The following is a 41,431-nucleotide window of genomic DNA, read 5'->3' as shown; positions in this document are numbered from 1 at the left end:
CAGGAACCTCAGCGCCATGATCTGCGCATTATATGTAGGCGGCGTGACCCCAGTATCTGTCATGTGAAGCTGATAGGCACGCAGATCGTCAGGCGCGGCCGTGTCCGGTGACCTCTTCAGAAACCCGGCAAAATCCTTGATCGACCGGATATGGGCTTTTTGCGCTTTATCGCCCATCCCATGGATGCGCATGTCTTCGATCATCCGCTCACGCAGCGGCTTCGTCCGCTCAGCAGTGTGTCGATCTATCCTTGCCCCGTGAGCGTCCGCTTCGGTGATCTGGCATAAGCACAACCTTCAACCAACTGAAGGAAAAGCTTATGAAGACGCAACCATCTCGTGCGAACGGGTCTCTGTCAAACCGGATCAACCATGCTGACCACTTCGCCGAAATCATCGAATCTGAAGGGTACAGCAAAGGGTCGATTGATAAATACAGGTCGAATGCACAAGCGCTCAGGGAGGCCCTGGTATCGGCAAAACTCACCCCTGCTGACTTAACTGATGAGCTTATGGACCAGCTTGCGCGTCCAATTGTCGACGCCGCGTCGGCGAACGACAAGAAGCATTGCCTATACCGACTTAATCGGTTCAGGGATTAGCTGATCGAGAATGCATCCGCTCCAGCGCGCCCTATGGCGCCGCTCGACATGTCGCCAAGGGCTGTGCTCAAATGGGAGTACGAGACGTACCTGCGCGTCCAGCGCGGTCTGTCCGGGGACACAATCTACCACTGCCTGCGGTTCTATGACCGGTTCCTCACCGCGAAGTTCGGCACCGGTCTAGGCGATCTCAACACCGTCAAGCCTGACGACATCACCGGGCTCATCCTTTGATTGCGTGAGGCGCAAAATGCGCCGCGTGACAAGACCGGCCCGTCACATCTGCGCAACCTGTTCCCGTTCCTGTTTTGGAACGGCAAGACGGAGCGTAACCTGAGCAGCGCCGTGCCGAAGGCGCGGCAGCCGAGCCGACAGGCATTCCGAGGTATCTGGAGCCGGAACAGGTCAACCGGCTCGTAGAGGTGGTGCGCGGCCACAAGAAAACGGGTCGACGCAACTATGCAATGCTGATGCTGGTCGCTCGGCTGGGCCTTCGGCCCCCAGAGGTGACGGCGATAGAACTAGGCGATATCGACTGGCGTGCTGGTGAAATCCTGATCCGTGGCAAGAGGCAATTGCATGATCGGATGCCGATGTCGGCGGAGATTGGTGAGGCGATTGTCGATTACATCAAGAATGAGCGCCGGGGCCCGGGCCGCGCGCGGTTCGTGTCAGTAAAACCGCCGTTCAAGAGGTTCAAGGACGCACAAATCCTGCGCTGGATTTTACGTGATGCCTATGATGCGATCGGCATTAGCCCGCCGCAAGCCTATATCGGCACGCACATTCTGCGGCACAGCCTGGCCACCGACATTCTGTGAAAAGGCGCGTCGCTTGCCGAGATCGGGGATGTGCTGGGACATCGGTCTGCGATGAACACGACAATCTATGCGCAACATGATGTCGATGCCTTGCGCTCGATCTCGCGTTCCTGGCCGACGGCGGAGGAAGTGCAATGAAGACACTGTCTCAACGACTTGATGAATATCTGGCCCTTCGGCGTTCGATGGGATTTGACCTGTCCTTTGAGGAACGGGTCCTCCGCAAGTTCGTCAGCTTGGCCGACGACAACGGGTTCCAAATCATCTCGACGCCGTTGTTCCTTGATTGGAAGGCAAACTACGGCAGTGCGGACAACAACACATGGTCTCATCGCCTTGGCATGGTGCGCCGGTTCGCCTTTTGGCTAGCGGAGCACGACGATCGGACCGAAGTCCTGTCCAACCAACTCGTCATCGGCCGATACCGAAGGCGTGTCCCCTAGATCTATGCGCCCCGTCAGATCGTAGATCTTGTCGCTGAAGCTGGTCGATTGCCGTCACCATATGGGCTTCGGGCCGCTTTGTGGCAGACCCTGTTCGGCTTGATCGCGGTGACAGGCATGCGGGTGAACGAAGCTTTATCTCTTGAGCAGCAGGACGTCGATCTTGACCGCGCCGTGCTCACACTCAGAAACACGAAGAATGGTAAGGATCGGCAGCTGCCCGTCAAAGGTGACACCGCCCATCGGCTTGCTCACTATACCGAGTTGCGGGACCGGCTGGTACCGCGGCAATCACCACGGTTCTTCATCAAAGAAGATGGCGAACCGGCAGGAGATTGCGGGGCACGCTACAACTTCGCACAGGTCAGCAGAAATATCGGCCTATGGTCATCGCAAGCCTTCAACCGCCACGGTCATGGTTCCCGAATCCATGATTTGCGGCACACATTTGCCGTTCACACCATCCTGGACTGGTTCCGGGATGGCCGGGACATCGAGGCCGAAATGTACAAGCTCAGCACCTATCTCGGCCATTCCGAGCCCAAGCATACGTTCTGGTACATCGAGGCAGTGCCCGAGCTGATGCAGTTGGCCGCAGCACGAGCAGAGCAGCGGATTCTGGAGGTATCATCATGATCACAACCTATCCATTGCCCGTTTACGTGCAGCGGTTCTTCACCGAGCGACTTTTGACCCAGATGCAGGCCAGTCCAAACACGATCGCGAGCTATCGCGACACCTTCCGTTTCTTACTGAAATACGCGACAGCAGAGACCAGTTTGCCGCCGACTGAGCTGCATGTAGCCCACATCGACGCCGACATCATCGGGCGGTTCTTGACGTTCTGCGAGGATGAACGCGGCAACAGCGCGCGAAGCCGGAACACGCGGCTAGCAGCGATCCGTTCGTTCTTCAAATATGTCGCGGGCTGTGAACCCCAGTTGCTGCATCATTGCCAGAAGGTGCTGGCGATGCCGTCCAAACAGCACGAAAAACGCGTCGTGGACTTTCTGACTCGTGACGAGATGGAGGCCTTACTGAAGGCACCTGGCCAGTCGACCTGGTTTGGGCGGCGTGATCGGGTGTTGCTCCTCACAATGCTACAGACGGGTTTGCGCGTATCAGAGGTGATCGGCCTGCGTGTTGGCGATGTCGAGCTCGGCACCGGAGCGCACATCAGATGCATGGGCAAAGGTCGGAAGGAACGCGCAACGCCGCTTCGCGCAGACAGTCGGGGTGCATTGAAGGCATGGTTTGCGCAGTGCCGGACTGAGCCCAACGATCCCCTGTTCGCAACCATCCGTGGCAGGCCGCTCAGCCGAGATGCGGTTGAGCGAATTGTTCGGAAACATGCGGCCACCGCCGCCTCGACCAGCTCGACGTTCAGATTGAAGCGCGTCACACCCCATGTCTTGCGCCACACCGCTGCAATGCAGCTTCTACAGCGCGGTGTGGACCGGACTATCATTGCGCTCTGGCTGGGCCATGAATCGGTCGAGACGACACAGGTCTACATCCACGCCGATATCGAACTGAAAGAAAGGGCGATGGCTCTGACAAAGCCGGTTGACCAGACGGGCGGACGATATCGACCGGGTGAGGAACTCTTGGCATTCCTCGAAGCGCTCTGAATTATGCCGACACGCTGCGCCGGTCCAACCGCAACGCAACTGGTTCTGCGGATCGGCGCGGCATAATCCGAAGCTCGGCATTATGGATCGTCTCATGGCGCATTTGGATGCTGCCGGGTTTCATGGTTGCCATCACGGCGGGTAGAAACGCTTGCGTCTCAAACGCTTTGGCTGCGGCCTGCGCGTGCTCCATGTTGGTCCAGATCACGCAATCGGTCCAACGGCCATCTGCGCCACAGCTGAGACGCCGAAAGATAAAGCCGGGACAGCTGCGCATGAAGGTTTCGGTGGCTCTGATCTGAGCCAGAAAATCCGTGTCCGTGATCCGATCCGCCAATTCGAATGTGACAGTTTCTGCGACATTGGGTGTCACGATGTCTCTCCTTTTGTGATGTGACAGGCTTGTTTTAGAAGGCACCAACTGCCACAAACCTGTCAGTTGCCTGTGCGGACGCCTATGAAAATCCGCAATCTCTTCACGGATCCGCGATTTGCCCCCTTGTGGCGCTGGTCCGCGCCGGGCTCTGCGCCGTAGTCTTGATCCCAACGAGACATCACCGGGACGCCATGCCCGGTCTGACTAAAAGGAGAGTTTCAATGCTCAACAATATCGGCCTTCCCGGCATTCTTCTGATCGCAGTTGTGGTTCTGGTCCTGTTTGGACGCGGCAAAATTTCATCCCTTATGGGCGAAGTCGGCAAAGGTATCACCGCCTTCAAAAAAGGCGTCAGCGACAGCTCAGCCGAGCTGGAACAGGATGCAATGGAAGAAGCAAAAGACGTGACCCCCGAGACCGAAAAAGACAAGGCGTAAGGGCCTATGTTCGATCTTGGATGGACCGAATTGATGGTCATTGGGATCGTCGCGTTGATCGTGGTCGGTCCCAAGGATCTGCCAGTGCTGTTTCGCAATGTCGGCCGTTTCGTGGGTAAAGCCCGTGGCATGGCGCGCGAATTCAGCCGGGCGATGAATGATGCGGCGGATGAAACCGGCGTCAAAGATGTGGCAAAGGGTCTGAAGACCGCAACCAACCCCATGGGCGCGGTGAGCGACACCATGCGCAAGGCCGCCGAAGATCTGCGCACATCGGTCGACCCTACCAAATTCGGCAGTGCCGCATCGACGGACAAGGCGGAGAACTCTGTCCTGTCCGAAGAACGCGCACAGGACGCCAAGCGGATCCAGGCCGCCACGGCACGCGCGGCCGCCGAACGCAAAGCCACTGAGGCACAAGAGGCGATGGCCAAAGCGGATGCAGCAGAAGCCGCCGTTGAGACCAAGCCGAAAGATGAGGCTTAAAACATGAGCCAAACTGAAGAAATGGACGAGTCAACAGCCCCGTTGATTGAACATCTGGCCGAGCTGCGCACCCGTCTGATCCGGGCGGTTCTGGCGTTTATTGTTGGCATCGTTCTGGCATTTACGGTGGCGGAACCGATCCTGCAGTTCTTGTTGGGGCCGATTGAATCCACCCTGCGCGATCTTGGCGATCCCTCGCCGACGCTGCAATATACCTCGCCGCAGGAATATCTGTTCACCCTGTTCCGTATCTCGATGGTCTTTGGGTTTGCTTTGTCGTTCCCGATGATCGGATACCAGCTGTGGCGGTTTGTGGCACCGGGCCTTTACAAGAACGAGAAGGGTGCGTTCCTGCCCTTCCTGATCGCCTCGCCCGTCATGTTCCTGTTGGGCGCGTCCTTTGCCCAATTTGTGGTCACACCGCTGGCGATGCAGTTCTTCTTGGGTTTTGCCGATGTGGCGTCGGTCTTTGCTAACTTGCTTCAAAGTACCGTCAGCGAAGTCCCGGGTGAGGTCGCCGTGGTGCCCGAAACCTCGGACGGGGTGAAAATCACCTTCTTTGGCAAGGTGAACGAGAGCCTGGATATCACGCTGAAATTCATCATGGCCTTTGGGCTGTGTTTCCAGCTGCCGGTTCTGTTGACCCTGATGGGCAAGGCCGGGTTGGTCAGCGCCGAAGGGCTGGGCGCGGTGCGCAAATACGCGGTTGTCGCCATCTTGCTGCTGGCCGCTCTGGTCACCCCGCCGGATGTTGTCACCCAGGTGATCCTGTTCAGCGTGGTCTACGGGCTGTATGAAATCTCGATCTTCCTTGTGGGTCGGGTTGATAAAAAGCGCGAAGCCAAGCTGCGGGCCGAAGGCTATTACGATGATGAGGTCGAAGACGACTAAGCCGCCTCATCCCCGCTCAAGTCCATAAAAAGCGCCCCTTGTGCAGGGGCGCTTTTTCGTTTGTAAACAGACGCAATCCCCACGCTGCAAGATCGGAGAATGGCCATGGATGAGACTGCGTTGAACCGGATCGCCGAAGCTTTGGAGCGCATGTCGCCGGCCCCTTTGGCTGCGCCCGATTTTTCCACCGCCCCCGCCTTTGTCTGGCACGTTGCGCCCGAACGGCTGACGCCAGTTTCCCAGGTAAACCGGGTGGCGCTGGATCTTTTGGTGGGCATCGACCGCGCCCGCGATACGCTTTTGGAAAACACCCGCCGTTTTGCCCAAGGGTTCGCCGCCAATAACGCTTTGTTGTGGGGCGCGCGTGGCATGGGGAAGTCGTCGCTGGTCAAGGCTGTGCACGGCGCGCTCAACGCAGATCACCCCGACCTCAAACTGGTGGAGCTGCAACGCGAAGACCTGCCCACCGTGGCGCGCCTGTTGAACCACCTGCGTAGCGCGCCGTGCCGCTTTATTCTCTATTGTGATGATCTGTCGTTCAGCCATGACGACCAACATTACAAAAGCCTCAAAGCGGTGCTGGATGGCGGTGTTGAGGGACGCCCCGAAAATGTGGTCTTTTATGCCACCTCAAACCGGCGTCATCTGATGCCACGGGACATGATCGAAAACGAACGCTCCAGCGCCATCAACCCGTCTGAGGCGGTCGAAGAAAAAGTCTCTCTCTCAGATCGCTTTGGCCTTTGGCTGGGGTTCCATGCCTGCGACCAGGACGAATACCTGTCGATGATCCAGGGCTATTGCACCGCCTATGGCGTGGAGATCGCGGCCGAAGACCTGCGCGCAGAAGCCATCGAATGGCAAGCCACCCGCGGCAGCCGATCCGGCCGGGTGGCCTGGCAATTCTTCACGGACCTTGCAGGGCGGCACGGGGTGACAATCGCGTAACGCCCGCGGGTCCGATTCTCACAGAACATCTTTGGGATCTGCTGTGACGATAAACGCAGCGGGTGTGGAGAGGCGTGCGCCAAGCCAAAAGATTGCGCCAAACACCAAACCATAGGCGACGCCAATTGAGGCCTCCTTTGGTTTGAAGTCCAACCCATAGACCAAAAACACATGGGCCATGAGACCACCCGCGAGAATAACACTGCCCCATCCTGCATAGCCCATTTTGATTTAAAGCGGCTCGCAAGTCTTCGCCAGATCCTCAATTAGTGCCACGAATTCGCGCGTGTGCTCAGGGGGCATATAGAAATCAAAGCCGCTGCTGAACAGAGGTTCCTTGATCGTAGCGCCAGAGCAAAATTTGGTAGTCTTATAAGACATCGCATAAGCGTCGGGATCGATTTCTTCGCTGTTTCGCCTGCTCAGAACTTGCAACCGGGTGCTGATGTCGCGCGGGTGATTTTCGTATTCTTCTTTGAAAATCGCGTGGGCGCGTTGTCCAGCTTTGAATAACGAGAACCAATAATGCCAGCGGAAGCTGTATGCCGCCGCACCTTTGAGGTTTTCATAGCTTTCTCCGGTAAAGTCCTCCCGAGACACAAAAAATCTATGCGTATTTAAGACGCGCACATCGATGTACCGGGTTCTTTCATAGAAACCCGTGTCCTTGTGGCATCTGTTTGCAGATGTCCTCACAAGGCGAATGGCGCAACCTTCAACTGTCGCGGTCTCCTCTGTGGTCACTGTTAATCCGTCATCGCTAAATCTTTGGTTATGCAAGATCTCTTCGATACGCGTGATGTCATCCGCCAGGGGAACATTGGGTATAAGCGCCGCACCCAGCAGGACGAAAAAAATAAAAAGGTTTTTCATAATCTGACGATCAATTTATGCATGAATTTACGCACTGTGAATCGCTCAAGGCGAGTATGCAACACACAAAAAAGACATCTGTCTAGGGCAGGAGCGCACAATGAAAACTTGTGATCCAACCGCCTGCTGATCCGGCACGCCGCCGCGCGCGGCATCGGCATGCATATGTTGGGGGTTAGTTCTGAGCGAGGGCCCTAGGTCGGCATCAATTCAAATACGGCAGGGGATCCACGCTGTCAAAGCCGTTGCGGACCTCGAAATGGACGTAAGGCGTGGCTTCTTCGCGCAGGGCGGCGATGGCTTGGCCGCGGCGGACGGTGTCGCCTTTGTTGACCTCGATCTTGTCGACATTGGCATAAACCGTCAGCACCTTAGGATCATGGCGCACAACGATGATCGGGATGCCGTTGGAATCCTTGGTGATGGCGGCCACGGTGCCGGAATCGGCGGCGCGCACGGTGGCACCGGCGGGCCCTGAGATGTCGATGCCGTCGTTTTTACCCTTACTATAGGTGCGGATGATCTTGCCCTGCACCGGGTAGACCATGGCGGAATCTGGTGCTTGGGTCGGGGCCGGGACCGTGACCTCGGGGATGATTTCCGGCTTGGCAGCGGCGGGTTCGACTTTTTCATCCGGCAGCGGTTTGGTGGAGCTGGGCGGGGTTGGCGTTGGACTGCCCACACCGGGGGCGGCGACAACCTGCACTTCGGGGGCTGCGGGGGCTTGGTCTTGGCGGCTGGGGGCGGGTTGATCCTTGATCGGGATCAACAGGAATTGGCCTTCGCGGATTGAGAAACTGCTGTTCAGCCCATTCCATTCCGCCAGGGATTTCACCGGCACCTGATAGAGCCGCGAAATGGTAAAGGCGGTCTCTCCCCGTTCTACCTTGTGGCGCACCGGTTCTGGTCCGCCCTGGACCGCGGGCGTGGCCTGTGGTTTGGGTGTCGGGCGCAGGGTGGTTGGGGTTGCTGATCCCGGATTGTTGGAAGCCAGCGGCGCGGTTTCGATCGCTTGGCCGGCGAGGGCGGCAATGTCGACGCCACCAGGGGCGACAACCTCAGACTGGGGCACCACATCGGGGGCACGGCGGGGTAGGGCGATCACTTCACCCCGGCGCAGGGTGTCGCCCGGTTGCATGCCATTGAACTGGGCCAGCTCGCCGACGGGCAGACCAATGCGGGTGGCCACATCGGCCAACGTGTCACCGCGTTCAGCGACGGCAACCTGATATGAGGGATAGCTGATCAAGCCGCGCGCATCGGCGGTGGGGCGGCTGGCGGTGGCGGTCTGTGCAGCAGGTGCCGTGGTAAAACCACCGACGCGGCCCCGTAGATCGTAATCCAGCGGGGAGCCGTCACAGGCGGCCAGTGCCGACAGCAGAGCAAGGGCAGACGTGATGCGCAGGCCTGCGCCTCGTGTGTGGCGTGGGATGGTCACGGTCATCTTCGCTCTCCTCAAATCACAGCAGAACCCAGTGCGGCCCGGCCCGTTTGTTAACCCCACCTCTTGCTGCCGCGATCCAGCGTGCTCACGCGCGCTGCGACAAATGGATGGTATACCTCAATTTCTTATGTCTCTTTGCCCAGTCCCTCAAGCAGGGGAACAAAGCGGACAGAGCGTAATTCGTCATATTCCAGCCCGTCGGCGGTTTTATGCACACGAATAAGCGATTGTACGTGGTCAGACTGGCCAACAGGCAGCACCATTATGCCGCCAATCTTGAGCTGCGCCAACAGCGGGCTTGGCGGATCTTCGGCGGCAGCGGTCACAATAATACGATCAAAGGGCGCTTGTTCGGGCATTCCATGCGATCCATCGCCCACCAAAGAGGTCAGATTGGAGATCGCCAATTGGTCAAACACATCGCGCGCTTCGCGCACCAAACGGCTATAGCGGTCGATGGTATAGACCCGGCGGGCCAGCCGCGCCAGGATCGCTGCCTGATAGCCGGACCCAGTGCCCACCTCCAGAACTGTGTCGCGCGGGCTCACCTGCAGCGCCTGGGTCATGATGCCAACCACCGAGGGCTGCGAAATCGTCTGGCCGCAGGAAATCGGCAGCGGCATGTCCTCATAGGCACGATCCGAGAACAGGCCGCGCACAAACAGCCCGCGATCGATGGTCTCCATCGCTTCCAGAACGGTTTGTTCGGTCACGCCTTTGGAACGCAGCGCGAACAGGAATTGCATCTTGGTTTCTGGATCGGGTCCCGGTGTCATTCTACTGCCTGAAACCCCTCCAGAACATCATGGGCTGTAAGATCCGCGCGCATCGGCGTGATTGAGACATAGCCGGCTAGGTTCGACGCCGCATCGCTGCCGGGTGCGGTTTCGGCGCGCTGATCGCCCCCTTTTATCCAAGTGTAATGACGCCCATTTGGCGAGTTGGAGTTTTCGGCACTGAACCGCGTGCCCTGACGCAGGCCTTGGGCGGCAAAACGCATCCCCTTGACGTCATCGGCGGCAACCGGTGGGAAGTTGATATTGTAAAACAGCTGATAGGCGCTGTTATTGGCCGGAGCGGCCTTCAGAACCTTTTGAATGGCGGCGGCACCGTGGGCGGCGGCGGCTTCAAACGGATTGGCCAGTTCCTTGTTCTCGGGGCCAAAATACTGGGACAGCGCAAACGACGGTATGCCCTGCAACGCGCCTTCCAGCGCAGCGCCCAATGTGCCGGAATAGAGCGCGTTTTCAGCGGAGTTATTGCCCCGGTTGACGCCCGACAGGATCAGATCCGGCGGCGTGTCTTTCAGCACATTATAGAGACCGGCCAGCACGCAATCAGCCGGAGAGCCCTCGGCGGCAAAGCGGCGCGGTCCCTGTTCGGAAATCATGAACGGCCGGGTATAGCTGATGCAATGACCCACACCGGATTGCTCAAATGCGGGCGCAACGGTCCAGACTTCGCCCGTATCCCCTGCAATGCTCTTGGCGATCTCGCTCAGGACTTGCAGACCCTCGGCATTGATGCCGTCGTCATTGGTGATCAAAATGCGCATGTCTTGCCCTGCGTTACATCGTTGCCATCGTGAATATGGCCAACGCCGCAACGGGGCAAGGGGCTGCGTGTCCCAAGCGGGAGGAAAGCGTCCCGCAGCGGGCACCTGTCCGATCAAGTCGGTGATAATTCACGCGGGTTCGGACGGATGCCGACCGTGAGTTAGTCTTCCAGAACGGCGGGCAACAGGCGCGCAGCCTCGGACTGGGGCGCGGCAAGAGTGTCGCGGTCTTCGCCGGGATAAAACCGCGCGCGGGTGGCGGTGGGCATGGGATTGGGTGCCAGGATCTGCACCTTGGGTCCGGTGCGTTCGCTTTCGTCCTGCCAACTGCGTACCAGTGCCATCTGCGCGGCTTTGCTCGCCCCATAGGCGCCAAAGAACCGCTCACCGCCACGAGGATCATCAAAGAACACCGCTTTGCCCGACTGTCCGAGAAGGGGCGCGACATAGGTGATCAGCAGAGAGGTCGCGGTGGCATTGACCGCAACGCTTTTCTCCCAATCCTTGGGGGCTACGAAATTTGCCGGGCTCAACGGGGCGGCGTGGATGGCGCAATGAACCCACAGATCCAACTGGCCCCAGCGGTCATGAATACCGCGGCACAGGGTGGCCATGGCGTCCGGCGTGGTGATGTCCATCGGTGCCAGGGTGGCGCTGCCGCCACCGGCCTGGATGCGGTCATCCAGCTCTTCCAACGCGCCAGCGGTCCGTCCAACGGCGACAATGTGATGGGTCGGGGCAAGCGCCTCTGCAAATGCGGCCCCAAGGCCACGCGACGCACCGGTGATCAAAGCAAGTTTCTGTGTCATACCGCTTTCTTGCGTTGCCGGGCTGGCAGGGTCAAGGGGGCGTGTTGGCGCTGCGACTAACTGCCGGGGATTTGCAGCCGCTGGGTCTGGCCGCCCCGTTGCAGCAACAAGCCTTTTTCGTCGATGGCAACAACCTGACCCGAGGCCACACGGCTGCCGTTTTTCACGCGTCGCACCCGACCGCTGCTGGTGCGCACCAATGCCTCTGGCGCGGTGGTCGCGCCAAAAATGCCGACCAAAACCGTCCCGCCGGTTGGCAGCGCGTCTGATTGCGTCGCGGATTGCGCCACATGTTTTGGTGTGTCTTCTATTGTGTTGTTTGAACCCATTTTGGGACTGCCTGTGCCTCTTGTTTGACTGCCCGGTGCCATTTAGCGGGGCGAAGAGGCGCAGCTATCAGCGTGCCGGGCGAAGGGAAAGGCCAGGGGGAGATGCGTGCAAAGAACCGCTGGTAGGCCTGATCTGGGCCAGCGGATTTATGCGTGCTTTGCGGTATCTGAGCCGCGCATGCCTTGAAACCAAACCCTCGCGGTCACAGGCAATCAGGCATCGTACAGGAGCGACGGCAGATCGTGCCCATAGGCATAGAGCATTTCCAGCAGGTCCTCGAACTCCAACCCGCGCTGCTGCAAGGTGTGAAGCGAATGCGAGGTCTCAACCACATCCAGATCCGGATATTGCCCATCGCCGCGCGGCTGGATTTTGGCGGCCGGTGGCTGACCTTCATGCAGCGGAATGGTATTGGCAAGCCAGGCCGGACGGCTGCCCATCGTGTCGACCTCTCCCATATCCAGCAAAGAGTGGTAGTCGTGGAAGTCATCCGCCGTGACACTGGCCCAGGTGCCCAGAATGAATTCGGTCTCGCCCGCATTGTTGATCGGCAGCGCCAGTACCGCGCGCAGGAAATGCAGATCCCCGATGCGGCAGAAATCTTCGGTCAACACATCGCCGGCTTCGGTCAGAACAGCGGTATTGTCCTGCACGATATGCTCGTCGCTGCAGATGTCAGGCCGGTCACAGGACAGGCTGATAAGCTGCGCAAAAGTGGCTCCGCAGCAACGGCAGGTGCGTTGAGACGTCAAAAGCCTGGCGAGATGCGGATCCAAATGACGTTCCTGACTGCATGGTGACCAAAGAAAAAGACGCTGATGCGGAGACCAGCGTCTTTGATGAACTGATTGGGCGGCGTCTTACTCTGCCCTGCGGCAAAGTACAAACAGCTAGTTTGCGCACGTGTGGGGCTTAACCCGATGCCACCTGTTCCTTGTTCCAGGAGCTGCCAGAGTTTGGCATGTCCTTGATCTTGGCGCTCACACGGGTGCTGTTTTCCAGACCGTCCAGATATTCAGCGGTGACCCCGGTGATGTATTTGCCGTCAAAGCAGGAACAGTCAAAGCCATCGATTTCGGCGTTGCCCTCTTTGGCGGCCCAGATCAGATCCTCCAGCTTTTGATAGAACAGCGCATCTGCACCGAGCTCTTGGCGGATTTCCTCGATCTCAAGCCCGTTTGCGATCAGCTCGTGCTTGGTGGGCATGTCGATGCCATAAACGTTGGGGTATTTCACCGGTGGCGAGGCCGAGGCGATATAGACCTTCTTGGCGCCTGCATCGCGGCACATTTCGACGATCTTTTTGATGGTGTTGCCGCGGACGATGGAATCGTCGATCAGCAGCACGTTCAGGCCTTTCATCTCAAGCGGGATGGCGTTCAGCTTGCGACGCACTGATTTTTTGCGCTCCTGTTGGCCCGGCATGATAAACGTCCGGCCCACATAACGGTTCTTGACCAGCGCTTCGCGGTAGCGAATGCCGGTTGAATTGGCCACTTCCAGCGCCACGGGACGGGCTGAATCCGGCACCGGGATGATGCTGTCGATTTCCAGACCGGAATCCTTGATCTGTTGCGCCAGTGCCTGACCCATCCGCAGCTGGGTCTTGTAGACCGAGACACCGTCCAGCATGGAATCGGGACGTGCCAGATAGACATATTCAAAGATACAGGGGTTCAGCTTGCCCTCAACTGCCTGATGGCAATGCATATTGCCGTCCAGATCGATCAGGATCGCCTCACCTGGTTTGACGTCGCGGATCTTCTCAAACCCGTTGATGCCAAAGGCCACGTCTTCTGAGGCAAAGGCATAGTCATCGCCGTCACCGGATGCGCTGCGGGTGGCGACCGACAGGGGGCGAATGCCATTGGGGTCGCGGAAGGCCAACATGCCAACGCCTGCGATCATGCAGATCACGGAGTAGGCGCCCTGCACGCGTTCCATCGTCATTTTGACCCCGGCAAAAATATTGCGGATCGGCTCGCGATTGCCGTTGACCTTGATCGCATCGGCAACCTTGTCCGCCAGAACGTTCAGCAGGATCTCGGAATCCGATGTGGTGCGCAGATGACGGCTGTATTTGGCGGTGACCTTCTCGCGCTGCTCGGCGGTGTTGGTGATATTGCCGTTGTGCACCAGGTAAATGCCATAGGGCGCGTTCACAAAGAACGGTTGCGCCTCTGCGGCAGAGAGCGAGCCCGCCGTGGGGTAACGGACATGACCCATGCCAACCTTGCCGGTCAGCGTATCAGCGTCGTCAGGGCCAAAGACGTCCTTGACCAGCCCGTTGGCTTTGCGCTCGCGAAAGAATTCACCGGTGTAGGTGACGATGCCGGACGCATCCTGGCCCCGGTGCTGCAACATCAGCAGACCATCGTAGATCTCCGCGAAGACATCCGAGTCCCGGTTTGCGATTCCCAAAATCCCGCACATAGAATGGCTCCATTTCCACTTTGGCGTTGCTGTTCGTTGCGTCTTTGTCGTCGGTGTCTGAACCGCGGCACAGGTTTGCCGCGGCGTCACTAGCCGATGGTGGCCTGATTGTCCAAGCCTGCATTTGCGAAACTGTCTGAAAAATTAACACCTAGAGGTTCGAAACCACGCGTCGCCGACGGGGTCAGTCCGCAGCACAGAGGGTAGGCAGGCAGCAACCGCAGCATCAGCAAGGGGTTCGGCTCCGAATCCAAAAAAGGTGACGTGCCCTCACATAGAACGATTGCGCCCCGCTGTCATCAAAGGATCACAACGGAAATCAAGGCCCGACACGGGTTATCCCGGTCGAGCCTTGATTTTATTCATGTATAAAGGGTGCAGGCGTGTGTACGCTCGCGATAAGGTGTTTTACGCCGCCAAATCGACGCTGTTGGAAAAGCTCAGCTGGCGCAGCCACAGGGGCAGATCCAGCGTGCCCGACGCGGCTTGTTCCACAATTTCGGACGCCTCTGGCAGGCTGCGCTCTTGCGCGGTGGCGACCAATTCGCGGCTTTCGGTCAGGGAGAGCATCCAATAGGCGCTGTCATCGTCGCTGTCGTCGGCCATGTGCAGCAGCATGCCACATTCGCTCCAGATCAGCTCTTCCTCAGCGAAGGTCACATGGATGCGGGCCAGACGCTGGGGCATCGCAGGGGTAATGCCGTTGAAGCCAGCGAGCGAGACCAGTTTGGCCAGAACCACTGGCACATCAAACAGCTGCTCGGCAGTGTCTTCATCCAGCGCGATCACGTGATCCGAGGGCAGGTCCATGTCGCGATCATTGCCCAGGGCACCGGCCGGAACATGCATCATCGGGGTGAGACGCGGCACGGACTGTTTAACGGCCACAACTTCCTGAACGCCGCCATCAAAGGTGTGGACCATGTCGCCCGCTTTCAGCTGACGCGCCTGGAGAAAGCCATTTTCGGCTTCAACCAAAGTGTGCGGCAGAAGGCCACCGATGCGGGGGCGGGGCGTGGTGGACGGTGTCGTGGCAAACAGCGCGGCAGGCAGATCGGATGCAATTTCAATCGGCTGGTGATTTGCGAATGCGTTAAAATGATCGAGAAACATGTGATGTCCCTTTTACCTGCTCGTGCACGTTTTTGTCTTGAGCCCATGTGGCTGCCGAATTGGGCCGAAAATGGGGCAGGCTCGGGGCCAATTTGGAAATTGTTCAGTTTTTAGTGAAAATCGCGTGATTTTTGAGGGTTTTGTTAACCTTCCTTACCAAATTCGCTGGGAAAATTAACAGATTGAGCCGAGATCCGCCTGTGGAGAACCCCGAGTCGAAATCGCGATTCTAAATTGTTAACAAAGGGTTAATTGAGCGCTCTAGCGTTAACAGTGGTTAATTAAACCTGTGTGTATCTCTGTATATGATTGTAACAATCAAAAAGGGCGCCCAATTGGCGCCCCGTTTCGTGATCTCAGATGTGGCGAGCTGCGGTGTTACTCTTCGCAGTGGCCCATCAATGTCTCGTATTTGCCAGTGATCCAACCCAGCGCTTCTTCGGGGTTGCGGTCCTCGACCTTGCCGATCAGGCGCTCAAACACCACGGCTGAGCGGCTGTCGTCGACCATGGCAAAGCTTTGACCGGTGATGACCACATTATAGAGGAAGAAGGCGATGGTGACCAAAAGGATGCCGCGCAGGACGCCAAAGAAGAAACCAAACCCCTGATCGATCCCGCCCAGTGCCGAGCGTTGCACCAGCGCAGAAAACAGCGGGGTAAAGAAGGACACGATGATAAGCGCGACCGCAAGCACCGCAAAGAAGGCGCCAATCAGCGACAATTCACAACTGTCGGACAGGAACTCGCCAACCACCGGGATTTCCGCCATCAGCGGTTCCGCCTGCGGCGCAAAGATGAACGCCAGGATTGCGGCTGCGATCCAGCCCGCGATTGCCATGGCTTCGCGCACAAAACCGCGCGAGTACGCAAGCAAAGCAGAAATTACAATTACCAGGGCTACAACCCCGTCGACTATGGTGAAATCTTCCATGTCCCTCGCCTGTTCTTGCGCGATTAAATTATGCGACTCTATCCAGCGCCAAAATACTCGCCAACAAAACCAGCCAGATCAGAGGTCTTTCGAAACGTCAGACCCTCCACCGAAACCGATTTGCCACCGCTTGGAGCTATGCTTGCGGTGAAACCAAGTTTTTGGGCTTCTTTCAACCGGTTTTCGGTCTGAGGGGCAGGTCGAAGGGCTCCTGATAGTGAAATTTCGCCAAAAATCACGGTATCGGCCGGTAAGGACACATCTTCGCGGGCACTTAGGAGCGCTGCGGCCACCGCAAGGTCCGCTGCGGGCTCTTGGATTTTCATGCCGCCAGCGACGTTTAGATAGACATCCAATCCTGCAAACGGAATGCCACAGCGCGCCTCAAGCACTGCGAGGATCATCGCAAGGCGGGCACTGTCCCAGCCGACAACGGCGCGACGCGGTTGGGAATGGGGCGAGGGGGACACCAGCGCCTGCATCTCAACCAGAACCGGGCGGGTGCCTTCGATGCCTGCAAAAACCACCGATCCGGGCGCGGGTTCACCGCGTTCCGACAAAAACAGAGCAGAGGGGTTTTTGACTTCCGCCAAGCCGCGACCAGTCATTTCAAAGACGCCAATCTCATCCGCGGGGCCGAAGCGGTTTTTGACCGCGCGCAGAATGCGGAATTGATGGCCGCGTTCTCCCTCGAAATACAGCACGGTGTCGACCATATGTTCGACCACGCGGGGGCCTGCAATCTGGCCTTCTTTGGTGACATGGCCGACCATGATCACCGAGACGCCGTTGCGTTTGGCAAAACTTGTCAGCTCATGGGCGACTGCGCGCACCTGGGAAACAGATCCTGGCGCGCTGTCGACATTGTCCACCCACATGGTTTGGATCGAATCAATAATGACCAGCTGCGGCGCTTCCTGTTCCAGGGTGGTCAGGATGTCACGCAGGTTGGTCTCAGCCGCCAATTGCACCGGCGATTGTTCCAGTCCCAGACGCTGCGCGCGCATGCGTACCTGGGCCGAGGCTTCCTCGCCACTGACGTAGATAGTTTTGACACCGCAGCGCGCGAAGCGTGCTGCTGCCTGCAACAGAAGTGTGGATTTGCCAATGCCGGGGTCACCGCCGACCAGAATGGCGGAGGCGGCAACCAGACCGCCACCGAGCACCCGGTCCAATTCGCCAACGCCACATTCAATACGCGGCGGCGGGGCCTCATGGGCGGCGAGATCGGTCAGGGTAACGGTGCGACCGCGTTTTGCGCCCAGCGATTTCTTGGACGGGCCATCGGCGGCCAGCCCTTTGTCTTCGCTGATGGTGTTCCACTCACCGCAGGCTTCGCAGCGACCGGACCATTTGGAAGAGGTGGCTCCACAGGCGGAGCAGGAGAAACTTGTTTTTGCCATGACAGAGTTCTGCCCGATGTTCAGGTTTTGTTCAAGTGTTTGGCGCAGTCAAATACTCCCGCCCGTCGCGCGATCATCTAAGATGATCTCCTCCCGTTGGGCCAGGCGCCGCTGGCGCGGCGCGGGTGGCATGTGGGGCTGCGGCGGTGAGCCGATGCTCGGTCCAGAGCGACAGGGCCAGCGACATCAGGATACAGGCGGTGAAGAGGTAGAGGCCCCAGGCAGGTTCGACGGTGGCGAGGCCGATGCCTTTGGCGAGGGTGATGTAGAGCGCGATCAGGAAGATATCGGCCATGGCCAATTTGCCCAGGACATGCAGTGCTGGCATGGCGCGGCGGTCCAGGCGTCCCCATTGCACCAAGGCGAGGCCAATGGTTTTCACTAGGGGCGCTAGGAGCGCAAGGATCGAGACGACCAGTGCTAGAAAAATGTCGCTGTCCCAAAGGCTAGCGAGGCCGGTCGCTACGCTGATCTCCGACAGGCCAAAGAGCGGCAGGAGCCCTGCGCGCATCAAAGGTGCAAACCAGGCGATGGGATACAGGATCAAAAGGGATAGAGTGGCGAGGCGTAAGATCATGCGGCGCGTCTATCATGTGGGGCAGGTTGGTGCAAAAGGCGGAGTACGTTTAGTTAGATGTGAGGCGTTGCCCAGGCAGACATTACCTCGTCCCGGTCAGCCTTGCGCCAGCACCGCTATTTGTGTAGCCCTTCGGCGCGGTCAAACACGTGGGCGATCTGGGTTTGGAAAGCCTACCTTTTTCTCATGCTGCGAAAGGCAAATTTGTATTGCTGCCAGGGCCAGTCGACATTGCCGGTGGGGAGTTCCGGTCGCGAGGTTGGGTTGGTTTGCGCCGCGTGCGTTCCAATAAAGCTTCAACGCCGCCATCATCTACAGCCGATTTCTAGCGGTAGAACGTGTCGCGCGACATGCCCGCTACCTGGCAGGCCTTGGACACATTACCCAACTCCTCAGCCAGCATCAGAAGCCCGGTTTTGTGTTTGATGATCTTATCGGTAGTATTCAACATTGTGGTTTCCCTGTTTGATAGTTCGGTTTGCACCTCCATCAAAACGGATATCCATCATCTCCTTCAAGAGATGCACCGCCCTCTTTCCAGCTTGCTGAGAAGGGGGCAGTGTCAGAACACATCGGGACTGGTTCATATCAAGCAATCAAAAATATGTGATTGACGAAACCGTGTTTGAGCCTCGAATGGAGGCCATTAACTGATCGAATGAACTTTTGAATACCTGCCCAAGAGACAAGGGGTAAGTTCGACGTCCTCTGGGACGGAGGCAGATCGAGCCAACAAAGCGGCTGGGGTGGGCGGATCCCAACCGCGTGAACAACATTTTGACAGGTTAGTCCCGTACGCTATCAGGAGGCAGGATAATCCCTGACCTCGTAGAGAACCACGGTCCCGGAAGGCACTGAACCTAACACCCTTTACTTAGCCACAGACACAGAGCTGTTGTCTTCGCATCTCGACATTGCTTCCCAACTAGGTGAGCAGCATGCCGCCAATCAACATGCGATGTACGATTGGCGGCGCCGAGTGGGCACTAATGTCTGACGTTGGACGCCCGATGCGTAGGTGCGCGCCGGACATGCGCGCTTAATGCCACCCTACACGCGGCGATACTGGGATCATGTCGTCAGGTCGGGAGCGGATCATATCGTGATGCTCGCGTCGGATTGCTTCGTAGGCCGGATCGTCGAAACGGTTGACCATTTCGTCCGGATCGTCGTGCAAATCATACAACTCGCCCGTATTGGTTTTGAGGTCCATCGACATGCGGTAGCGGTCGCTTCGGACAGTCATCAGATCCATATCTACGGCCGAGCGGATCGCATCGACCTCGTATTCGGCGAGCGCGAAGTCGCGGCTTTGGGTGCCGTCCCATAGTCCACGCCACGACTGACCGTGCGTTTCAGGTGCGGCCACGCCTGATAAATCAGCGGCGGTTGCCAGTACATCCACGGTGCCGACAGGGGTATCGATCACGCGGCCTTGCGGCACCCCCGGCCCCTGGATCAGACAGGGCACGCGCAGCAGCCCGTCGTACAGCATCGGCCCCTTGAGAAGCAGCCCGTGATCGCCCAGCCATTCGCCGTGATCGCTGGTGAAGATAATATAGGTGTTGTCTAACTCGTCTGCTTCTTCGAGCGCCTGTAAGATACGTCCGATTTCGTAGTCGACGGATGAAATCATCCCGAAATAGATACGTGTTAGGTCGCGCAGCGCGGCTTCGTTCAGATCGCCTTTTTGGCCCCAGTCGATACCGCCTGCATTGTGCTCCGAGCCCTGTTTGATTGGTTTGGCACGATCCTCGACGAATTCCCGGTGCCACCACGGGCGGTTTTCCAAATCAAGCTGCGGATGTTTAGCGACTACTACTTCATCACGATCATACATGTCGCACCACGGCTGCGGGGACAGGAACGGCGGGTGCGGATCGGGGAAGGACACCCAAGCCATCAGCGGCTTGTCGCCTTTGTTCCGGATCATATCTACGGTGCGGTCGCCGATCCATGGCGAGGAATGCCACGGCGCTTCGAGCCCAGATCGCCATGTCTGGAAATGTGCGGTATCAGGCGCAAGGCGATCCTTAGCGCGGGTCCAGCGCTCGTCTCCCTTGCCGCCCTGATCCAGCCAGTATTCATAGTGCAAAGCCTCAGGGGCAGGATACCATTGGGTGTGGTGGTGCGGACGCAACATCAGCTGGACATCCTCGAACCCCATGTAGCTGCCACGCCAGTCCGGCCCGAAATCGCCCGCGCTCTTGTAGCATTCAGGTCGGCCTGTTGGCTCGAAAGTCTGTTGCGACGACAAGTGCGCCTTGCCAATGAAATGCGTGGCATAGCCCGCTTGGGTAAACACACCGCCCAAGCCCAGATCGGCCAGAGGCAGTTCCATGTCGCGGCCATTGTCCCGCACACCATGACTATAGGGCAGCTTGCCGGTCAGGATCGAGGCCCGCGCCGCCTGACACATCGGGTGCGGCGTGATGCACTTTGAAAACCGCACGCCATTGGCGGCGATCCGGTCCATGTTGGGCGTCCGGATGCCGCGCCCTTCGACACCGATACAGTCGCCCCGTTGCTGGTCTGTCGAGATTAATAGAACATTAGGTGCTTTAGCCATTTTGAGTACCTCTTGAGCGGATAAAGGAATGAGCGTTTGGACTGCCCATCATCTATTGAAGAAAGTTGGCAATGTACAATCGAAAATAAATAATGTACGATTTTAGCGGGAAGAGAGGAGCATCTTAAAATGATTCGAGTTTTACCTACGGTCACAGCGACCGCAATCGTTCTGGCTTCAACTGCCAGCGCACAGACAATTTTGGACGTCGTTGCATGGAAGGGGAACGAGGCCGAGCCTGCTGGCTTACCTGAGTTAATCGAGAAGTTTGAATCTGCAAATCCCGACATCGATGTCGAGCTGACATACGTCGCGCGCAAGGATGTAGACAAAGTCATCCCACCGCGTTTGCAAGGTGGCAACCCACCGGACGTGACGATGGTCGACAGTTCTCTGGTTGATCTATGGGGGGGCGCCGGGTTTTTGTCCGATCTTGGAACGGATAGCGCCTGGTATGATCAAATGGTGCCGGACGTGCGCGATGTGATGACTAAGGATGGCGAGATCCTCGTTTATCCGCTCGAAGTCATCGGTATGGGCAATTTCGTCAACATGGATCTTCTAGCTCAGGTCGGTATCGACAAGGCGCCGGTGACGTTGGATGAGCTCAAGGCGACCTGTCAGGCATTGTCGGCCAAGGGTATCGCGCCGATGATTTTCGCAGGTAGTTTCTCTGCCATGCTCTACGTTGGCGCAAACGGCATCGACCTTAATGGTGCTTCTCCTGCGGAATATGGCAGCAGCGAACGTCAATTCGTCGGGGACGAAAACTTCAATGCGTCCTTGGACAGTGTCCGTGATCTTGTCGCGGCAGAGTGTTTCGATCCGGATTTACAGGCGGGCCTTGATCCTTGGGCGACTGCACCGCAGGAATTCCGCTCGGGTAACGTGGCGATCCTGCCGCAGGGCGCATGGAACATCGGCGGCTTTTCGGGCGTCGAGGGTCTGAACTATCAGTTCGCGCCGATGCCGTCTGCCTTCACCGAGCACGGTCTTGCGCTTGATCTTGTCGGCCCCGGCTGGGCGATCCCGCGTGACGCTGCAAACCCTGAAGCGGCGCGTAAGTGGGTCGACTTCTTCGCGGTCGAGGAGAACCTGAACGTTTTCCTTGAAGCCGAAGGCGCGTACAGCCCTTTCGTGGGGGGGGCTCTCACCATGCCCGATCTCGCAGCGCCCTACACCGAAGCGCGCGAGCAGGGCAGCCTGATCCTGTGGCCGTTCTCGACGCTTGAGTTCCCCAAACCGCTTCAGTCGGAGTGGGAAGACAGCATCACGGGCTTCTTGCTGAACATTGACCGTGACAATGACGACACGCTTCAGCGTTGGGACGATGTCGTAGAAGACAACTTGTAAGCAGCCGCGTCCGGCGCATGGTGCGCCGGACACCACGATTACAACGAAGGGGAGGACATCATGCGCGCCAGACGATCCTTGTATCTTTTCACATTCCCAGCATTGCTTGTGATCGGACTGTTTTTTATTCACCCGATCATCCTGACTTTCGATATGAGCCTGACCAACTACAAAGGCATCGGTGAGGCAAACGATATCGGCTGGCGGAACTACGAGCGCATCGTTGCCCGCGATCGTTACCTGAACGAAATCTGGTTGACCCTGTGGTACACCGTGATTGTCGTATCTGCGCTGACCGTGACGGGGCTGTTTTTTGCGGCCATGCTGCACCGCCTGCCGCTAATTCGCAATTTTAGCCGGGCTGCACTGTACACGCCTGCCATGATGTCTTTTGTGGTGGTCGGTTATATCTGGCAGTTCCTTTATTCACCCCTGAATGGCGGCATTAACGTCGCACTACGCGATCTGGGGCTTGGCGCATGGGAGCAAAACTGGCTGGGTGATCCTTCCATTGCGCTCTATTCCGTGGCCTTTGCGCAAATCTGGATGTTCACCGGCTTTACCTGCGCGATCTTTCTGGCGGGGTTTGCAGGTATTCCCGAAGAGATCAACGAAGCCGGACGGTTGGAAGGGGCCTCAAGCTGGCAACGGTTCCGCTATCTTGAACTGCCGTTGCTTGGCCCGTCGATCACCGTGTCGGTTATGCTGACCACTATCGGAACGCTAAAAACCTTTGAGCTGCCCTTCATCCTGACCAAGGGCGGGCCGGACGGGGCCACACGCCTTTTGTCCATCGACATTATTGACAACCTCTTTGGCCAATATAAATTCGGCTTCGCCAGTGCGCTGTCGATTGTCATGCTAGTGATCGTGCTGGCCGTGGCCTTTTTACAGAACAAGGTCCTGCGTGACCGGGAGCAAGCGTAATGAGCCTGACCGAGACACAAACTACGGCCCGCGCGCATACGGGCCCTGACTGGGATTTCATCACGCGTCGCGCAAAGTCCATCCTCGTGCATGGCATCGTGCTGGCATTGGTCGGGATCATGCTGCTCCCGCTGATCTATATGGTCATGATGTCGTTCAAAACCTCGACCGAGATCGCGCAAGACCCGTTGGGCCTGCCGGACAGCCTGTACTGGGGCAACTACATGGCGGCGCTGTCCTCGATGGGTTATGTCCGCTCGGTTCTGAACTCGCTGGGCATCACGCTTTCCGTGATTGTTGTGGTCGTCTTTGCAGGTGCCATGGCGGCCTATCCGTTGGCCCGCCTGCAGAACCGCACCAGCCGTGTGATCGTTATGATCATGGCGTTGGGGCTGGCGACGCCAAATTTTGTCACCATCACGCCGATCTACGTTATCTTCCGCGATATTGGTTTGCTGGACAGCTATCTTGGCATTGTTCTTGCATTTGCCGCACTAAAGCTGCCGCTCGCAGTATTCTTTTACACCAGCTTTATTGCGGCCATCCCGATGGAGTTGGAAGAGGCTGCAAGGCTTGATAACTGCAACAATTGGCAGATTTTCTGGCATGTGATCCGGCCGCTTCTGGCCCCTGTCACAGCCACACTGTCGCTGTTCGTGATGATTATGGTGTGGAACGACTTTATCTATCCGCTGCTCTTGCTGACGGATAAAGATAAGCTGACGGTAATGATCGCAGTCTATAAATTCGTCGGCAACACCGGGATCGACCCGACCAAACTGTTCCCTGCGGCGGTGTTGGGCTCTCTCCCGTTGTTGCTGATGTTCGCGGTCTTCCAGCGCAAGATTATGGCCGGTGCCACGGCAGGAGCGGTGAAATGAACCTGACAGGGAAACATATCATCGTCACCGGCGCCGCGGCGGGCATCGGGCTGGGCATCGCCCGCGCCTGTGCCAAGGCGGGGGCGCAGGTGACAGGCTTTGATAAAGACGACGGCCGCGCTAAGATGACCGAGATAAGCGCAGATTTTGCGCAGGTCGACGTGACGGATCTGGACGCCTTTGAGGAGGCAATTACGACGTCGCATAAGCGCATGGGCAAGCTGGATGGCATGGTCAACAACGCCGGCGTCACCATCAAGGTGCCGTTTCTCGAGATGACCCGTGATCAGATGGAAACACTCTGGACGGTCAACCAGCGTTCCGTTCTCGTGGGATGCCAAGCGGCAGGACGGATCATGGCGGAGGCCGGGAGGGGCGCGATCGTCAATATCGCGTCTGTACACGCGCGCGCCACCAATCCCGGCCATGAAGGTTACGCCGCAACTAAGGCCGCGATCGTGGCGATGACCCGCGCCATGGCGTGGTCGCTGGGCGCCAAGGGCTTGCGCGTGAATGCCATAAGTCCGGCAATGACCCGGACCGAGATCGTTGAGGAGGCGATGAAGACGCCGGAATTGGCCGAACGCTTTCGGTCGTGGACGCCGGACGCAGAGGTCACGACCGTGGATGAAATCGGCGCTCTGGCGGTGTTTTTACTGTCAGACGCGGGGGCTGCGCTGAACGGTTCCGACCTGCTCGCAGATCGCGGCATGTCATCGCTTTTGGATATTTTTGACTTGGAAGGGAAGCGCAATGGCTGAATTGTCGCTGAAGCAGGCCGTTAAGAAATACGGCAACGTGCAAGTGGTCCACGGCGTGGACCTTGAGGTCGAGGATGGCGATTTCTGCGTCTTTGTTGGCCCTTCGGGCTGTGGGAAATCAACGCTTCTTCGCATGATTGCGGGCCTTGAGGAAACCTCGGATGGACGCATGACAATCGGCGGGCGGGATGTGACGCACATGGATCCGGCCAAGCGCGGCGTGTCCATGGTGTTCCAAACCTACGCTTTGTATCCCCACATGACCGTGCGCGAGAATATGAGCTTTGGACTCAAGATCGGAAAGACCCCGAAGGCCGAGATCGCAAAAAAGGTCGATGAAGCTGCCCGTATTCTGAAGTTGACCGACTACATGGATCGCAAGCCCAAGGCCCTGTCGGGGGGGCAACGCCAACGCGTCGCCATTGGCCGTGCCATCGTACGGCAACCGGATGTGTTCCTGTTTGACGAACCACTTTCGAACCTCGATGCCGAATTGCGGGTTGAGATGCGTGTGGAGATTGCCAAGCTGCACAAGCAGTTGGGCGCGACAATGATCTACGTCACGCACGATCAGGTGGAGGCCATGACCATGGCTGACAAGATCGTCGTTCTACGCGACGGTCGTATTGAGCAAGCCGGATCACCGGCCAAACTCTATGACGACCCCGACAATCTGTTCGTCGCTGGATTTATCGGTTCGCCCCGTATGAATTTCTTTGATGCGACTGTTATGTCTACGGACAATGGACAAACTATGGTTTCAGTACCGCGTTTAGGGGATGCGCCGCTCCCTGTTCAGGTCACGCAAGCGCTCGTACGTGGGCAGCAGGTAAAAGTAGGCCTGCGTCCGGAACACTTCGCGGCAGATGGTGCGATGCAGGCCTCTCTCGACATCGATGTGATTGAGAACCTCGGCGGTGTGTCATACGCCTATTCGTCTTTCGAAGGCGAGGCGCACCCCGTGATCGTTGAACTTCGGGGGGCTGCACGGCCATCCAAAGGTGGCCGTCTGACAGTCTCTTTCGATCCCTCCGCTGCATTGGTTTTTGATGACGATAGCGGCGTGCGCATTCGCTGAGGGGTGTCTTGCCGGGGCATCCTCCCCACCGGCAAGAACCATGTGTTAGGCCTCGGGCCAGTTGGCACGGTGGGGCGGCAGACCTGCCACCCCCATCTCTATAGTGAACAGGCCGCCAGCCGCGGGGTTGGCGGCCTTTTCTTGGTCAGTCATGCTGAAGGTGCCTGTTGTCACAAACAAGGTCTTGAGGTCCGCTCCGCCAAACGTACAGTTTGTCACGATCTCACAGGGCAGATCGATCCGCGTGGTGATCTCCCCCTCAGGTGTCATGCCGATGACTTGTCCCCGATCGCAGATTGCGATCCAAAGGGTACCATCGGCATCCACGGTAAGTCCGTCCGGCTTGCCTGTACTGGTGTCAAATCGGCGCAACACCTGCCAAATGTCGTCCTCATAGACATGTAGAATACCCGGCACACTGTCGACGAAGTAGAGGCGTGTCCCGTCGGGGCTAGAAGCCAGACCATTGGAAATTGTGCAGCCGGTCATCATGGTCTTTGGCTGGCCGTCCGCATACCGATAAAGTGCGCCGGTCGGTCCCTTCGCGCCTTCGGACATTGTCCCGATCCAAAGCGCACCATCGGGGCCTGCGAGCATATCATTCAAACGATTGCCCGCGGCATCTGGCTCCGGATCATGTAACAGCACTATGGTGCCGTTCTCTGGGTCGACACGGCCCAGACCGTATTTGGTGGCGATCAGCAAATCCCCGTTCTGATCAAGCGCGAGCGCACTGATAAGATATGGCATCGCGACCCGCTTGGCGTGCTGTGTTGCCGGGTCGTAGGAGTGAAGCGCCTCTTTTGCGATGTCGACCCACCAAACAAGGCCGCGGTGTTCATCCCAAAGCAGTCCTTCACCGCATCCGGCCTTGGCGGGATCTGCGCTAATCGGTAAGTTCATCTTGGCACCTTCGTCAGAATAATGTACGAAAAATTATAAATCATGCGCGACAGAGTGGCCAGCCTCTAAACGCCAGAACCTTTGGACGATTATGAAATGAGCACTGCCGGACCCATTGCACTTGCCTCTGACGCAGCCGATGTATCCCAGACATCGATCTATGATGCGATCCGGCATGATATCCTGTCAGGCAGGCTTGAAGCGAATGCGCGGCTGAAGATCTCGGAGCTTGCTAAGCAGCACAACACGTCGACCAACCCGATACGCGAGGCGCTGCAACAATTGCGGGGGGAAGGGCTGGTTCTGTTTACACCCAATCAAGGCGCGCGGGTGCGCCCTATCGACATGGAGTTCGTTCGCGACGTGGCCGAGGTCGGTTACCAGCTTGAACCATATCTGCTGAAACTTTTCGTGGAGACTGCTAGCGCGGAAGACATCGCAGAGTTGGAGCGTATCCAGTCGGAAATCGAAGCGATCAATTTCTCGAACAAGGCGCGCCATACGGAGCTGAACCACCAGTTCCACGAGTATATGTACGAACGCCATTACAATCGCGTGGCCTTTGGCGTCTGGAAACAGCATCGCGAGATTCTCGGCTCGATCAGCACACGCGTTCCCATTGCCATTGGGCGACAGGAAGCGATCATACAGGAGCACCGTGAGCTGATTGATTCGATCAAGGCGCAGGATGTAAACTTGGCCGTGTCGACGCTGAACCGGCACATTCAGGACGCGGGCCGCCATGTGGTGGATCAACTGCGTATCAATCAAACGCGGTCCCGTGGTCGAAATGGCTAAGGTCAGCTGCTGCGCCCCGTCCGGAGAGGGCGATGTTGCATTGGCGGCGCCGCCGATCTGCCCCAATCCAGTGCTTCACATGCGCAACTGCCGACTTGTGCCAGGGGGGGCGGCCCTGGTTGGTACGGACGCGCCGCAGATTTCGCAGGATGCCGAAGGGCCGTTGGTCCGCAAAAAGGTTCGTCACCTATGGGTCGAAGCCGGAGCCATCAGTGTCGGACAATTTCGACGTTTTGTTGCCTCAACGGGGTATCGCACAGTGGCCGAGCAATTGGGGTGGTCCTATGTGTTTTTTAGTCATTTGCCCAATGACGGCGTGGGGACGCTGGGGGTCGAAGGTCTGGAATGGTGGCGGCGGATAGATTACGCCAGTTGGGGTTGGCCGACCGGGCCTGATGGCCCCCCCGCCGATGAGGATTTGCCGGTCACCCATGTGGCATGGCAGGATGCGCGTGACTTCGCGACGTGGGCGGGCGGACGGTTGCCCAAAGAGGCGGAGTGGGAAAATGCGGCGCGCGGCGGTCTAGGTGATGTGCGCTATCCTTGGGGCGACGAAGAGCCTTCGGACAAAAATGCGCATCTGGTGAACATTTGGCAGGGAGAGTTTCCGACCGTTGATACGGGGGCGGATGGTTTCACGGGGCCGGCACCTGTGATGGCCTTTGCCCCCAATGGTTACGGGTTGCACCAGATGGTCGGCAATGTCTGGGAATGGACGGCCGAACCCTTTCGGGTGCGCGGTGTCTCTCGCGAAGCTCGCCGGATTAACGCTGCCTCCAAGGGGCGCAAGCTGCTCAAGGGCGGGTCATTCCTGTGTCACCGCAGCTACTGCTACCGGTATCGCATTGCGGCCCGTACGGGCAACACACCTGACAGCACGAGCGGTCATACGGGGTTTCGGGTGGTCTATGACCGAGGCCCTAGCGCTGGGTGAACATGCTGTTCCTCGCTCCCGCGACCATCGATGTAGCTTCCGACAGGAGGGTGATGTGCGGGGCCGGAAAGCCAGTCACCTTCCTTGCCCATCCAGTCGAACAGACGATTTTTTAGCCGCGCCTGCGTGTTTGTGTGAATTGGGTCGCCCGCGAGGTTGATACGCTCAGCCGGATCGTTTTCGAGATCATAGAGCTCTTCTAGGTCATGTGGGCTCCATGCATACTTAAAACGCTTCTCGCGGATGCCTCGAAAACGGAACTGTCGACCTTGATAGGCGTCGTAGACAAAGAAGGCGGCGTCGGACTGGGTGTTGAAATAGGATCTATCGGGCTCAATGTCGCCTCCGGCACAATTGATGAGAGTCGGTAAGAGGTCGTGGAGTGAAACAAAGTTCTGCCTCGTTTCATTGATTTGCCCGGGGGCACGGATCAACATCGGGATACGCATCACTTCCTCATAGAAAAATGGCCCCTTGTCGAACCAACCATGGGCACCCAGCATTTCACCGTGGTCCGAGGTGAAGGCAAGCACGGTGTTCTCAGTCAGTCCAGCTTGAGAAACTGCCGTACGGAACCGACCGAAAAGCGCATCGGTGTAGCTACAAAAGCCCCAGTAGTGCTGCGCGGTGCGCCGCCAGTCGTTTGCACTCATGTGCGATGTGTCATGCACCTCGTGCCAAGGACGAGACTGGGCAACAGGCTTGTTCGGTTCGCTGAACTGCTTGCACCAATTTTCCGGCACATAGTCTTTCGGCAAGTCGTCATATAGAGCGACGTATCTCTCGGGTACGTGGTGTGGAAAATGTGGTGCGTGTAGCGAGACCACCAAGCAGAACGGCTTGTCCGACGACGCAAGGCGGGGAAGTAAATCTATGGCGTTATCGACACGAATTCCGTCTAGCGGTTCGCCGTCTGTAATTGTTCCGTAGTAGGGCGATTTTCGGGTTTCGCTAAAGGTCACGTCGCCCGTAGCAGTAAGTGGGACGTCACCGCCGTCAGACAGGACCACATCATCAATGCCGCGGTCTTGCAAAGTGCCATCTCCGAGATGCCATTTTCCAACAAACGCAACATGATAGCCACTCTCACGTAGTCGTTCGAGATAGGTTTTTTGGTCAGGGTGAAGCTTGCCGTGCGGGTAAAAGGCTTTGCCTTGAACATTGTCCATTGTGCCGTTCTGGTGGGGCAGGCGGCCGGTGAAAAGGCTTCCACGAGCAGGCGTGCACAACGGTACAGTGGTGAAGGCATTGTCGAATTTCACCGCTTCATCACGGAAATTTTGCAGGTTCGGAAGTCTCGCAGGGTTCGAAGGATCATTCAGCGTATCCCAACGCCACTGATCAGTAATGAAAAGTATGATGTTGTTTTTGTTGGGCATTTTTGTGGTCTCGCAAGCTTCAAGTTTCGTGCACGCTCTTTTCGTGGATAATCCGCTAAAAATAATGTACGATTTTTTGAAATTGTGTTATCAATAGTGGTAGGCAAGATTCGTGTCAAGGAGTGCGACGGTGACGAAAGAGCAAAAGATAACTGCGCCAAGGGGGCCAACTGCCGCAGCACAGCGCGCGGTGAAGATCGCACGGATCGAGCCATTGCTTGCCCGTGTTGGAGCGCGCAATCAGCTTTTGGTCAGGATAGAGACCGAAGACGGCCTTGTGGGGTGGGGCGAAAGCGGACTGTCGTCGCGCGAAGCTTCAGTCGCTGCGATGATCGACAGTTTCTCGACCTTCCTAATTGGTCAGGACTCACGTCAGATTGGACGCATTTGGCAAGAGGCCTATCGCAGCCAATATTTCGAAGGTGGTCGCGTCATCACCGCCGCGATGTCAGCTATCGACATCGCGCTTTATGATCTGCTCGGAAAGCGCCTGGGCGTGCCTGTGCATCAACTGCTTGGCGGCAAGCAACGCGATGTTGTGCCGACTTTCGGAAGTTTTATGGCGGAAACGGTTCAGCAGTCGTTGGAAAAAACGCGGTTGTTAGTTGAGGCAGGGTGGGAGTGCGTCCGCATTTATCCGTCAGGCTTTTCCGATGACACCTCCTTCAACCCACGTCGGTCACTTGGCGGAACCATTGATATTCTCAAGGCGATGCGCGCGGAGTTTGGGCCCGACTTGGCGATCGGCATTGATCTGCATCATCGCTACTCTCCGTCCGAAATCGTCAGTTTCTGCAATCTCTTACCACCTGGTACGCTTGATTTTCTTGAAGAGCCGATACGTTCCGAAGCGCCTGAAGCATACGCGATGCTACGCGGAATGACGGATGTTCCTTTCGCCGTTGGCGAAGAGTTTGCCTCGAAATGGCAGGCGGCACCGTTCCTTGAACAAGGGCTGACGCAGTACATGCGGCTCGACATCTGTAACATCGGTGGGTTCACGGAGGCCCTGAAAGTCGCCGGTTGGAGCGAGCGATCTTATATTGATCTTATGCCCCACAACCCACTCGGGCCGGTCTGCACCGCAGCTACGGTTCACATGGCAGCGGTTGTGCCAAATCTTGCTTGGGTTGAGACACGCCAATCTCCAGCTGAAGCGCTTGGTTTCCACGACCCTATCATGTTCCCAACACAAATTGAACTAGACGGGCCTGTTTATCCAGTGCCCGAAGCGCCAGGCCTCGGCGTTGAGGTGGACGAGGATGCGATCCGTACCTCTGCGCCTGACCACGTCGAATGTCCGCATCTACAGAAGCCGGACGGTTCGGTCACCAACTGGTGACGCAAAACTAAAACAGGGAGGAAGAAATGAGGAATTTCAACACGAAGAGGCGGTTAACCCGCGTCGGTTTAACTGCGGTGGCGGCGATACTGCTTGGGGCTAGTGCGCACGCTCAAAGCTACAGCCAAGCCCCGATCTTTGATGAGAGAGTCGCTTCGGGAGAGTTGCCTCCCGTCGAGGACCGCTTGCCCACCGACCCGCTCGTGTTCGAGACACTGGACACCATCGGGGAGTACGGAGGGACGATGCGGCGCGCTATTCTCGGTGGCGGCGATCAGCACAATATCGTGCGTGTCATCGGACATGAGAACCTTGTGCGTTGGAGCGCCGACTGGACTGAGGTCCGGCCGAACATCGCTTCAAGCTGGACTGTGTCCGATGATGCCACCACTTTTACCTTCAGCTTACGCAAAGACATGAAGTGGTCGGATGGAGCTCCATTTACTGCAGATGACATCATGTTCTGGTATGAGGTCTTTTCGGACGAACGGCTGACCACTTCGAAACATGCGATCTATGTCGGTCCTGAAGGTCCGGTAAAGGTTACCAAAATCGACAATCTGACAGTCGAATTCCAATTCGAAAGCCCCAACGGATTATTTATTAACAACTTGGCTTATGGCTTCGGATACTTTCCGGTGAACTATCCCAGACACTACCTGAGCCAGTTCCATGTCGACTACAATCCTGACGGTATTCAAGCTCTGATTGATGCAGAGCCCGCGGCCGCCGATTGGGTTTCGTTGTTTCGCCTTAAGGCCGGCAATTTGCATACGCCCGCATTCTGGCAGAACACGGACCGCCCGACGCTTCACCCTTGGACGTTGCAGAACGCGTATGGCTCCTCCGACCGCGTCGTCGCGGTGAGAAACCCATACTTCTGGAAGGTTGATCGCGAAGGTAACCAGCTTCCCTATTTTGATGCCATAAGCTGGGATCAGGTCGAAGACCCAGAAACGATCTTGCTTAAGGCGTTCAATGGGGAAATCGACTACATGAATCGGCATTTGGGCCGCCCTGCAAACCGCGCCGTGCTGACCGACAACATGGAGCGGGGTCAGTACGATTTTTTTGACACCAATGATCTGCCATCTAACGGCGCGATCTTGATGCTGAATTTGAATAATCCCGATCCAGTTAAGAACGAGATCGTCAATAATAAAGATTTCCGTATCGGCCTGTCCCATGCCGTTGATCGGCAGGAAATCATCGACCTGATCTACTTTGGCTCCGGCCGTGCGGCACAGACCGCGCCGCAGCCTGTCTCGCCGCTTTACAATGAGCGAATGGCCACTCAATTTACCGAATTCGACCCGGATCTGGCGAAAGAATACCTCGACAAAGTGCTGCCCGAAATGGACTCCGATGGGTTCCGCCTGGATCCTAACGGTGACCGTTTTACGCTTGTCTTCCTTACAGCAGATGTCTTTGGGGCACAGTTCCCAGACGTAATGGAACTGGTTTCCGCATATGCCGCCGACGTAGGCCTTGATGTTCAAATCCGGGTTAGTGACCGTGCGCGACTTCAGGAAATCGCGGCCCGTGCCGAGCACGACGCCTATATTTGGAACTGCGCGGGCGGTCAATCTGACGCCTACACCTCGCCCGAGTGCTATCTGCCATTTGGTTCTGCGGTGTATTGGGCTCCGGAATGGTCGCGTTGGGGCGTGGATCCTAACACGGGTATTGAGCCGCCCGAAGCCATAAGGGCGCTCTTTGATCAATACAATCTGGTCAAAGGTGCGGCGACAGCCGAGGATCGCAAGGCTACGATGGATCAACTCCTCGAAATGTCGGCCGACCAGTTTCTGACGATCGGTCTAGTGCAAAGCGATCCAGCCTTCGGTGTGGCTCGCAATAACGTGCGCAACCATCCCGATCCGCTGCCGATCTCTGGTCAGCTTTGGTATCCGTCTCCGTACGTAAGCCAAATGTTCTTTGAGGGCGGTGTTTCCCTGCCTTGATCTGTGAACTAATCGGTCCTGGGCGTAATCCTCGCCCTGGGCCAACCCTTCTCTCATAGGAAAAAGTGATGTTCGCTTTTCTTCTTAGACGCATCTTTTACATGATCCCGACGGTCATACTCGTTTCAATCGTGACCTTTCTGATCATTCAGCTCCCGCCTGGTGATTATCTGGACACCCTTGCGGCAGAGCTGTCGGATCAAGGCGGGTTGGACAGTGGAACGATGGAAGCCCTGCGCGAGCAATATGGGCTGGGTCAGCCCTTTTTCGTTCAGTACTGGAAATGGATCACAGGAATTGTCATGCAAGGTGACTTTGGCCTTTCCTTTGAAAAGAACCTTCCAGTCGGCGACTTGATTTGGGACCGCCTGGGCTGGACCTTCGCCATTTCACTTATGACGCTGCTATTCATATGGGCGATCGCTCTACCCATCGGCATCTATTCGGCAGTCCGCAAATACTCCTTTGGCGATTATGCCGCGACCTTCTTTGGCTTTATCGGACTTGCTGTTCCTAATTTCCTGCTGGCGCTTGTCATGATGTACGTGGCTTTCAAGTACTTCGGCCAATCCGTCGGCGGGCTTGTGAGTCCAGAATACCTTGACGCTCCATGGACTTGGGAGAAATACGTCGATCTGTTCAAGCACATCTGGATGCCCATCGTGGTCGTCGGCACGTCTGGTGCGGCGGCATTGATCCGGATTATGCGGGCGAACTTGCTGGATGAACTCTACCGACCTTACGTCGTGACCGCCCGTGCCAAGGGCATGTCGGAATTTCAACTTCTCATGCGTTATCCGGTTCGGGTCGCGCTAAACCCCTTTCTTTCCACTATCGGCTGGATACTCCCGACGCTGGTCTCTGGAGAGATCATCGTGGCCGTTGTGATGAACCTGCCCACGACAGGACCGATGCTTCTGCGCGCACTTCTGGTGCAGGACATGTACCTCGCAGGGTCATTGATCCTGATCGTTAGTCTCCTGACGGTGCTGGGTACGCTCATCTCAGATCTGCTTCTGGCCTGGATTGACCCAAGGATCCGCTATCAATGACCTTAACTGATACCTCTCCCGTCTCTGACAATAGCAAAGACACTAACTTGGTCCCTGAACTGCTAGGGCCTTGGTCGCTAATATGGCGTAAGTTCAAGCGCCACCGGTTAGCCTATTTCAGTCTCTGGTTTGTCGGCTTCATCTACCTAATGGCGCTCTTTGGAGAGTTTTTGACCACGCAAGACATCAATGAAACAAATCGCCGTGCGCCATTCGCCCCCCCGATGTCAGTGCAGTTGTTCACAAATGACGAAAGCGGAACGAGTCAGTTCCTTTTGCATGCCAGAGGTTTGAAGCTGGAATTGAATGAAGAGGAGCGTCGGCGTACATTTGTCGAAGATCCCGACAAGATAATCCCGCTGGGGTTCTTCGTCGAAGGCTATGACTACAAGTTGCTTGGTCTGATCCCGTTGAACACGCACCTATTCGGCGCCAAAAACCCTCGCGACCGGGTCTATTTCTTCGGAGCTGACCGACTAGGGCGAGACATTTACAGCCGAATTGTCATGGGTACACGTGTATCGATGTCTATCGGGTTAGTTGGTGTCGCGTTGTCAATGGTCATTGGCATTTCGCTTGGGGGCATTTCTGGTTACTATGGTGGCTGGATCGACAACATTATCCAGCGCCTGATCGAGTTCATCCGCTCAATTCCGACTATCCCGCTCTGGATGGGGCTTGCCGCGGCTATTCCGCTGGGGTGGCCACCGCTACGGACTTATTTTGTGGTGACCGTAATAGTCTCGATGATTGGTTGGACCTCTTTGGCACGCGAAGTCAGGGGCAAGTTTCTATCCTTGCGTAAAGAGGATTTTGTCACCGCTGCTCGGTTGGACGGTTTGACCGATTGGGAAGTAATTCGTCGCCACATGGTACCGTCTTTTTCGTCGCACATCATCGCTTCACTGACGTTGGCCGTGCCGCTTATGATCCTTGCGGAGACCTCTCTTTCTTTCCTTGGAATCGGACTGCAACCGCCCACAGTGTCTTGGGGCACTTTACTCAAGGAGGCGCAGAACATCCGCACGATCATTCAGGCACCATGGCTGTTGATCGCGCCCGGTACGATGATCGTCATGGCGGTCCTTGCCCTCAACTTTCTAGGAGATGGACTTCGTGATGCCGCTGACCCCAATGCCCACTGAACCTCTTGTCGAGATGCGCGGGCTCAAAACCCACTTCCACACGGACGACGGCGTCGTTAAGGCGGTCGAGGGCGTGGATCTCGACATTTACCCTAACCGAACACTGTGTGTTCTGGGCGAGTCGGGGTGTGGCAAGTCGATCATGGCCCGCTCGATCATGCGGATTGTGGACGCGCCTGGACGAATTGTTGAAGGCTCGATCCAATATCGGAGCGCCGAGGGCTCTATTGTAGACTTGGCCAAGGTACGTCACGGTTCGCGCCAACTCCGGCAGATCCGCGGGCAGGATATCGCCATGATCTTTCAAGAGCCGATGTCTTCGCTTGGGCCGATTCAGAAGATCGGCCAACAGATAGCTGAGACTATTTCGCTGCACCGCGACGTGTCGCGGAAAGAAGCAAAAGAAATTGCGATTGAGATGCTCGACAAGGTAGGAATTCCGCGCCCACGGGAGCGGTTCGAGTCCTATCCCTTCGAGCTTTCCGGAGGCATGCGTCAACGGGCGATGATTGCTATGGCGTTGTCTTGCCAACCCCGCCTTTTGATCGCCGACGAGCCGACGACGGCGCTTGATGTTACAACGCAGGCACAGATTCTTGACCTAATTGCTGAGCTAAAGGAAGAATTCGAGATGGGGGTCATGCTCATTACGCATGACCTCGGGGTCGTCGCTCAGGTCGCAGAAGACGTCGCCGTCATGTACATGGGAAAAGTGGTCGAGAAAGGCGATGTCTATTCGATCTTTGAGCGTCCACAGCACCCCTATACTCGCGCTCTTTTGGAATCCGTTCCGAAAATAGGTGGTGAAAAGCGCGACCGCCTGCCTGCCATCCGGGGAATGGTGCCGCATCCGCTTGCGCGGCCCACTGGTTGTACCTTCCGTACGCGCTGTGACCATTTCATGCCGGGTATTTGCGACGTCAATGAACCGGCGATGGTGGATATCGGTGACAGCCAGGCCGCCTGTTTCCTACACTTGGAGAAAACCCATGACTGAGCCGGTGATCGAGGTCCGGGGACTAAACAAACACTTCAACATCGGTGGTGGATTTTTTTCTAAACCGAATGACGTGGTGCGTGCCGTGGATAATATTTCTTTTGATGTCATGCGAGGTGAAAGTTTCGGCATTGTGGGAGAAAGTGGGTCAGGCAAGACGACGCTCGGGCGCTGTATGATGCAGATCATCAAACCGTCTTCTGGTTCCGTAAAATTCCATGGTACGGACCTTGTTGGGGCCGACCAAAAGACACTGCGCCAGATCTGGCAGGCCATTCGAATGGTTTTTCAAGACCCGCAATCGTCACTCAATCCGCGACTACGTGTGATAGACCTCATCGGTCAGAGCATCTCGAAGGCGGAGGGTTTAAAAGGGGCTGCACTCGCTGATCGTGTCTCCGAATTGCTTACAAAAGTGGGCCTTCGCCCTGAATTCCTCCACCGCTACCCAAACGCCTTTTCGGGTGGGCAGCGTCAGCGACTCGGCATTGCACGCGCACTTGCGACCAACCCGGAAGTGATCATCGCAGACGAAGCCGTCTCTGCGCTGGATGTTTCAATTCAGGCCCAGACACTTAACCTACTGAAGGATTTGCAGGAGCAATATGCGTTAACCTACATCTTCGTTGCGCACGATCTAGCAGTCGTTGAACATTTCTGCGACCGGATCGCGGTCATGTATCTTGGTCAGATAGTGGAGCTGTCTACAACGACTGATCTCTTTCAAAATCCCAAGCATCCCTACACTCGTGCACTTTTGGAGGCGGTACCGATCCCCGATCCGCGCGCCCGCAAGCCACGCAGGTTGAAAGGGGAAGCCATCCCAATCGTCGCTTCGAAAGGCTGCCGCTTTTCACCTCGTTGTCCGCACGCGACGGACATGTGCCGCGAGACCGTTCCAACGACACGGAAAATCGACGGCGCAGATGTGCTTTGTCACTACGCTGGAGACATTTAAGAAATGAAAGACAACCCAATGCCCAAATTCGAGAAACAGATGTATATCGCCGGTGAGCTGACCGGTGGTATGGCAAGCATTGACGTTTTCAATCCCGCTACAGAAGAATTGGTCGCCACCGTGCCCACCGCAGGGATCGCCGATGCGGATCGCGCACTAGAGGCAGCAAGGGCCGCTTTTCCGACTTGGGCGCAAACGTCCATCTCGGAACGGCAGGAGTGGATGCGCAAACTGCGCGACGCAGTGATCGAGAACGAAGAGCATCTGCGCGACTGCATTCACTACGAGTTGGGCAAGCCGTGGGCGAGCACACAAGAGGATTTTGATAGCCTGAAGAATAGCCTCGCTTTCTATGCCGAGGAAATCGCACGGTTTCAGGACATGGGACTGCCCGACCGTGCAGGGACTCATACACATCGTATGGTCTACGAGCCAGCGGGGGTGGCGCTCGCGTTCCTCGCGTGGAATTTTCCGCTTCTGAACCTAGCCTTCAAAATTGGTCCGGCAATGGCGGCGGGCTGTCCGATCATTATCCGCCCCTCCGAGCAAACACCGATCTCGGCTTATGCGGTTGGCGAGTTATGTCATAAAATCGGAATGCCTAACGGTGTCGTTCAGATCCTCTGTACCGACGGCTATGATGTGGCTGATCATTTGTCGGCGTCGCCAATCCCTGCGCTTATCACGTTGATTGGTTCGACCAAAACCGGCAAACACATCATGCGCACCGGTGCGAGCACGATAAAACGCTACTCTATGGAACTGGGCGGCAATGCCCCTGTGCTTGTATTTCCGGATGCTGATTTGGACTTGGCGGCCGATATCGTCTGCGGTGTTAAATTTTCGAACGCCGGCCAGGTATGTGTCTCTCCAAACCGCGTCTTTGTGCATAGGGATGTTCATGATGCCTTTACCGAAAAAGCCGTCGCGCGGGCTGAATCTGCCACTGTTGGCTGGGACAAAACTGCCAATATCACGACGGGCCCTGTCATTGACGGCCGCGCATGGTCCCGGCTCAGGTGTCTAATCGACGATGCCGCACTATATGGTGCTACCATCCTTGCGGGAGGAACCCGCCCCGACGGCCAAAACAAAGGTCATTTTCTGGCACCGACGGTCCTTGGAGGTGTTACCGAGACGATGGGTGTATATCAGCAGGAAACCTTTGGCCCCATTGTCAGCATTGTGCCATTTGATGAGACTAGCGAACTCGAACGCATGGCAAATGATTGCGATGACGGCGGTTTGACTGCCTACGTTTTCACGCGCGACCTCGCAAAGGCCGAACGCTGGGCGGGGAAACTCCGTTACGGCGAAATCCAGATCAATGGTGTGAAGTACGACATTGATCTGCCTCACGGTGGTATCGGCCAATCTGGGATTGGGCATGACTGCTCGACGCTCGCGCTTCACGATTATCTCGTCGTCAAACGCATCACCCGAGCCCTGGAAACAGCATGAAAATCATCGAAATAAAATCCCATGTCCTGCAATGTGATATGCCTGAGGAACTGGGGTACTCGCAGCAATATTACGCAAAACGCACCGCGCATCTAGTTGAGGTCACCACCGACGAAGGGATCACGGGTTGGGGTGAATGTTTTGGCCCGGGTAACGTGGCAATCGCGAACAAGACCATCGTCGAACGGGTAATCGCACCGATGGTCATTGGTATGGACCCGCTGGACCGCGATGTGATCTGGCACAAAGTGTATAATTTGCTGCGCGATCATGGACAGAAGGGGATGCCGATCCAGTCTCTGTCCGGCGTGGACATTGCGCTGTGGGATATCGCCGGCAAAGTCGTTGGTCTGCCCATTCACAAGCTGATCGGCGGTGCGCATCGCACAGATGTTGCAGCCTATGGTTATGGCATGATGCTCAAACGCGAAAGCGTCGAGGATCACGTGGCCAGGTTTACTGATGAAGCAGCGGCAATCATTGGCATGGGATTTGGCGCGGCTAAAATGAAAACAGGCCTTGGCCCACGCGAAGATGTGCGCTTGTGCGAAGCGGTGGCCAAGGGGGTGGGCGAGGCCCGTTTCATGGTCGATGCCAACCACTGCTACACGACGTCAGATGCCTTCTATGTTGGTCGCGCGCTGGAGGAACTCGGCGCTTATTGGTTCGAGGAACCCGTCGCGCCCGAAGACCATGACGGCTACCGGGAACTGCGCGCGGGACTGAAGGTAAACATTTCGGGCGGCGAGGCCGAATTCGCCCGCTGGGGCTGGCGTTCGATCCTTGAGAACCGCGGGCTGGACATCGCCCAACCCGAAGTCTGCGCCTTGGGTGGAATCACCGAATACCTGCGCGTTCTGGCTCTCTGCCACGCGCATTTCACACCTGTGATCAACCACGTCTGGGGGAGCGCCATCGCCGTGGCCACCAATCTGCAACTGCTAGCCGCCATGCCGCCCATGCCTGGCGGTCTGCACCCGTGGGAGCCGATGCTGGAATTTGACACGACCGAGAACCGTTTCCGCGACAACCTGTTGGCCGATCCACTTGATATTCAAGGGCAGGTCGCCCGCAGCAAGGGCCGCGTGAGCATTCCCACCGGACCAGGACTAGGCGTCGAGCCGGATCGAGATTTCATTGCCCACTACGAGATAGGCTAGCGCCATGACACAGATTGAATTTGTTGCTGTTGACTGGGGAACATCCAGTTTTCGGGCTTGGGCCATCGGGGCAGACGGAGCAGTATGCGCCTGTCATAAAGGGGCGCAGGGGATGAACACTCTGACGTCTGACCAGTTCTCGTCCGTACTGGAGCAGGCCTTGGTGCAGATGGAGGTCCCCGCGCATGTTCCGGTGGTAGCGAGCGGTATGGTTGGCGCGGCACAAGGCTGGATCGAGGCCCCCTATGTTCCAATCGACGGAGCCCTAGAGCAATTGCATTTGAGGGCCGTTAAGGCACCGGGGACAGCGCGCGAAGTTTTCATCCTGCCGGGCGTTAAGCAAACCACCCCCCCGAACGTTATGAGGGGCGAAGAGACACAGATTGCAGGGTTTTTACAGTCCCATGCCGAGTTTACAGGTGTGCTCTGCCTGCCGGGTACGCACGCGAAATGGGTGGAAGTGTCAGGTGGTCGGATTCAGCATTTTGTAAGCGCGATGACGGGTGAGATTTTTGGACTGATTTCTGATCAATCGATCTTGCGGCACTCAATGGGCGCAGATGGCTGGGACCAAGCATCGTTCGAGACCGCCGTGGTTGGGGCGCTCGCGACCCCCGAAAGTGTAGCTACCGAGCTATTCGAGATCCGCGCAGGTACGCTTCTCACAAGCGCAAACGCTGCCAAAGCAAGAGCCCGACTTTCCGGATTGCTGCTCGGGTTTGAGTTTGCGGCAACCCGCACGATGTGGTCAGGGCAGACAGTGCATTTGATTGGTGCCGCAGATCTGACGTGTACCTACGCGCAGGCGCTTTCCCTCGCAGATGCTACCACGGATTGCCACGACGCAACCGCGCTAACTCTTGCGGGCCTAAGTGCTTCCGCAAAGCATCTGTTGAAAGAGCCAGCATAAATTGTGTACTTTCGGCCGAGGTGCTTACAGCCCCAAGAAGCGGACATTAGCTATGGCGCAGCAATTTAGCAAAGTGGGCTCAGCGTTGCCGTAGGAAGGATCAAACGGTCAAGACCGCTTCGAAATGACGAACGGCTCCTACCGTTCGTCAGAATTCTCAGAAATCAATCCGCTCGGAAATGCTCAGCGCGTCTTCGAGCTCGTCTCCTAGATATCTGACGGTGCTATCAATTTTTGTATGGCCTCAGGACAACTGAACTGCACGCAGGTCGGTGCCCATTCTGACCGATGCTGCGCTATTCAATTGACCTGTTCATCCCGCGTGGCGTGCCAGCCTACATCAGGTCCAACAAAGGCTCAGAGTTCATTGCCGAGGCCGTCAGGGATTGGATCAAGGCAGTTGGGGCAAAGACTGCTTACATTGAGCCCCGGTCGCCCCTCCCGGGACATCGCCATGCGATGCCCAGCCGGGTATTGCATGGGAAACGGATACTGCGAGAGCTTCAACGGGCGGATGCGAGTCGAACTGTTGAACGGCGAAATCGTCTACTCGCTACGGGAAGCCCAAATCATCATCGAAAGCTGGAGGAACCATTGCAACACCAAACGACCACACGGTGTCTTGGGCTATCGCCCGCCTGGGCCAGAGGGCATCGTCTCGATGGACCAAAGGCCAATCCTGCACTAACTTTCAAATTGGACCACTCAAGTGGGCCTGCTCAGTACGCGCATATATGGCCTGCACCCGTATTCT

General features: G+C 57.0%; 44 protein-coding genes and 3 pseudogenes. 27 read left to right on the top strand and 20 right to left on the bottom strand.

Features of this window, described 5'->3' with window-relative positions; genetic code table 11:
* A partial coding sequence (locus KMP13_RS00405; protein WP_215263466.1) for a phage integrase N-terminal SAM-like domain-containing protein occupies positions 1-204 on the bottom strand: 204 nt, incomplete at its 3' end.
* Positions 205-320: 116 nt separating this feature from the next.
* Here KMP13_RS00405 and KMP13_RS00400 point away from each other — a divergent pair.
* The 6 genes from KMP13_RS00400 (at position 321) to KMP13_RS00375 (ending at position 3,497) form a co-directional block, all read left to right on the top strand.
* On the top strand, positions 321-602 hold the full coding sequence (locus tag KMP13_RS00400; protein WP_215263465.1) for a hypothetical protein: 282 nt from the start codon (positions 321-323) through the stop codon (positions 600-602).
* A 33-nt stretch (positions 603-635) separates the two neighbouring features.
* A complete protein-coding gene (locus tag KMP13_RS00395) occupies positions 636-836 on the top strand; it encodes a hypothetical protein (protein ID WP_215263464.1) in 201 nt (66 codons plus the stop codon).
* A gap of 143 nt (positions 837-979) precedes the next feature.
* Positions 980-1,423 (top strand): tyrosine-type recombinase/integrase, encoded by a 444-nt coding sequence (locus tag KMP13_RS00390; RefSeq protein WP_353055661.1) that lies wholly within the window; start codon positions 980-982, stop codon positions 1,421-1,423.
* A 134-nt stretch (positions 1,424-1,557) separates the two neighbouring features.
* On the top strand, positions 1,558-1,866 hold the full coding sequence (locus KMP13_RS00385; protein WP_215263462.1) for a hypothetical protein: 309 nt from the start codon (positions 1,558-1,560) through the stop codon (positions 1,864-1,866).
* A gap of 78 nt (positions 1,867-1,944) precedes the next feature.
* The gene (locus KMP13_RS00380; RefSeq protein ID WP_215263461.1) at positions 1,945-2,502 is read left to right on the top strand and encodes a tyrosine-type recombinase/integrase; all 558 of its coding nucleotides are present in this window, start codon (positions 1,945-1,947) and stop codon (positions 2,500-2,502) included.
* On the top strand, positions 2,499-3,497 hold the full coding sequence (locus KMP13_RS00375; protein ID WP_215263460.1) for a tyrosine-type recombinase/integrase: 999 nt from the start codon (positions 2,499-2,501) through the stop codon (positions 3,495-3,497). Before KMP13_RS00380 ends, KMP13_RS00375 begins: the two co-directional genes overlap by 4 nt.
* A 1-nt stretch (position 3,498) precedes the next feature.
* Here KMP13_RS00375 and KMP13_RS00370 read toward each other — a convergent pair whose 3' ends face one another.
* On the bottom strand, positions 3,499-3,870 hold the full coding sequence (locus tag KMP13_RS00370; protein ID WP_215263459.1) for a hypothetical protein: 372 nt from the start codon (positions 3,868-3,870) through the stop codon (positions 3,499-3,501).
* 224 nt (positions 3,871-4,094) lie between these two features.
* Between KMP13_RS00370 and KMP13_RS00365 the strand changes: the two genes are divergently transcribed.
* The 4 genes from KMP13_RS00365 to KMP13_RS00350 all read left to right on the top strand — a co-directional run bounded on the left by KMP13_RS00365 (position 4,095) and on the right by KMP13_RS00350 (position 6,635).
* Positions 4,095-4,310 (top strand): twin-arginine translocase TatA/TatE family subunit, encoded by a 216-nt coding sequence (locus tag KMP13_RS00365; RefSeq protein ID WP_215263458.1) that lies wholly within the window; start codon positions 4,095-4,097, stop codon positions 4,308-4,310.
* Between the two features lie 6 nt (positions 4,311-4,316).
* Positions 4,317-4,796 (top strand): Sec-independent protein translocase protein TatB, encoded by a 480-nt coding sequence (gene tatB / locus KMP13_RS00360; RefSeq protein WP_215263457.1) that lies wholly within the window; start codon positions 4,317-4,319, stop codon positions 4,794-4,796.
* A gap of 3 nt (positions 4,797-4,799) precedes the next feature.
* Positions 4,800-5,687: a twin-arginine translocase subunit TatC gene (gene tatC, locus KMP13_RS00355; RefSeq protein ID WP_215263456.1), complete on the top strand. Its 888-nt coding sequence runs from the start codon at positions 4,800-4,802 to the stop codon at positions 5,685-5,687.
* A 105-nt stretch (positions 5,688-5,792) separates the two neighbouring features.
* Complete coding sequence (locus tag KMP13_RS00350; RefSeq protein WP_215263455.1) at positions 5,793-6,635, top strand: ATP-binding protein; 843 nt, start codon at positions 5,793-5,795, stop codon at positions 6,633-6,635.
* 18 nt (positions 6,636-6,653) lie between these two features.
* Here the strand turns inward: KMP13_RS00350 and KMP13_RS00345 are convergent, their stop codons facing one another.
* The 15 genes and pseudogenes from KMP13_RS00345 to KMP13_RS00275 all read right to left on the bottom strand — a co-directional run bounded on the left by KMP13_RS00345 (position 6,654) and on the right by KMP13_RS00275 (position 20,674).
* Positions 6,654-6,815, bottom strand: a complete 162-nt coding sequence (locus KMP13_RS00345) for a hypothetical protein (protein WP_215263454.1) — start codon at positions 6,813-6,815, stop codon at positions 6,654-6,656.
* Positions 6,816-6,866: 51 nt separating this feature from the next.
* Positions 6,867-7,508 (bottom strand): hypothetical protein, encoded by a 642-nt coding sequence (locus KMP13_RS00340; RefSeq protein ID WP_215263453.1) that lies wholly within the window; start codon positions 7,506-7,508, stop codon positions 6,867-6,869.
* A 205-nt stretch (positions 7,509-7,713) separates the two neighbouring features.
* Positions 7,714-8,952, bottom strand: a complete 1,239-nt coding sequence (locus KMP13_RS00335; RefSeq protein ID WP_215263452.1) for a peptidoglycan DD-metalloendopeptidase family protein — start codon at positions 8,950-8,952, stop codon at positions 7,714-7,716.
* A 125-nt stretch (positions 8,953-9,077) separates the two neighbouring features.
* Positions 9,078-9,728 carry a protein-L-isoaspartate(D-aspartate) O-methyltransferase gene (locus tag KMP13_RS00330; protein WP_215263451.1) on the bottom strand — a complete coding sequence of 217 codons (651 nt, stop codon included), beginning with the start codon at positions 9,726-9,728 and terminating at the stop codon, positions 9,078-9,080.
* Entirely contained in the window at positions 9,725-10,507 is a 783-nt protein-coding gene (gene surE, locus KMP13_RS00325) for a 5'/3'-nucleotidase SurE (protein ID WP_215263450.1), read from the bottom strand. Before surE ends, KMP13_RS00330 begins: the two co-directional genes overlap by 4 nt.
* A 161-nt stretch (positions 10,508-10,668) precedes the next feature.
* Complete coding sequence (locus tag KMP13_RS00320) at positions 10,669-11,316, bottom strand: SDR family NAD(P)-dependent oxidoreductase (RefSeq protein ID WP_215263449.1); 648 nt, start codon at positions 11,314-11,316, stop codon at positions 10,669-10,671.
* A 56-nt stretch (positions 11,317-11,372) separates the two neighbouring features.
* Entirely contained in the window at positions 11,373-11,645 is a 273-nt protein-coding gene (locus KMP13_RS00315) for a pilus assembly protein PilP (protein ID WP_215263448.1), read from the bottom strand.
* A gap of 213 nt (positions 11,646-11,858) precedes the next feature.
* The gene (locus KMP13_RS00310; RefSeq protein ID WP_215263447.1) at positions 11,859-12,422 is read right to left on the bottom strand and encodes a DUF2199 domain-containing protein; all 564 of its coding nucleotides are present in this window, start codon (positions 12,420-12,422) and stop codon (positions 11,859-11,861) included.
* Between the two features lie 136 nt (positions 12,423-12,558).
* Positions 12,559-14,079 (bottom strand): amidophosphoribosyltransferase, encoded by a 1,521-nt coding sequence (gene purF / locus KMP13_RS00305; protein WP_215263446.1) that lies wholly within the window; start codon positions 14,077-14,079, stop codon positions 12,559-12,561.
* A 408-nt stretch (positions 14,080-14,487) separates the two neighbouring features.
* The gene (locus KMP13_RS00300) at positions 14,488-15,192 is read right to left on the bottom strand and encodes a Hint domain-containing protein (RefSeq protein ID WP_215263445.1); all 705 of its coding nucleotides are present in this window, start codon (positions 15,190-15,192) and stop codon (positions 14,488-14,490) included.
* 378 nt (positions 15,193-15,570) lie between these two features.
* A complete protein-coding gene (locus tag KMP13_RS00295) occupies positions 15,571-16,125 on the bottom strand; it encodes a CvpA family protein (protein WP_215263444.1) in 555 nt (184 codons plus the stop codon).
* A 38-nt stretch (positions 16,126-16,163) separates the two neighbouring features.
* The gene (gene radA / locus KMP13_RS00290) at positions 16,164-17,528 is read right to left on the bottom strand and encodes a DNA repair protein RadA (protein WP_215263443.1); all 1,365 of its coding nucleotides are present in this window, start codon (positions 17,526-17,528) and stop codon (positions 16,164-16,166) included.
* 73 nt (positions 17,529-17,601) lie between these two features.
* A complete protein-coding gene (locus tag KMP13_RS00285; protein ID WP_215263442.1) occupies positions 17,602-18,105 on the bottom strand; it encodes a paraquat-inducible protein A in 504 nt (167 codons plus the stop codon).
* Positions 18,106-18,370: 265 nt separating this feature from the next.
* Positions 18,371-18,556, bottom strand: a pseudogene (locus KMP13_RS00280) (helix-turn-helix domain-containing protein); the annotation flags it as partial.
* A gap of 588 nt (positions 18,557-19,144) precedes the next feature.
* Entirely contained in the window at positions 19,145-20,674 is a 1,530-nt protein-coding gene (locus KMP13_RS00275) for a sulfatase family protein (protein WP_215263441.1), read from the bottom strand.
* A gap of 129 nt (positions 20,675-20,803) precedes the next feature.
* Here KMP13_RS00275 and KMP13_RS00270 point away from each other — a divergent pair, with 129 nt between their 5' ends.
* The 5 genes from KMP13_RS00270 (at position 20,804) to KMP13_RS00250 (ending at position 25,674) form a co-directional block, all read left to right on the top strand.
* On the top strand, positions 20,804-22,027 hold the full coding sequence (locus KMP13_RS00270; protein ID WP_215263440.1) for an ABC transporter substrate-binding protein: 1,224 nt from the start codon (positions 20,804-20,806) through the stop codon (positions 22,025-22,027).
* Between the two features lie 108 nt (positions 22,028-22,135).
* Positions 22,136-22,954: a carbohydrate ABC transporter permease gene (locus tag KMP13_RS00265; protein WP_215263439.1), complete on the top strand. Its 819-nt coding sequence runs from the start codon at positions 22,136-22,138 to the stop codon at positions 22,952-22,954.
* Positions 22,954-23,835 carry a carbohydrate ABC transporter permease gene (locus tag KMP13_RS00260; RefSeq protein ID WP_215263438.1) on the top strand — a complete coding sequence of 294 codons (882 nt, stop codon included), beginning with the start codon at positions 22,954-22,956 and terminating at the stop codon, positions 23,833-23,835. The genes KMP13_RS00265 and KMP13_RS00260 overlap by 1 nt, the downstream gene beginning before the upstream one ends.
* On the top strand, positions 23,832-24,596 hold the full coding sequence (locus KMP13_RS00255) for an SDR family NAD(P)-dependent oxidoreductase (RefSeq protein ID WP_215263437.1): 765 nt from the start codon (positions 23,832-23,834) through the stop codon (positions 24,594-24,596). Before KMP13_RS00260 ends, KMP13_RS00255 begins: the two co-directional genes overlap by 4 nt.
* On the top strand, positions 24,589-25,674 hold the full coding sequence (locus KMP13_RS00250) for an ABC transporter ATP-binding protein (RefSeq protein ID WP_215263436.1): 1,086 nt from the start codon (positions 24,589-24,591) through the stop codon (positions 25,672-25,674). Before KMP13_RS00255 ends, KMP13_RS00250 begins: the two co-directional genes overlap by 8 nt.
* Positions 25,675-25,719: 45 nt before the next feature.
* Here the strand turns inward: KMP13_RS00250 and KMP13_RS00245 are convergent, their stop codons facing one another.
* Positions 25,720-26,577 carry an SMP-30/gluconolactonase/LRE family protein gene (locus KMP13_RS00245; protein ID WP_215263435.1) on the bottom strand — a complete coding sequence of 286 codons (858 nt, stop codon included), beginning with the start codon at positions 26,575-26,577 and terminating at the stop codon, positions 25,720-25,722.
* Between the two features lie 96 nt (positions 26,578-26,673).
* Here KMP13_RS00245 and KMP13_RS00240 point away from each other — a divergent pair, with 96 nt between their 5' ends.
* Both KMP13_RS00240 and KMP13_RS00235 read left to right on the top strand, forming a co-directional pair.
* The gene (locus KMP13_RS00240; RefSeq protein ID WP_215263434.1) at positions 26,674-27,375 is read left to right on the top strand and encodes a GntR family transcriptional regulator; all 702 of its coding nucleotides are present in this window, start codon (positions 26,674-26,676) and stop codon (positions 27,373-27,375) included.
* Positions 27,320-28,309, top strand: a complete 990-nt coding sequence (locus KMP13_RS00235) for a formylglycine-generating enzyme family protein (protein ID WP_215263433.1) — start codon at positions 27,320-27,322, stop codon at positions 28,307-28,309. The genes KMP13_RS00240 and KMP13_RS00235 overlap by 56 nt, the downstream gene beginning before the upstream one ends.
* Here the strand turns inward: KMP13_RS00235 and KMP13_RS00230 are convergent.
* Positions 28,282-29,688 carry a sulfatase-like hydrolase/transferase gene (locus KMP13_RS00230; protein WP_215263432.1) on the bottom strand — a complete coding sequence of 469 codons (1,407 nt, stop codon included), beginning with the start codon at positions 29,686-29,688 and terminating at the stop codon, positions 28,282-28,284. The genes KMP13_RS00235 and KMP13_RS00230 overlap by 28 nt on opposite strands.
* A 130-nt stretch (positions 29,689-29,818) precedes the next feature.
* On the opposite strand from KMP13_RS00230, the gene KMP13_RS00225 reads away from it, so the two are divergent.
* From KMP13_RS00225 to KMP13_RS00185, 9 genes are all read left to right on the top strand, one after another.
* Entirely contained in the window at positions 29,819-31,030 is a 1,212-nt protein-coding gene (locus KMP13_RS00225) for a mandelate racemase/muconate lactonizing enzyme family protein (protein WP_353055660.1), read from the top strand.
* 26 nt (positions 31,031-31,056) lie between these two features.
* Entirely contained in the window at positions 31,057-32,994 is a 1,938-nt protein-coding gene (locus KMP13_RS00220; RefSeq protein WP_215263431.1) for an ABC transporter substrate-binding protein, read from the top strand.
* A 68-nt stretch (positions 32,995-33,062) separates the two neighbouring features.
* Positions 33,063-34,046, top strand: coding sequence for an ABC transporter permease (locus KMP13_RS00215; protein ID WP_215263430.1), 984 nt, complete (start codon positions 33,063-33,065; stop codon positions 34,044-34,046).
* Positions 34,043-35,191: an ABC transporter permease gene (locus tag KMP13_RS00210; RefSeq protein ID WP_251363611.1), complete on the top strand. Its 1,149-nt coding sequence runs from the start codon at positions 34,043-34,045 to the stop codon at positions 35,189-35,191. Before KMP13_RS00215 ends, KMP13_RS00210 begins: the two co-directional genes overlap by 4 nt.
* A complete protein-coding gene (locus KMP13_RS00205; RefSeq protein WP_251363612.1) occupies positions 35,166-36,188 on the top strand; it encodes an ABC transporter ATP-binding protein in 1,023 nt (340 codons plus the stop codon). Before KMP13_RS00210 ends, KMP13_RS00205 begins: the two co-directional genes overlap by 26 nt.
* On the top strand, positions 36,181-37,146 hold the full coding sequence (locus tag KMP13_RS00200) for an ABC transporter ATP-binding protein (protein WP_215263428.1): 966 nt from the start codon (positions 36,181-36,183) through the stop codon (positions 37,144-37,146). Before KMP13_RS00205 ends, KMP13_RS00200 begins: the two co-directional genes overlap by 8 nt.
* A gap of 3 nt (positions 37,147-37,149) precedes the next feature.
* Entirely contained in the window at positions 37,150-38,607 is a 1,458-nt protein-coding gene (locus tag KMP13_RS00195) for an NAD-dependent succinate-semialdehyde dehydrogenase (RefSeq protein WP_251363610.1), read from the top strand.
* Positions 38,604-39,767: a mandelate racemase/muconate lactonizing enzyme family protein gene (locus KMP13_RS00190; RefSeq protein ID WP_215263427.1), complete on the top strand. Its 1,164-nt coding sequence runs from the start codon at positions 38,604-38,606 to the stop codon at positions 39,765-39,767. The genes KMP13_RS00195 and KMP13_RS00190 overlap by 4 nt, the downstream gene beginning before the upstream one ends.
* A 4-nt stretch (positions 39,768-39,771) precedes the next feature.
* A complete protein-coding gene (locus KMP13_RS00185; protein ID WP_215263426.1) occupies positions 39,772-40,677 on the top strand; it encodes a 2-dehydro-3-deoxygalactonokinase in 906 nt (301 codons plus the stop codon).
* Positions 40,678-40,834: 157 nt separating this feature from the next.
* Here the strand turns inward: KMP13_RS00185 and KMP13_RS20285 are convergent.
* A pseudogene (locus KMP13_RS20285) lies at positions 40,835-40,951 on the bottom strand (integrase); the annotation flags it as partial.
* A gap of 32 nt (positions 40,952-40,983) precedes the next feature.
* Between KMP13_RS20285 and KMP13_RS00180 the strand changes: the two are divergent.
* Positions 40,984-41,365: pseudogene (locus tag KMP13_RS00180) on the top strand (integrase core domain-containing protein); the annotation flags it as partial.
* Between the last annotated feature and the right edge of the window lie 66 nt (positions 41,366-41,431).

This window comes from Epibacterium ulvae, assembly GCF_018678075.1.
GTDB classification, from domain to species: Bacteria; Pseudomonadota; Alphaproteobacteria; order Rhodobacterales; family Rhodobacteraceae; genus Epibacterium; species Epibacterium ulvae_A.
This window is presented reverse-complemented; position numbering and strand designations above follow the sequence as displayed.

Coding starts and splice junctions, on each gene's coding strand:
- KMP13_RS00365 (WP_215263458.1), top strand. CDS start 4,095: ATGCTCAACAATATCGGCCTTCCCGGCATTCTTCTGATCGCAGTTGTG.
- KMP13_RS00345 (WP_215263454.1), bottom strand. CDS start 6,815: ATGGCCCATGTGTTTTTGGTCTATGGGTTGGACTTCAAACCAAAGGAG.
- KMP13_RS00255 (WP_215263437.1), top strand. CDS start 23,832: ATGAACCTGACAGGGAAACATATCATCGTCACCGGCGCCGCGGCGGGC.
- tatC (WP_215263456.1), top strand. CDS start 4,800: ATGAGCCAAACTGAAGAAATGGACGAGTCAACAGCCCCGTTGATTGAA.
- KMP13_RS00340 (WP_215263453.1), bottom strand. CDS start 7,508: ATGAAAAACCTTTTTATTTTTTTCGTCCTGCTGGGTGCGGCGCTTATA.
- KMP13_RS00185 (WP_215263426.1), top strand. CDS start 39,772: ATGACACAGATTGAATTTGTTGCTGTTGACTGGGGAACATCCAGTTTT.
- KMP13_RS00375 (WP_215263460.1), top strand. CDS start 2,499: ATGATCACAACCTATCCATTGCCCGTTTACGTGCAGCGGTTCTTCACC.
- tatB (WP_215263457.1), top strand. CDS start 4,317: ATGTTCGATCTTGGATGGACCGAATTGATGGTCATTGGGATCGTCGCG.
- KMP13_RS00395 (WP_215263464.1), top strand. CDS start 636: ATGGCGCCGCTCGACATGTCGCCAAGGGCTGTGCTCAAATGGGAGTAC.
- radA (WP_215263443.1), bottom strand. CDS start 17,528: ATGGCAAAAACAAGTTTCTCCTGCTCCGCCTGTGGAGCCACCTCTTCC.
- KMP13_RS00270 (WP_215263440.1), top strand. CDS start 20,804: ATGATTCGAGTTTTACCTACGGTCACAGCGACCGCAATCGTTCTGGCT.
- KMP13_RS00250 (WP_215263436.1), top strand. CDS start 24,589: ATGGCTGAATTGTCGCTGAAGCAGGCCGTTAAGAAATACGGCAACGTG.
- KMP13_RS00295 (WP_215263444.1), bottom strand. CDS start 16,125: ATGGAAGATTTCACCATAGTCGACGGGGTTGTAGCCCTGGTAATTGTA.
- KMP13_RS00190 (WP_215263427.1), top strand. CDS start 38,604: ATGAAAATCATCGAAATAAAATCCCATGTCCTGCAATGTGATATGCCT.
- KMP13_RS00195 (WP_251363610.1), top strand. CDS start 37,150: ATGAAAGACAACCCAATGCCCAAATTCGAGAAACAGATGTATATCGCC.
- KMP13_RS00300 (WP_215263445.1), bottom strand. CDS start 15,192: ATGTTTCTCGATCATTTTAACGCATTCGCAAATCACCAGCCGATTGAA.
- KMP13_RS00285 (WP_215263442.1), bottom strand. CDS start 18,105: ATGATCTTACGCCTCGCCACTCTATCCCTTTTGATCCTGTATCCCATC.
- KMP13_RS00220 (WP_215263431.1), top strand. CDS start 31,057: ATGAGGAATTTCAACACGAAGAGGCGGTTAACCCGCGTCGGTTTAACT.
- KMP13_RS00275 (WP_215263441.1), bottom strand. CDS start 20,674: ATGGCTAAAGCACCTAATGTTCTATTAATCTCGACAGACCAGCAACGG.
- KMP13_RS00335 (WP_215263452.1), bottom strand. CDS start 8,952: ATGACCGTGACCATCCCACGCCACACACGAGGCGCAGGCCTGCGCATC.
- purF (WP_215263446.1), bottom strand. CDS start 14,079: ATGTGCGGGATTTTGGGAATCGCAAACCGGGACTCGGATGTCTTCGCG.
- KMP13_RS00330 (WP_215263451.1), bottom strand. CDS start 9,728: ATGACACCGGGACCCGATCCAGAAACCAAGATGCAATTCCTGTTCGCG.
- KMP13_RS00315 (WP_215263448.1), bottom strand. CDS start 11,645: ATGGGTTCAAACAACACAATAGAAGACACACCAAAACATGTGGCGCAA.
- KMP13_RS00235 (WP_215263433.1), top strand. CDS start 27,320: ATGTGGTGGATCAACTGCGTATCAATCAAACGCGGTCCCGTGGTCGAA.
- KMP13_RS00205 (WP_251363612.1), top strand. CDS start 35,166: ATGCCGCTGACCCCAATGCCCACTGAACCTCTTGTCGAGATGCGCGGG.
- KMP13_RS00230 (WP_215263432.1), bottom strand. CDS start 29,688: ATGCCCAACAAAAACAACATCATACTTTTCATTACTGATCAGTGGCGT.
- KMP13_RS00210 (WP_251363611.1), top strand. CDS start 34,043: ATGACCTTAACTGATACCTCTCCCGTCTCTGACAATAGCAAAGACACT.
- KMP13_RS00350 (WP_215263455.1), top strand. CDS start 5,793: ATGGATGAGACTGCGTTGAACCGGATCGCCGAAGCTTTGGAGCGCATG.
- KMP13_RS00240 (WP_215263434.1), top strand. CDS start 26,674: ATGAGCACTGCCGGACCCATTGCACTTGCCTCTGACGCAGCCGATGTA.
- surE (WP_215263450.1), bottom strand. CDS start 10,507: ATGCGCATTTTGATCACCAATGACGACGGCATCAATGCCGAGGGTCTG.
- KMP13_RS00400 (WP_215263465.1), top strand. CDS start 321: ATGAAGACGCAACCATCTCGTGCGAACGGGTCTCTGTCAAACCGGATC.
- KMP13_RS00200 (WP_215263428.1), top strand. CDS start 36,181: ATGACTGAGCCGGTGATCGAGGTCCGGGGACTAAACAAACACTTCAAC.
- KMP13_RS00320 (WP_215263449.1), bottom strand. CDS start 11,316: ATGACACAGAAACTTGCTTTGATCACCGGTGCGTCGCGTGGCCTTGGG.
- KMP13_RS00260 (WP_215263438.1), top strand. CDS start 22,954: ATGAGCCTGACCGAGACACAAACTACGGCCCGCGCGCATACGGGCCCT.
- KMP13_RS00245 (WP_215263435.1), bottom strand. CDS start 26,577: ATGAACTTACCGATTAGCGCAGATCCCGCCAAGGCCGGATGCGGTGAA.
- KMP13_RS00385 (WP_215263462.1), top strand. CDS start 1,558: ATGAAGACACTGTCTCAACGACTTGATGAATATCTGGCCCTTCGGCGT.
- KMP13_RS00215 (WP_215263430.1), top strand. CDS start 33,063: ATGTTCGCTTTTCTTCTTAGACGCATCTTTTACATGATCCCGACGGTC.